Annotated in this window: 45 protein-coding genes, 1 tRNA gene and 1 pseudogene; 11 read left to right on the top strand and 36 right to left on the bottom strand. The window is 45.3% G+C overall.

The features are described 5' to 3' along the window. Positions 1-261: 261 nt before the first annotated feature. From GKG43_RS17285 to GKG43_RS17270, 4 genes and pseudogenes are all read left to right on the top strand, one after another. The gene (locus GKG43_RS17285; protein WP_055152790.1) at positions 262-852 is read left to right on the top strand and encodes a TlpA disulfide reductase family protein; all 591 of its coding nucleotides are present in this window, start codon (positions 262-264) and stop codon (positions 850-852) included. A 225-nt stretch (positions 853-1077) separates the two neighbouring features. Further along, positions 1078-8637, top strand: coding sequence for an SdrD B-like domain-containing protein (locus tag GKG43_RS17280; RefSeq protein ID WP_129880032.1), 7560 nt, complete (start codon positions 1078-1080; stop codon positions 8635-8637). Positions 8638-8799: 162 nt separating this feature from the next. Then, complete coding sequence (locus GKG43_RS17275) at positions 8800-9039, top strand: helix-turn-helix transcriptional regulator (RefSeq protein WP_050638712.1); 240 nt, start codon at positions 8800-8802, stop codon at positions 9037-9039. Between the two features lie 41 nt (positions 9040-9080). Further along, positions 9081-9257: pseudogene (locus GKG43_RS17270) on the top strand (AIM24 family protein); the annotation flags it as partial. Between the two features lie 88 nt (positions 9258-9345). Here GKG43_RS17270 and GKG43_RS17265 read toward each other — a convergent pair. From GKG43_RS17265 to GKG43_RS17230, 7 genes are all read right to left on the bottom strand, one after another. Next, on the bottom strand, positions 9346-10251 hold the full coding sequence (locus tag GKG43_RS17265) for a metallophosphoesterase (protein ID WP_157355622.1): 906 nt from the start codon (positions 10249-10251) through the stop codon (positions 9346-9348). Between the two features lie 169 nt (positions 10252-10420). Then, on the bottom strand, positions 10421-11848 hold the full coding sequence (gene glnA, locus GKG43_RS17260) for a type I glutamate--ammonia ligase (RefSeq protein WP_050638714.1): 1428 nt from the start codon (positions 11846-11848) through the stop codon (positions 10421-10423). Positions 11849-12092: 244 nt separating this feature from the next. Then, complete coding sequence (locus GKG43_RS17255) at positions 12093-13496, bottom strand: glutamate decarboxylase (protein WP_129880030.1); 1404 nt, start codon at positions 13494-13496, stop codon at positions 12093-12095. Positions 13497-13992: 496 nt separating this feature from the next. Next, on the bottom strand, positions 13993-15231 hold the full coding sequence (locus GKG43_RS17245) for a site-specific integrase (protein ID WP_005330087.1): 1239 nt from the start codon (positions 15229-15231) through the stop codon (positions 13993-13995). A 105-nt stretch (positions 15232-15336) separates the two neighbouring features. After that, positions 15337-15516 carry a helix-turn-helix domain-containing protein gene (locus tag GKG43_RS23740; protein ID WP_080543107.1) on the bottom strand — a complete coding sequence of 60 codons (180 nt, stop codon included), beginning with the start codon at positions 15514-15516 and terminating at the stop codon, positions 15337-15339. Between the two features lie 4 nt (positions 15517-15520). After that, the gene (locus tag GKG43_RS17235; RefSeq protein ID WP_330411847.1) at positions 15521-16594 is read right to left on the bottom strand and encodes a replication initiation factor domain-containing protein; all 1074 of its coding nucleotides are present in this window, start codon (positions 16592-16594) and stop codon (positions 15521-15523) included. A gap of 94 nt (positions 16595-16688) precedes the next feature. Continuing rightward, positions 16689-17018, bottom strand: coding sequence for a hypothetical protein (locus GKG43_RS17230; protein ID WP_005335695.1), 330 nt, complete (start codon positions 17016-17018; stop codon positions 16689-16691). A 249-nt stretch (positions 17019-17267) separates the two neighbouring features. On the opposite strand from GKG43_RS17230, the gene GKG43_RS17225 reads away from it, so the two are divergent. Continuing rightward, the gene (locus GKG43_RS17225) at positions 17268-17951 is read left to right on the top strand and encodes a helix-turn-helix domain-containing protein (protein ID WP_129880100.1); all 684 of its coding nucleotides are present in this window, start codon (positions 17268-17270) and stop codon (positions 17949-17951) included. 192 nt (positions 17952-18143) lie between these two features. Here GKG43_RS17225 and GKG43_RS17220 read toward each other — a convergent pair whose 3' ends face one another. Beyond that, positions 18144-18359, bottom strand: coding sequence for a helix-turn-helix transcriptional regulator (locus GKG43_RS17220; protein WP_005335690.1), 216 nt, complete (start codon positions 18357-18359; stop codon positions 18144-18146). 113 nt (positions 18360-18472) lie between these two features. Here GKG43_RS17220 and GKG43_RS17215 point away from each other — a divergent pair, with 113 nt between their 5' ends. Then, positions 18473-18781, top strand: coding sequence for a hypothetical protein (locus tag GKG43_RS17215; RefSeq protein WP_006426016.1), 309 nt, complete (start codon positions 18473-18475; stop codon positions 18779-18781). A gap of 50 nt (positions 18782-18831) precedes the next feature. On the opposite strand, the gene GKG43_RS17210 is transcribed toward GKG43_RS17215, so the two are convergent. From GKG43_RS17210 to rpsB, 4 genes are all read right to left on the bottom strand, one after another. Beyond that, a complete protein-coding gene (locus GKG43_RS17210) occupies positions 18832-19083 on the bottom strand; it encodes a hypothetical protein (RefSeq protein ID WP_005335687.1) in 252 nt (83 codons plus the stop codon). Positions 19084-19132: 49 nt separating this feature from the next. Beyond that, entirely contained in the window at positions 19133-19603 is a 471-nt protein-coding gene (locus tag GKG43_RS17205) for a GNAT family N-acetyltransferase (RefSeq protein WP_015554185.1), read from the bottom strand. Positions 19604-19934: 331 nt separating this feature from the next. Continuing rightward, a complete protein-coding gene (gene tsf / locus GKG43_RS17195; protein WP_129879457.1) occupies positions 19935-20855 on the bottom strand; it encodes a translation elongation factor Ts in 921 nt (306 codons plus the stop codon). An 88-nt stretch (positions 20856-20943) separates the two neighbouring features. Continuing rightward, on the bottom strand, positions 20944-21702 hold the full coding sequence (gene rpsB / locus GKG43_RS17190; protein ID WP_050638717.1) for a 30S ribosomal protein S2: 759 nt from the start codon (positions 21700-21702) through the stop codon (positions 20944-20946). A gap of 415 nt (positions 21703-22117) precedes the next feature. Here rpsB and GKG43_RS17185 point away from each other — a divergent pair, with 415 nt between their 5' ends. Beyond that, positions 22118-22486 carry a VOC family protein gene (locus GKG43_RS17185; protein WP_050638718.1) on the top strand — a complete coding sequence of 123 codons (369 nt, stop codon included), beginning with the start codon at positions 22118-22120 and terminating at the stop codon, positions 22484-22486. A 53-nt stretch (positions 22487-22539) separates the two neighbouring features. Here the strand turns inward: GKG43_RS17185 and GKG43_RS17180 are convergent, their stop codons facing one another. The 15 genes from GKG43_RS17180 to argS all read right to left on the bottom strand — a co-directional run bounded on the left by GKG43_RS17180 (position 22540) and on the right by argS (position 46595). After that, positions 22540-23688 carry a C40 family peptidase gene (locus GKG43_RS17180; protein ID WP_055152780.1) on the bottom strand — a complete coding sequence of 383 codons (1149 nt, stop codon included), beginning with the start codon at positions 23686-23688 and terminating at the stop codon, positions 22540-22542. 226 nt (positions 23689-23914) lie between these two features. Continuing rightward, positions 23915-25102 carry an NlpC/P60 family protein gene (locus tag GKG43_RS17175; protein ID WP_174518404.1) on the bottom strand — a complete coding sequence of 396 codons (1188 nt, stop codon included), beginning with the start codon at positions 25100-25102 and terminating at the stop codon, positions 23915-23917. Positions 25103-25464: 362 nt separating this feature from the next. Then, positions 25465-30267 carry an InlB B-repeat-containing protein gene (locus GKG43_RS17170; RefSeq protein ID WP_055152778.1) on the bottom strand — a complete coding sequence of 1601 codons (4803 nt, stop codon included), beginning with the start codon at positions 30265-30267 and terminating at the stop codon, positions 25465-25467. After that, complete coding sequence (locus GKG43_RS17165) at positions 30268-30945, bottom strand: hypothetical protein (protein WP_070102388.1); 678 nt, start codon at positions 30943-30945, stop codon at positions 30268-30270. An 87-nt stretch (positions 30946-31032) separates the two neighbouring features. After that, positions 31033-31365, bottom strand: coding sequence for a hypothetical protein (locus GKG43_RS17160; protein ID WP_050638722.1), 333 nt, complete (start codon positions 31363-31365; stop codon positions 31033-31035). A gap of 75 nt (positions 31366-31440) precedes the next feature. After that, positions 31441-31914, bottom strand: a complete 474-nt coding sequence (locus tag GKG43_RS17155) for a hypothetical protein (protein ID WP_055152776.1) — start codon at positions 31912-31914, stop codon at positions 31441-31443. Positions 31915-31939: 25 nt separating this feature from the next. Beyond that, complete coding sequence (locus GKG43_RS22970) at positions 31940-32095, bottom strand: hypothetical protein (RefSeq protein ID WP_167702492.1); 156 nt, start codon at positions 32093-32095, stop codon at positions 31940-31942. 172 nt (positions 32096-32267) lie between these two features. Next, a complete protein-coding gene (locus GKG43_RS17150) occupies positions 32268-33770 on the bottom strand; it encodes a hypothetical protein (RefSeq protein WP_173020121.1) in 1503 nt (500 codons plus the stop codon). Then, positions 33767-34840: an ATPase, T2SS/T4P/T4SS family gene (locus tag GKG43_RS17145; RefSeq protein WP_055152773.1), complete on the bottom strand. Its 1074-nt coding sequence runs from the start codon at positions 34838-34840 to the stop codon at positions 33767-33769. Before GKG43_RS17145 ends, GKG43_RS17150 begins: the two co-directional genes overlap by 4 nt. Before the next feature lie 22 nt (positions 34841-34862). After that, positions 34863-35030, bottom strand: coding sequence for a hypothetical protein (locus GKG43_RS22965; RefSeq protein ID WP_167702491.1), 168 nt, complete (start codon positions 35028-35030; stop codon positions 34863-34865). A gap of 1324 nt (positions 35031-36354) precedes the next feature. Beyond that, entirely contained in the window at positions 36355-37854 is a 1500-nt protein-coding gene (locus GKG43_RS17140) for a glutamate synthase subunit beta (RefSeq protein ID WP_055152771.1), read from the bottom strand. 12 nt (positions 37855-37866) lie between these two features. After that, entirely contained in the window at positions 37867-42402 is a 4536-nt protein-coding gene (gene gltB, locus GKG43_RS17135; protein ID WP_055152769.1) for a glutamate synthase large subunit, read from the bottom strand. 318 nt (positions 42403-42720) lie between these two features. Continuing rightward, complete coding sequence (locus tag GKG43_RS17130) at positions 42721-43653, bottom strand: CPBP family intramembrane glutamic endopeptidase (protein WP_050638728.1); 933 nt, start codon at positions 43651-43653, stop codon at positions 42721-42723. Continuing rightward, positions 43650-44819, bottom strand: coding sequence for a serine-tRNA(Ala) deacylase AlaX (locus tag GKG43_RS17125; protein WP_050638729.1), 1170 nt, complete (start codon positions 44817-44819; stop codon positions 43650-43652). Before GKG43_RS17125 ends, GKG43_RS17130 begins: the two co-directional genes overlap by 4 nt. A gap of 9 nt (positions 44820-44828) precedes the next feature. Then, the gene (gene argS / locus GKG43_RS17120) at positions 44829-46595 is read right to left on the bottom strand and encodes an arginine--tRNA ligase (RefSeq protein WP_050638960.1); all 1767 of its coding nucleotides are present in this window, start codon (positions 46593-46595) and stop codon (positions 44829-44831) included. Between the two features lie 164 nt (positions 46596-46759). On the opposite strand from argS, the gene GKG43_RS17115 reads away from it, so the two are divergent. The 4 genes from GKG43_RS17115 (at position 46760) to GKG43_RS17100 (ending at position 49675) form a co-directional block, all read left to right on the top strand. Continuing rightward, entirely contained in the window at positions 46760-47674 is a 915-nt protein-coding gene (locus GKG43_RS17115) for a deoxyribonuclease IV (RefSeq protein ID WP_055152767.1), read from the top strand. 139 nt (positions 47675-47813) lie between these two features. Next, positions 47814-48182, top strand: a complete 369-nt coding sequence (locus GKG43_RS17110; RefSeq protein ID WP_025656778.1) for a GntR family transcriptional regulator — start codon at positions 47814-47816, stop codon at positions 48180-48182. Beyond that, complete coding sequence (locus GKG43_RS17105; RefSeq protein WP_050638731.1) at positions 48183-48881, top strand: ABC transporter ATP-binding protein; 699 nt, start codon at positions 48183-48185, stop codon at positions 48879-48881. Then, positions 48875-49675, top strand: coding sequence for a hypothetical protein (locus tag GKG43_RS17100; RefSeq protein WP_050638732.1), 801 nt, complete (start codon positions 48875-48877; stop codon positions 49673-49675). The genes GKG43_RS17105 and GKG43_RS17100 overlap by 7 nt, the downstream gene beginning before the upstream one ends. Positions 49676-49852: 177 nt before the next feature. Here GKG43_RS17100 and GKG43_RS17095 read toward each other — a convergent pair whose 3' ends face one another. The 9 genes from GKG43_RS17095 to guaB all read right to left on the bottom strand — a co-directional run bounded on the left by GKG43_RS17095 (position 49853) and on the right by guaB (position 57339). Further along, entirely contained in the window at positions 49853-50185 is a 333-nt protein-coding gene (locus tag GKG43_RS17095) for a branched-chain amino acid transporter permease (RefSeq protein ID WP_055152765.1), read from the bottom strand. Further along, on the bottom strand, positions 50176-50880 hold the full coding sequence (locus GKG43_RS17090) for an AzlC family ABC transporter permease (protein WP_050638734.1): 705 nt from the start codon (positions 50878-50880) through the stop codon (positions 50176-50178). Before GKG43_RS17090 ends, GKG43_RS17095 begins: the two co-directional genes overlap by 10 nt. A 178-nt stretch (positions 50881-51058) precedes the next feature. Continuing rightward, positions 51059-51130, bottom strand: a tRNA-Arg gene (locus GKG43_RS17085). Between the two features lie 281 nt (positions 51131-51411). After that, a complete protein-coding gene (locus tag GKG43_RS17080) occupies positions 51412-52356 on the bottom strand; it encodes a DUF5688 family protein (protein WP_055152763.1) in 945 nt (314 codons plus the stop codon). A 463-nt stretch (positions 52357-52819) separates the two neighbouring features. Then, the gene (gene efp / locus GKG43_RS17075; protein ID WP_025656772.1) at positions 52820-53377 is read right to left on the bottom strand and encodes an elongation factor P; all 558 of its coding nucleotides are present in this window, start codon (positions 53375-53377) and stop codon (positions 52820-52822) included. Positions 53378-53468: 91 nt separating this feature from the next. Then, entirely contained in the window at positions 53469-53981 is a 513-nt protein-coding gene (locus GKG43_RS17070; protein WP_055152761.1) for a YqeG family HAD IIIA-type phosphatase, read from the bottom strand. Next, entirely contained in the window at positions 53981-54766 is a 786-nt protein-coding gene (locus tag GKG43_RS17065; protein WP_055152759.1) for a shikimate kinase, read from the bottom strand. Before GKG43_RS17065 ends, GKG43_RS17070 begins: the two co-directional genes overlap by 1 nt. A gap of 147 nt (positions 54767-54913) precedes the next feature. Further along, positions 54914-55606: a peptidoglycan recognition family protein gene (locus GKG43_RS17060; protein ID WP_050638739.1), complete on the bottom strand. Its 693-nt coding sequence runs from the start codon at positions 55604-55606 to the stop codon at positions 54914-54916. Positions 55607-55884: 278 nt separating this feature from the next. Continuing rightward, a complete protein-coding gene (guaB, locus tag GKG43_RS17055) occupies positions 55885-57339 on the bottom strand; it encodes an IMP dehydrogenase (RefSeq protein WP_050638740.1) in 1455 nt (484 codons plus the stop codon). Between the last annotated feature and the right edge of the window lie 332 nt (positions 57340-57671).

Below are 57671 nucleotides of genomic sequence, written 5' to 3'. Positions count from 1 at the left end.
TGTTCTAGAATCACTTAGCAGCATGGGTGCATATCGCAACGGCATATACAGCCCCGGCACCTCCCCGGCCTCCCTGTCATGAAGCGTCCCCGTCCGTCGACAAGTCTAAAGCTTGCCGACTAAATCCCGATTTAGATGTTGGCTGGAACGTGAAAAGTAAGATCTGAACAGTAACTCAAAAGCTTGACAGTTTATACTGTAATTGTTATGATTACAGTATAAACTGTATTTCTTTTCATTACAGAATGAGGTGAAATAGCCATGAAAAAAAGAAACACGGTCTTAGCCGTTCTGTTAAGCGCATCCTTTCTGCTGACAGCGTGCCAGAATACCACAGAACCGGCTGCCGAAAACACCGCGGCAAATACCAACTCAGATACTTCCGGCTTTGAGAATATGAAAGTCCGGAAACTGGACGGAACAGAAACAGATATGAACAGTATCCTTAGCAACGCAGAGCTTACAGTCTTTAATATCTGGGAACCCTCCTGCGGCTCCTGTCAAAGCGAAATGGAGGCTCTCGCAGCGCTTGGAGATCAATATTCCGGCAGGGGTGTCCAGATCATAGGGATCATAAAGGGAGTTACCCAAAAAAGGGATGAAGAGGCTCTTGCGGTCATTTCCGAGACCGGTGCACATTATATCCAGCTGCTGGATTCCGAAGAACTTGAAAAAATGATGCCCGGCCTTTATGAAGAGACTCCGTCAACCGTTCTTTACAGCAGGGACAAAGAGCAGCTGGGGACTGTATATGCAGGTGCCCGGGATGAAGATTACTGGGGAAAGGAAATCGAAAAATATCACAGCAAAGTCTGTGAAAATGATCATCCTGCAGATTGTGCTGTCGGGTGAACGCCCTGGTAGCAGCAGGCTGCTGCTTTCCGCAAACCTCCGGACCACTGCCGGCTTCACCGGCTTTTGTCCGGAGGTTTTTTATACTGCATTCAGCCTTATTTCCCCACCCAAACGGCATGCACCTTATTTTTCTACTGTGAATACAATAAAACCAGGCAAACTGCGCCGGTACACAAACTATGTAATCAACCAGAAGCTTAACTGATCAAGGAGGAATAGATCATGCCCGCTACCCTTAATGGAACCGTATTTCGCGACCTGAATCATGAAGGTCAGTACGTCCCCGGCTCACCAGGTATCTCCCAGGTGGTCCTCGTACTTTTTTCAGATTCTGCCTCTGGCCCCTTCTGTGCATCAACAGTCACATATTCAGACGGCCGATACTCTTTTACAGTCACAGACCCGGGAACTTATACTGTCTATGAAACTGGAGTACAGTCCGGAAACTGCCCGCCCTCTAACGCAGGACAGCCCGCCGGTTACACATTTTCCAACACCCCCAGAAAGCAGACCGTCATGGTCAGTGCCGGTCAGATTAACAATCACGAAAATATTGACAATTTGAACTTCAGCCATGACTCGCAGAGTGCTCCTTATCCCTGCGGCAGAGAAATGATCCTTTTTGAGGGCAGGCCCACCATGCGTCACACCGTCGATCTGATCACCGGTGCATCCCTCCTGCAAGGCCCTCTGTCTAATAATGGGTCCGTCAATGCGATAGGTTTCAGCACAATTGATTATCATGTCTACGGATATGACCAGTCAAACAACACCATTGTCCGGGTGGATAATAATGGCGAAGTGGTTCTGCTCAATCCCCGCCCCGCCGGCATGCCTGCTGCCCCTTATTCCGCCGGCACAATGGATATGGCGGGTTTCTATTATCTCTACGTTCCTGGAACCAGCCGTTTCTATACGGTCGACCTGCGCACAGATTCTCTTACATTCTTAAAGCTTGTAGATCCAGCTAACGGCTTTACGGAACAGACCTCCAATTACGGCACACCCTTATCCGCCCCTCTTACCATCGGTGACTGGGCATTCAGCCCTGCAGACCAGCGGTTGTATGGTGTGGAGAGAGACGGCGCCGTATACCGGATTGATGAGTACACCGGAACCGTAACGCCTCTGGAAACAACCGGCCCTAATCCCGGTGATACCTTTGGCTCTGTAGTAATTGACGGCAGCGGGAACCTCTATGCGGTCAGCAATGGGGACGGCACCATTTACCGTTACCGGATCAGCGGAGATACCGCAGCGGGCGCACGTTTTTCAATGACACCGGTGGATGCATTCAATGACGGCGCCCTCTGTCCCTATGCAGTCATTGAGCTGGATTATGGTGACGCACCGGACGCAGGCGGAGGAGGAACAGGAAGCTATAATACCCTGCTTACAAGCAACGGCCCGCGCCACGGCACCGGAAGCCCCCTGTATTTAGGAACACAGGTGACATCCGAAGAAGACGCTTATCAGAATGCCACCGCTACCGGCGATGATCTGTATCATGGGATTCAGGATGACGGCCTGTCTATCCCTCTGCCCATGCTGGCAGTGGCGGCCCTGAATTACTCTCTATCTGTCACTGCTACAAATTATACTAGCGAAACGGCTTATCTGTATGGATGGATTGATTTTAACAAAAACGGGTTGTTTGAAGCCTCCGAGGCGGCGCCCGTGCTTATTGTTCCGGCCTATTCAGGAACCGGCCAATATACCCTGGATTTTGCAATTCCCGCCGGTACTGTTATAAGGCCCGACCATACCTTTGTCAGACTGCGTCTTACCACAGAGCTTCTGACAGATACGGGGCTGGAAACGCAGGATACCCGAAGCGTAGGCCCTGCCGCTGACGGCGAAGTGGAGGATTATATTCTCAAAATCGGCACCACTACGGATGTGGCGCTCACAAAAACTGCCGACAGAGACGTACTGGTTACAGGAGATCTCATTCATTACACAATCACCATCACAAATCACGGCCCGGAAACGGCACTGGATGTCATACTGGAAGATTTGATTCCGCCGGAGATCACCAATCCCATGTACAGTCTGGATCAGGGTCCACTGGATTACTGGCCGGGAACCCTTGCGCTCGGCGATATGCCGCCCGGCCAGGTCATCACAGTTGTGATCCAGGGTGTCTTCGATGGCTCCACAATAGGACCGGTCGTAAACACGGCATCCGTCACCTCTCATTCCGAAGACTCTGATCCGGTCAACAACTCGGATACTGTGATTACTCCAGTCAACCGGGCCGCCAGCCTTGTCATTGAAAAAACGCCTGACAAAGATCCTGCTGTGATAGGAGAAAGCCTCACATTTAACATCTCAGTAACTAACAATGGCCCCGATGCCGCCGAAAATGTCATCATGTATGACATTGTTGAAACAGATTTTGAAAATCCTGAGTATTCCCTGGACAACGGCGCCACCTGGTATCCATGGCATGGCCAGCTTTTCGCAGGAACACTGGATGCCGGATTTGTTTACACATTTCTGCTTCGAGGAACCGTTCTTTCCGGAATCTCTGATGCACTCACTAACACGGCCTCTGTCACCAGCGATACCGATGACCCGGATCCGGATGACAATACCGTTACCGTTATCGTCCCCAAGTCTTCGTCCGCGGACCTGTCCGTGGTGAAAACCGGTGTCTCAAACCCAGTGGCTGCGGGGCAGACATTAACCTATATTATAACTGTAACAAACAGCGGCCCTTCCCCGGCACAGGATGTTGAGATAACCGATGTGCTTTCTGCCGATCTATTGAATGCGGAATATTCTACGGATCAGATCAGCTGGCTTGCGTGGAACGGAGGCCATATGGTGGGAATTCTGGAAGCAGGTGCCGTTTATACGCTGTATCTGCGTGCATCCGTCAGTCCTGATGCAGTGCCGGGAACGCTTTCCAATACTGTGAATGTCGCCTCGCAGACGCCGGACCCGGATCCGGGCAATAACGAATATACGGAAGTAATAACGCTGGAAGGCACTGCAGATCTCAGCGTTACGAAAACAGCGTACCCTGATACCGCAATATCAGGTGAAAAACTGGCCTATACCATTCTTGTTACGAATAAAGGTCCCTCGGATGCAGTCAATATCGTAATATCAGATATGCTCCCTCCTGGCCTGGAAAATGCGCAGTACTCCGTAGACGGAATCAATTTTCTGCCTTGGAACGGACAGTACAATCAGATATCTCTGTCCGCTGACGGCACTATTACCCTGACGATCCTCGCGGATGTTTCCCTTTCCCAGACAGAAGACCTGTTCAACATGGCCTCAGCCTTCAGCGATACCTTTGACCCGAATACGGATAATAACACAGATACTATCATAACGCCTGCTGACGCCTTCGCAGACCTGCAGATTGTAAAAACAGGTCCTGACTCAGCGGCTGCCGGTGAGGCTGTCATATATACACTCACCATTACAAACAATGGCCCCAGCAGAGCAGTGAATATTAATATAACAGATCTCCTTCCGGCAGCAGTCATGGACCCGGATTTCACCTTAAATGGTATCTATACAGGCGTATGGAATGGCAGTTATTTCCTGGCATCCCTGGATCCGTCTGAATCAGCGGAGTTGGTTATCACAGGAACACTTAGCCCTTTTGCATCAGGAACTCTGGTAAATGGTGCCTCCGTATCTGCCTCCACACCGGATCCGGATCTCACAAATAACACCTCTGAAACGACGGCAGCGATCACAGCCTTCGCAGATATTTCGGTTATAAAAGCGGCCTCTCCTTCCCCGGCCATAGCCGGAGAATACCTGATTTATACCATTGTGGCGAGCAATGCAGGCCCATCTGCCGCTGAGAGCGTGGTCTTGGAAGATACGATTCCTTCCGGACTCTCCGGGCTGGAATACTCCACAGATGAACAGAACTGGAGGCCCTGGGTCTCTTCCCTTACAATCGGTACAATTGATCCCGGAGTGCCAGTCATTATTTATATCCGGGGAACAGTAGCTGCATCCGCCTCAGGGCTGGTTACCAATACCGTGGCCATATCATCCCAGACGCCGGATCCGAATCCGGATAACAATACGTCTGCCGCTACAACACCTGTCGAGACCTCCGCAGATCTTTCCATTGTAAAGACTGCAGCCCCGAGTCCCGCAGTACCGGGCAGCCTTCTTTCCTATACCGTGTCTGTCTCTAATGCCGGTCCCTCCGATGCCCGGAATGTACAATTGATAGATCCCATATCTTCGCTGTTATCTTCCGTTGAATACTCGGTTGACAACGGGGAAAACTGGGCCCCATGGCAGGGAACGTTCAATCTGGGAACACTCGAAGCCGGAACCGGCGCTATCATATTAATACGAGGGAATCTGAGCAGCGCAGCAACGGGCACCATAGAAAATATAGCCATCATCAGCTCTACAACTCCGGATCCCGATCCGGATAATAACTCTTCCACCCTATTTACGCCGATACAGAGTTCTGCCGATCTATCTGTTGTAAAATCTGCAGATCCGGTTCCTGCAGTACCGGGACAGTACCTGACCTACACGGTTACCGTCCGCAATGCCGGGCCGGAGACGGCACAGGATGTCTCGCTGTTTGACACACTGCCGGCAGAGCTGTCTCAGCCGTTATTTTCAACAGACGGAGGCACTGCCTGGAATCCATGGTCCAGCCCATATATCATAGGGACATTGGACAGCAATGCCGATGCTGTCATTCTGCTGCGCGGCATACTGGGCGCATCCACTGTCAAACTTCTAACAAATGAGGCATTTGTTTCCTCTTCCACTCCGGATCCTGATCCGGATAATAATACGTACAGTCTTCTGACACCGGTCGGGGCTTCGGCTGATATCTCAGTCACGAAAGCTGCATCACCGGTTCCTGCAGTCCCGGGCTCGCTGATTACCTACACCATACAGGTTGCCAACGCAGGACCGGATACCGCCGATCAGATTGTCCTGACGGACCTTCTGTCTGCAGAGATTCAAAATCCGGAGGCCTCTCTAAACGGAGACTCCTACTCCACATGGGACGGTTCGCTGAATATCGGCAGCCTGGAAGCTGCCCAAAGCGCCCTCGTTACGATTCGGGGAACGATTGCTGTTGATGCTGTCACACCGATATATAACAAAGCTTCTGTGTCCTCCGATACGCCGGATCCTGTTCCGGATAATAACACGGCTGAGCTGGAGACGCCGCTTGCTCCTTCAGCGAATCTATCCGTCACTAAAAGCGGAAGTCCCAATCCGGCCGTTCCAGGAGAACCTGTAACCTACACGCTGGCCATACGCAATGCAGGTCCCTCCCAGGCCAGCGGCATCATTGTGATTGATGCGGTTTCCAGTCTTCTGGGGCAGGCAGAATACCGCACAGATGATGCCTCCGGCTGGGAACCGTGGACCGGAACCTGGCAGCTCTCTTCCCTGGAGCCGGGCAGTTCTGCCGTACTGACGATCCGCGGCACATTAAGTGCATCCGCCACAGGAGTGCTTACAAACACCGCTGTCATTACCTCCTCCACCTCAGACCCCGACCCGTCAGATAACCGGGATACGGAGGAACTGCAGATCACACCGTCTGCTGATCTTTCCGTCACAAAATCCGCCAGCCCTGTGCCGGCAGTGCCCGGCGGCCTGGTAGTCTACACACTGACCGCATCCAACGCCGGACCTTCCGATGCCGCAAACGTTACTCTGAAGGATACACTTTCTGCGCAGCTGACCGGCCAGGAATACTCTGCCGACAATGGCCGTACCTGGAATGAATGGAACGGCTCCTTTACGCTCGATCAGCTAAGCGTCGGAATGACCTACACGCTGCTCCTTCGTGGCCTGCTCACAATCCAGAATCCGGGTGTACGGGAACTCTTAAATACAGTTTTCATAGACAGCGATACCCCAGACCCTGATCCAGATAATAACTCCGTTATCATCATAACACCTGTCAGAGCAACGGCTGACCTTGCGATTCGTAAAACAGCTTCACCTTCTCCTGTATCGCCGGGGGAACCCCTCACTTATGATATCTCTGTTAACAACCTGGGCCCGGATGCGGCCGAGAACGTGCTTATCACAGATGCTGCCATATTAAATGAACTGGAGAATCCTCTGTATTCCACGGATGGCGGACTAACTTGGAGCAAATGGAGCGGTTCTTTCTCCGTCGGTACTCTGCAGCCAGGGAGTGATTTTTCCGCCCTGCAGATAAGAGGCGCCGTCCCCGAAGGAAGAACGGCTGTCCTGAACACCGCAGCGGTCAGCAGCACGACTTCAGATCCGGATTCAGGCAATAATACGGTTTCTATCACAATACCTGTGATTCCATCGGCGGACCTTTCAATCACTAAAGAAGCCGCACCGTCACCTGCCATTCCCGGGGAAACACTGACTTATACCATAACGCTGGAAAACCACGGACCCGGGAACGCCCGGAATATCACACTGATTGATACCGTTCCTGCACAGCTTATGAATGCTGTGTTCTCGGTCAACCAGGGGCAGACCTGGCAGACCTGGCAATCACCTTACCAGGCTGAGAACCTGGCAGCCGGAGACAGTATTGTGGTCCTCATTCGGGGAACACTAAATAAAACTGTATCCGGCGCCATCATAAATACGGCGGCAGTCGCCTCATCTACACCTGACCCTGATCCAACAAACAACACTGCAACTGAGAAGACATCCGTTGAGGACACGGCGGATCTGTCAATCACCAAACTGGCCCATCCCAATCCTGCCGTTCCCGGCCAATACCTGACGTATTCCATCCTTGTTTCAAACGCCGGTCCTGCAGATGCGCTGAATGTATTATTAACTGATCCCGCAGTAAACGCTGAATATTCCCTTGATTCCGGCATACACTGGCTGCCCTGGACCGGTTCGTACACCCTGGGAACCGTTTATACAGGCACCGTAATCAGGCTTTTGCTGCGCACGCTTCCTGATGCGGATAACACCGGTGTACTCAGCAACACTGCCGGTGTGACATCATCCACACCAGATCCCGATCCCGATAACAATACGGTTACCGTAGACACACCCATCGCGGAAACAGCCGATCTGAAACTGGAGAAAACCTCCGATATCACTTACGCAGTTTTGGGCGACACGGTCACTTATCAGATCCATGTCTCAAACCTGGGGAATATAGATGCAGAAAATGTAATGCTCCGGGATGATCCTCCGGAAGGACTGGAGAACCTGGAGTATTCCACCGACAATGGAGATACCTGGAACCGCTGGAGCAGTCCTTACGCCATCGGAACCATACCAAATCATGAATCACGGATGATTCTACTGAAGGGGACCGTGACGGCAGCAACCGGAAGCATTGTAAATATGGCTTATGTAACCAGTGATACTCCCGATCCGGACCACAGCAACAACAGCGGCTATTCCAGTATCGATGTAGGCAATGTACCGTCCGCTGACCTGGCAGTTACCAAAAAGGCGCACTGCCGGACCGTGTGCCCCGGAAGATTTATAGAATACTGTATCACTGTGACCAATCTGGGCCCGGATATGGCAAAAGATGTTATTATTACCGATCTGCTTCCGACCGCCATTTTTGAACCGCGCTATTCTTTGAATAACGGCCATACCTGGCAGCCCTGGACAGGGCAGCTTATGATAGGAAGCCTGGCTGACAAAGACACCGTAACACTGTTTCTAACCGGCAAGATAGATTGCTGCGCCCACGGTACTATCACAAATACCGTTACCGTATCCGGCTCCGTACAGGATCCAAATCCGGAAAACAACAGAGCAGACGCTGCTGTAACCGTATGTAGTAATTAAACATTTCAGTTCACAGTTTCGTAACAATTTATTTATTAAAAACTTACGCAAAATAAATGATTTGTTACCATTATGTAACAATAAGGCACTTTTTATTTTACACTTCAATGCAAAATGTTATTATTATCCTACTTTAAGATTACAAAAGATGAGGAATAAGAGATGATGACCAATAAAATAGGCAGTAACATCAGGGCGCTGAGGAAAAAGAATTACCTAACCCAGGAGCAATTGGCAGAAACGCTGAATATGACACGCCAAACGCTCTCCAACTACGAACTAGGAAAACGGATTCCTGATATTTATGAATTGATACGAATTGCAGATTTATTTCATGTCTCTTTAGACGAAATGGTCGGAAGGAATCCAAATAATTACAAAAACAAGGACTGCGGTTTATAATCGTAGTCTTTGTTTTATTTATACCATAAATGACTGATCAAAATATCCTAAAGTTTGACGGCAATATGGCAATTGCCTGGAGCGGAAGCCTTGACTTTACCGTGGAACGTTCCGGTAAAACACTGCTTGGTTCTGCTGCTTCCGGGGAGGGACTGGTAAATGTGTATAAGGGAACAGGAAAAGTACTGCTTGCCCCTGTAGACAGGCCGGTCGTCTAAACAAAAGAATTGCACAGCCATCACAGAAAGCACATCAGAAATGGTGTGCTTTCTATTCTATCTGCTAAAATTCAGAAATGCGGCTACATCATGAGCAAAGCCTTTCCAAAATAAGATCCAGTACACCTGAGGCGGCCCTTCTCCCTTCCAGGCCGCCGCTTGCCCAGCGTGCTTCCTTTACCAGCCATTTGTACGATGTCAGCCGGCCTTTCTTTGCCGATATATCAACCTCTCCTATTGAAAATGTAACCGCAGTATCCCGCTCTGCCTTTCCGCTTCCACACTGAAAAGACGGGATTCCCCTTCCCCCGCTTGAATTAAAATTATAGGCCCCCTTGTGCATGTGCCCGCATAAATAAAAATCAATATTATAGTCGTTAAAATTCTTCCAAATAAACTGCTGGTCATTCTCTGTAAACCAATTGACCGGGTGATGGCCTGCAGCAATATTAATACACTTTTCCTGATCTTTTAACTTTCTGATTTCCTGATAAAAAGATCCTTTTTCAAGGATAAGCTTACCTTCGTCCTCATCAGTTCCGGACGTAAAGGCCGTATTTATTAAAAATACATTAAACTTATCTTTTGTAATTGTTTTATATATATATTGAGCCTCCTCATTTTTTATTTTTCTATAAAATATATTATATTTGCTGAAATCCTTCTGTAATTGCCTAATATTGTCCTTTCCAAACTCAAATCCGCTTTTTCTTGTTTCCGCTACCGCAAGATCCCTGGAGTGAGACCTGGCCAGGTCATGATTCCCCGGTATGATAAATAACTCATCCGGAGTGAGTTTTAAGAGATAAATTAATGCTTCAATAAATTTCTTCAGATTATAATCATAATATCCTCCCTGGTAAGTCAGATCACCGGTGATAAATACCGCATCAAATTCATGTTCTTGGGACATCTCCCATAATTTTTCTAAAAGACTGTCCCTCATTCGTTTCATTTCATTGTTCTCATCAGCAGAAAAATGTATATCTGACAAATGCACCCACCTTATAGTATCCATTTTACCTCCAGAGCTTAAAACTGGCACCCCAGTATTCATGACATCATTTTAGCATATTCTTATAGAGTTGTCCCTTATCATTACAAAATAAAAAGGAAGGCGGCTCAAGTTTGAGCGCCTTCCTTTTTATAAGTGTAAAAGCTGATTACAAATCATAATATTTTTCAAATTCCGCGGGGTGCGGTATCTGTGATATCTCCAGGCTTTCTTTCCGTCTGCGTTTCAGCCAGATCTCAATCAGCCTCTCCGGAAACACCCCTCCCGCCGTCAGATATTCATGGTCGCATTCCAGTGCATCCAGTGCTTCATCCAGCGTCTTTGGAAGTGACTGGATCTTTGCCTTTTCCTCCTCCGGCAGATCGTAAAGATTGCAGTCATAGGGACCCCAGCCATGTTCAGTAGGATCGATCTGGTTCTTGATACCGTCCAGTCCGGCCATCAAAATCGCTGCGTAAGCATAATATGGATTGGCAGTAGCATCCGGATTCCTCAGCTCAAAACGCTTTGCCTTCGGTGACTTCGCATAGGCCGGGATACGGATCACAGCACTGCGGTTAGAGGTTGCGTACCCAATCGTAACAGGCGCCTCATATCCCGGAACAAGCCGTTTGAAAGAGTTTGTAGAGGGATTGGTAAATGCGCAGAGAGAACCAATGTGCTTCAAAAGCCCGCCGATAAAGTAATGCGCGGTTTTGCTTAAACCGGAATAGCCTTTCTCATCATAGAAAATCGGCTCTCCGTCTTTCATAAGGAGCATATGCACATGCATTCCGTTTCCGGCTTCTTTATGGATTGGTTTGGGCATAAATGTAGCGGTCTTGCCTTCCTGTACGGCAGCATTTTTAATGATATATTTGATAATCATTGTCTTATCCGCCATGTCCACCATATCACCCAGTTCTACTTCAATCTCCATCTGTCCTGAGCCGCCTACCTCATGGTGGTGGTATTTCACGTCGATTCCCCAGTCTTCCATATACATACACATCTTGCTTCTTAAGCTGTAAGCGATGTCATGCGGCGCTGCAATATGATATCCGCCGCCTTTGGGCACCTGGTATCCTGCATTGTCAGGCCCTTCTTTTCCGCTGTTCCAGGATGCCTGCCTGGTGTCTACCGTAAAAGAGGTCTTATAGGGCTCTGCCATATAGCTTACATTGTCAAATAAATGAAATTCAAATTCCGGCCCGATCAGCATCTCGTCTGCAATTCCCTCTGACTTCATATATTCCATTGCACGCAGGCTGACGTTCCTTGGGTATTGATCGAAAGGGGTATTCTCCTTCCCAATCACGCATACATTCCCGCACATGGTCATGGTAGGAATCTCCGTAAATGGGTCGACAACCGCGGTTGCCGGATCGGGGATGAATACCATATCGCTCTTCTCCACCGGTGCATATCCGTAGTTGGAACCGTCAAACCCAATGCCATAGACGAAAATGTCGTCGTCGAACCTTTCTACAGGGATTGTGATATGACGCCACCTTCCGTCCAGGTCCGTCATCTTGAAATCAATCATTCTGATTCCCTTCTCATTGCATACCTTCCTGATATCAGTGCTGTTTAACATGATATACCTCCAATTAGTAAATTTGTTTTTCCTGAACTTTGTCCCAGTATTTGTTCAGGCCACATGTCTTGTCTCATGATATTATTACTATTTTAGCATATCCTGGCAGCAAAAGGGAATGTTAAGTTCATCATTTAATTATAAAAAAGGATGCTGTTGGTAACACTCTGAGGGTGCACACAATAACGTTATCCGGACATAGGCACAGCAACCTGTGACCTTTGGTTTCTAAAGCTTGAGCATCTTAATGTGTAAACCCGTATACCTTTGGTTTTTTATCTTTCGCATGGGGGAGTATGACCGCTTCGTCTAATTCACGGATTCCCTCTTCTATGTCACGCATGAGCAGTTCTGCCATATCATAATTCAAGTCGGCACGGCAGACGATTCTCTGAATAACAGTATCTTCCAGATTCACAGGCAGCGGATAAGTAGGAATCTGCCATCCCCTCATAAGCAGGCGGTCAGAGAGATCATAAAGAGTCCACTCCTGCCCCGTTTTTTCTTTTATTGTATAGCATACAACCGGCAAGTCGCTTCCGTCATGGTATATGAAAAATCTTCCTGTTTTCTCAATTTCCTTTGCCAGATAGTGAGCCACGTCCTGTGTTTTTTGCTGAATGCGGCGGTATCCCTCCCTGCCAAGCCGGATGAAATTGTAATACTGGCCGATAATCTGGCTGGCCGATCTGGAAAAATTGATTGCAATTGTCGGCATCTTACCTCCGAGATAATCTACCTCAAATATTAGTTCCTCTGGAAGATATTCTTTGTCTTTCCACAAAATCCATCCGATACCCGGATAGACAAGACCATATTTATGACCGGAACAGTTGATTGACACTACATTTTTTAAACGGAAATCCCAGCAAAGCTCCGGATTGACAAATGGAACGAACAAACCTCCGGAAGCGGCGTCAACATGGATATAAACTTTGTGCTCTGTTGAAGCATTGTATTCTTCAAGTATCTGGTCAATCGCCTTCAAATCATCAAATTTCCCTGTATATGTAATGCCGAGGATACCGACTACACCAATCGTATACTCATCTACATAGTTTAATACTGCATCTGGACGCATACTCATACATTCTGTATCCATCGGCACCTGACGAAGTTCTACATCCCAGTAAACACAGAATTTCTCCCAGCAGACCTGATAACCTGATGAAATGACCAGATTTGGCTTTTTGTTTACATCAAGCCCTAAAACAGAGGCCCGCTTACGCCACCGGAATTTCATTGCCATCCCTGCCAGCATGCACGCTTCCGAGGAACCTACTGTGGATGTGCCGATTGCAGCGTCTGTTTCCGCGGCATTCCATAGATCCGATATAATCCGTATGCAGCGCTGTTCTATCTCGGCTGTCTGCGGGTATTCCGTCTTGTCAATGGCATTTTTTTCAAGTGTCTCTGACATCAGTCTGATCGCCTCATCTTCCATGTAGGTCTGACAGAAAGTAGCCAGATTTAACCTTGCATTCCCCTCGTTCATCAGTTCATCCATTATGAGCCGGTATGCAAGGGCTGGTTCTAAGGGCTGTTCCCCTATCTTGTTTTTCGTAATCGGGGAGTCCGCCGCTAACGTCCCGAATAAAGGCGTATCATAAGAATCCTTTAGTTTTCGTTTTTCCTTATCACACAGCATAATCATTTCCTCCTGATCTTCATTTGATATAGACTGACGCAGTATCCGTATTCTTTGATGCTAATACTACTTTATCACAAAAGGCGTAATAAAGGAAAATATATGAGCAACTTCTTCTATTGATTTCAATTCCCTAGAGCATAATCCCATTATTTATCTACACTAAACATCATAAAATCAGCACCTTTTGATTTATAGATTTGTATTACGTTTTTCTGGCTTTATCCATCGAAACTTATTACAAAATAAGCCCTTACAAACAGCGTAAAACCGCTATTTATAAGGGCTTGTTTCTAAAATATTAACGCAAACCTAATATTACTGTCCCATCTGTTTTGCCAACTTTTATTTACTGTTTTCTCAAATGCCCATTTTATAAGGCTTTCTACGCTTTCCTCAATTCTGCTCTTCCATTTTACCCAATTTCCCTTTGGGTAGAAACTTTTCATTCCCGTTGAAAGCAAATTTCTCTTATTTTGCTATGTTGGGTACTCTTTTATGCACACTGGGTAGAGTTTTTATTTTTCTGAACTTTCTGTTTTTCACTCACGCTACCAAACTTTGCTATTTCTTCTTCAAATTTTGTTTCTGTCACATGAGTATATATGTCAATCGTTGTACTGTAATGCTGATGTCCCATTAGCATTTGCACTACTTTAGCGTCCATTCCTTTTTCAAAGCACCTGCTACAAAATGTATGTCGGATTGCATGAGGATAAAGGTCTTTAAATTCTATCGGCTCTCTGTTTTCCTTTACCGCTTCTATTGCTTCTTGAAAATTGATTGCTTTTACTACTTTCTTAATTTCTTTTTCTGCTACATTCCGAATAACTGGACTTCCTAAAGAAGTGGTAAACACCAAGTTATCAAATTCTCCACTTGAACGCCAACGATTTCCATAGGCTTTTTTCTGCCTGTTCTGTTTTTCTTTTTGAGATAACAGAATTTCTTCTGTTTCTGCCATAAACGGAATACTTCTGTATGAATTATGTGTTTTAGGCTTTGTTAGTCGCATAGTCTTTACTCCATTTTCATATTGACAGGATAAAGACCTTTGAATGTTAATACATTTCTTATTCCAGTCTATATCTTCCCATTTCAGACCACCGACTTCCCCAATTCGCATACCCGTCAGAAACATAATGTAAAACATCTCTTTATACCAGTTATGCTCTACTTCCTGCAAAAACCTTGTTTGCTCTGCCATTGATAAGAAACGTCTTTCTGCTGTTTTATTTTCCCAAGGTACATTGATTTCAAAACATGGATTGATGTCTATAATACGATTATTCTTTGCAGACTCCAAACACTCCCGAACTCTGCCTAAAGCATCTCGCATACTGGAAGACGCTCTCCCCTGCTTATTCATATCGTTAATGACACGTTGAATATCCAAGTTCCGTATATCTGTCACTTTCATATTCCCTATTGCTTTTCCAAATGTATTATAATATTTGCTACGCATAGGAAACACGCTTGTTTCCTTGATATTAGGAATTTTATAATTTGCAAACCATTCCTCAAACCATTCATTCAGCGTTATTTTCTGACGTTTCATATCAATATTATTTCTTGCTTCTTCTTTTGCCTTTTCAAACAATATTTTTAATTTCTTCAAATCAACATCATACAAGTTAATGTCTATTCCGTTTATCTTTGCTCTTGCTTCGTATCTACCGTCCTTTCTTTGACGTAAACCTGTTCCTAATTCTTTTCCTTTTAAATCTTTACCCATAATCTCTACCCTTTCTATCAATCAAATATTTTGATAAATAAAAAGGGAACTTCTGTGATTTTAACCATATACTACTATAAGTTCGCCTCCTTTTCAATCAGAACTTCAATAACTTTTTGCTTGTTGCTCTAGCCATGTGTCTAATAATCTTCTGTTCGCATACCACCGATACCCAATCTTCATGGAAAACGGACAGTTTCTACTTTTCAAGAGTTCTCTTGTCTTTGTTTCTCCAAGTCCAAGATACTCACTTACTTCCTTTAAATTTAATAATGCTTTTTCTATACGATTATCCCCTTTCCTCTAATCTTCTTGCTTTTATGTAATCATCATACAACTGTTTCTGTGTGATATTCATTTCTCCATTTGCTACAAGATTACCGATATAATCCCTTTTCTCTATCTTTCCAACCTCTGCAAACAGTTTCAAAGACGGAGCAACATACTTTTCTAACCATTCCCACACCTTTTGTAAACTTTTCTTCTGTGGTTGCATGGTAAGTTTAACCTTACCTATATCTTTCATCAGTTCCGCCCACGCTTGATAGGTTGGGTAAAGCCTTTTTCGTGTTGTCATGCTGTCTGTCGGCTTTTCTAAAAATCGTATTTTGCTGTTCAATACTTCCATTGCCAGTCCTGCCACATCTCTATATCTCAATAATTCCTGTACTACGCTAACTGCCATTTCCTGCCGAAATCTCAACTCATATCTATTCCAATTTTCGTCTAATTCTGTTCCATATTTTTTATTCTGTTCATATCCTTTTTCATAAAATACCAATCTCAAATTGCTGGCTGAACTGCCGAGATAAAGACTACCACCTTTACTCTGAAACACTTCTTCTTTCAGTTCTCCCGAGTCGTGAAAATCTATCTCCCTTAGTTTTGTGGAAAGCAATCCCTCTTTTGTCCGTACAATCAAATCGGGAATACTCAAATAAGGTTTTCTATCATCTATCGCCAAATCAATCCGAGGAACATTGATATGATACTGGCAAACTCTGTTCAAGAAATCAAACCATGTTTCCTCATTGAGTTGTAAAAAATTCTCATAGTTGCGACAGCCTTTCCCACTCATTAAAATCTGAAAGCCTTGATACTGTGCATTTCCTGTCGGCTTTAGCACCTTGATATTATCGAAGATTGCCACAACCTCATGTCCTGCAATCCCCTTTTCATAACCCGTTACGGTCATAAGTTCCAAAGGTATTCTCAGTACATCTTCTATAACTGCTTCTAACGGAACTTCCTTAATCGTTATCTGACACCAGTCTATCAAGGCACTTAATGCTTCTTTCTGTCGTATTACTCCCCTGTTAGTGTAGGGGAGTTCTGGAAGAAAACTTCCGCTTCTTTCTTCCAAATTTACCATACCTCCTATCTGCAATGGCGTTGCCATTGCCCTGCCCTCAACCTGCCGTTTGGTACGTCAGAACGAGGACAGGAACTTTGACCGCCTACATATTTTTGTTTGCAACAGGGCGGATACCCTTACAGGTAATCTTCTCCACTAATACAGGAAAGTTTCCTCTCTGCACATAAGGGGCATATACTGGTTCTTCCAGTTCCACCACCGCATAAGGCTCAATCTTCGGAAGTTCCGTTGCTTCCAAGCGAATATCCACGCTGTTCCCAAGCTTCATGCTTCCAAGATGAAGTTTTAAGGCTTCCACTTCCTCTGTTTTCTTCTTACTGTCTTTATCATAGCGGTAACAGTTATCCGCACCCATGAAACGAAGTTCTCCAAATGCTTCTTTTACCTGTTCTTTTGTCAATGTAATCTGCATACACGTTCCTTTCTCCCCGTTGAACCGATAGGTCAGTTTCTCATATTTTCAATTTCTTATTACGACGTCGTTTGTGGTTCAGTTATTTCTGAACTTAATTGTATATTAGCACAGACATATTTGTTTTGCAATAGGAAGTTTAGTTTTTTATAAACTTTTTATTTTCTTTTTTCTGAACTTGTGGTATAGTGTCCTTAGACGATAAGATATGAAAAGTTATAACGAGATATGGAAAGAGAGGGTTTTCAGATGAATACAATCGCAGAACGGATTAAATTTGCCATGAAAGCAAAAAATAAAAAACAAGTAGATATAGTCAAAGATACAGGTATCAGCAAAGGGGCGTTTAGTTCCTATCTTTCGGGACAATACAACCCCAAAGCCGATAAAATGGAACTGATCGCCGACTCCTTAGATGTAGATTTGCGTTGGCTTTACGGACAAAATGTGCCTATGGAACATACAAGTCAAAACGATAACGCCCTGCAATATGTCTTTTATAACAACTCCTGCTCTGAGTATCTTCTTGATGATTTAGATGATATATATATCGCCATGATGACACAATATGCCGCCCTCATTCCACGCTTTTATGTCCTTGTCAATCGTGCTGGAAATGCAATGCACATACTGCCACTATTTTTGAAAGAGGATAGTTCCCAATTCTATAAATGCCCGTCTGATTTCTTTTATTCCGACAGGCATACAATTTTTACAAGAGATTTTGAAAGCATTCACATGGTATTAACAACCGCCACGATTTACTATTATGGAATTGATACAGCAACCTATGAACCGAAAGTTACCATGCTCTCCTACTCACAGACTGACGACTGCTTTCATATCGACAACGGAATACAAGACGGTCACATAAAAGCATTTGAAAAGGAACTGGAGAAAGAAGCACTTTACTTAAAGCATAACGCCCAGTAACAGACAAGAGGACTTGCAAGGTTTCCGACCTTTCAAGTCCTCTGCTGTATCATGGTGCTGTTGGCTGTGTCCGTTCCGTCAAGGACTGCCCTACGGCGTATCGGCTACGCCTTGTTCCTTGACCTCACTACATTTTCTCTTTTTCTTGACACAACAAAAGCCTGCACGAATTTTCTTCAATCCGACAGGCTCTCATTCTTTCACATACTCTATCAGTTCTTCTATTCCACACTCCAAGTAACTGCACAGTTTACAGATTAGTTGTGCGTCTAATCTCTGAAATTCATTTCTGCAATAACGATTAAAATTAGACCTCGGTATATCCAATTCCTTACAAATGGTATTCTTACTAATTCCTTTTTCTTTCAGCAGTTCCTCTATGTGAAGTTCCAAATGTCCATACTTCATTGCCTCACCTCTACATAAAAGTATATTCAATAAATCTTTATGTAGTAATTCACTATATAGTGAGGTACTATATACTTATCCCTATAACTATACAGAAACAGAGGTATATCAAAATGAAAAAGAAATTGTTATTTGCCACTATTATTCTAGTCTTGCTTGCAGGCATTCTCTATTACATTAGCTTGCCCGATTATCTTGTATTTAACAGTATGTCATTCAGCAATGGGGCTAATCGTGATACCGAACTACAAGTTATTGTATATCAATACTGGAATACAGATGAAGTAATAGCGGAAATCGAAGCAGAACATAATCAAATCAACGGAACTCCTACTATTCTTACAATCAATCTGTATCACTCTAAATGGTCTTTTCGCAATGGATATGAACCATTTTATAGTACCACTATCAATTATAATTAAAAAGAAAAAGCAGACAGTCAATAAAAAAACTGTCTGCAATAATATGGAATTTACCCCTTTAACCCTCTCGCCTGTCTATCCATATCTTCAATAACAATATCATAGATTTCTCCGATTTGAGAACAATATTCTAACACTTTCCATGGCTCATTTGTATGAAAATGAATTTTAATCAATTCTTCATCTCCAACCGCCAATAAGCAATCTCCTTTAAAATTATTTGTGAAATATTCATTTATTTTATCTTCATCAAGATTTTCGCCTTCAATCAAAAGTTGAGTATCATATCTAAATTCTAACATCCTATTATCCTCCAAATTCACATTTTTCAATTTTACAAACTGAAGTTTATCAGATTGTGTACTTCATAGGGGTAAACCTAATCCCGTCTATTTCTTGCTCGTCTGATTGTGGCTTAAATCCGATATGAAGATAAAATGGCTTACCGTATGGTGACGAATTTAAAGTAATCTCGTGCAACTTTGGAGCATCTTTCAAAATATCTGCTAAAAGATACTGAAAAATTGAAGTAGCTACACCTTGACGATGATATTCTTTCTTTGTGAATGCTAAGTTGATATGCTTCCTGTTTGAATACATACCGATAATTCCAATCATTTTACCCTTGTCAAACGCCGCATATATAGGGCAGATACCTTGTTGACATTTTGAAATAAATTCATCATTTTCAACTATATCTCGCTTGAATGTTTCAATTCCCTCCGGTTTATAGTCCGGTGCTTCAAATTGTAAAAACACTTCTAATGCTAAAGCAAGGGCTTCCATTACTTCATTGCTATGTATTTTTCGTATTTCATACATATCTCCACCTCAAATTCTAATTTGTTTATTTCTCTTATTCTAGCATATTCCCCAATCTTTAACATTATTTTTTTAAAAAATTTGAGGGCATATTGCAAAATGCAATACACCCTCAACACTCACAGCGTTCCCTTTCTATTTTTAAACAACAAGTAAATTCCTCGTTAAGAGGTTGGGTAAATTTCTTTACCCAATACCCTACCCAATCTGTACCCAAAATAGCACGATATTTTGTGAGATTTTACAGTAGTTCATAACACTTGTCAAAATAGGCAGAAACCGCTTAAATACGCTATTTAATTTGCTTTTTACCAGTCTTGCGATTGATAAATTAGTTTCCCATCTGGGCAGCTACTTCCGCTGCAAAGTCTTCATTTTTCTTTTCCAGGCCTTCACCAGTCTCAAAACGTACAAATCTCTTAACTGATACATTCGCATTGTTCTCTTTTGCTACTTTTTCTACATATTTAGCAACTGTCAGATCACTGTCCTGTACATACGCCTGGTCTAACAGACATACTTCTTTTAATTCTTTGTTCAGACGGCCAATGATCATTTTCTCAATGATATTGTCCGGCTTTTCTGGATTTTCCTTCTTAGCCTGTGCTAACAGGATCTCTTTCTCATGATCCATGTATTCCTGGGAAACTTCTGCGCGGGATACATACTTCGGATACATAGCCGCTATCTGCATTGCCACATTCTTCAGGCATGTTCTGATTTCGTCATTTACTACATCTGCCTCAGCCTCTACAAGAACACCGATACGGCCGCCGCCATGGATATAGGATACAACACATCCGTCTGTCACTATTTTTTCAAATCTTCTGATATTCAGATTCTCACCGATTACTGCAACTTTCTCTACAAGCGCGTCTTTCACAGTCTTTGTTGTGTCTTCAGCCCATGCCTCAGCCATGAATGCATCCATATCTGCTGCATCTGTATCTGCTGCCTGATTAACAACTGCCTCTACGAATGCCTGGAAATCTGCATTCTTTGCAACGAAGTCTGTCTCAGAATTTACTTCTACAATTGCTGCAACTTTATCATCTTTAACAACGGTTTTTACGATACCTTCTGCTGCAATTCTTCCGGCTTTTTTCTCTGCCTTAGCCTGTCCGTTCTTTCTCAGGTATTCAACTGCTGCGTCCATATCTCCATTTGTCTCACTCAGAGCCTTCTTGCAGTCCATCATGCCTGCGCCCGTCATTTCTCTTAATTCTTTTACCATTCCTGCTGTAACTGCCATGATTCATTCCTCCATTATTCATTCTTGATTGCATATTTTAAAAATGCTTCAACCTGTATCCACAGGCTGAAGCATCCCAAGTCTATAATTACTCTGCTTCTACAGTCTCTTCAGCTACTGCTTCTTCTGCAGCTTCTTCATAATATTCTTCTTCAGCACCTGTTGCGCCCTGATTAGCCTCAATTACTGCATCGGCCATCTTGGAAACAATTAATTTAACAGCTCTGATCGCATCATCATTACCCGGAATTACGAAATCAAGTTCTTCTGGATCGCAGTTTGTATCACAGATACCGATCAACGGAATTCCCAGTGTATGCGCTTCCTGAACACAAATTCTTTCTTTTTTCGGGTCTACGATGAAGATTGCATCAGGGATTCTCTTCATTTCTTTGATACCGCCCAGGTTCTTCTCTAACTTAGCCCATTCTTTTTTCAGTTCAATTACTTCCTTCTTTGGAAGTACATCGAATGTTCCGTCTTCGGACATTCTCTCAATATCTTTTAAACGCTGAACTCTGCTCTGGATTGTCTTGAAGTTTGTCAGCATACCGCCGAGCCATCTTTCATTAACATAGAACATTCCGCAGCGCTCTGCTTCTGTCTTAATGGCATCCTGTGCCTGTTTCTTTGTTCCTACAAACAGAATTGTACCACCCTCAGCTGCAATATCAGCAACAGCCTGGTATGCATCATCAACCATGCCTACAGATTTCTGTAAGTCGATAATATAGATACCATTTCTCTCTGTGTAGATGTAAGGAGCCATCTTAGGGTTCCATCTTCTTGTCTGATGTCCAAAGTGAACACCTGCTTCTAAAAGTTGTTTCATTGAAATAACGCTCATGTTTCTTCCTCCATTTGGTTTTTAACTTCCGCATGTTTTTGCTCTCCTTTGAGACCGGTCTGCACTGTGCAGGCTTAGGCACCGTCAAAGATATCCGCATGCGTGTTTTTTTGCAACGGTTGTAGTATAACATAGAAAATACTGGAATGCAAGGCTTTTCTGTGGTATCTTGTCTGTCTGTCTTGTCTGTCTTGTCTGTCTTTATTCTCAAACTATCTTGTTATATTGTGTGATGTATTCTGCTTTATTCATCTTATTTGCCTTATTTGATTTTTCTGTACTCACTTCTTATAACTTGTCTCTGTACCATCTCTGTGTTATGCTAAATAAGGTGTACTGTTCATATCTTCTGTTTTAGGAACGGTATATTATAGCACATTTTTGTAAAACTTACATATATAGGGAGGAAAAAGCTATGAAGTTTACATTTGCACATAACAATTTAAATGTTTATGATTTACAGAGATCACTTGCTTTTTATGAGGAGGCGCTTGGACTCAAACCTGTCAGCACAAAAGATGCCAAAGACGGAAGTTTTACACTGGTATACCTGGGCGATGCCACCACTCCGCATCTTTTAGAACTTACCTGGCTGCGCGACATGAACAGGCCCTATGAACTGGGCGACAATGAAATCCACCTTGCGTTTAGAGTAGATGATTTTGACGCAGCCTTCGCAAAACATAAAAAGATGGGCTGTGTATGCCACGAAAATTCGGAACTGGGGATATACTTTATAGAGGATCCGGATGGATACTGGCTGGAAATTGTACCCTCGAAATAGAAGAACATGAAAAAAGGAATCCGTTATCCGGACTCCTTTTTTTATATTCTGAATTACCAATATCTTACGTATACGGAAACACGAACCGGGCTTACACATATCGTTGTACCTGGCTGCTGTGCTTCGATCATCTGACCGTTACCTATGTATATTGCCACATGTCCGGGAGTCCATGCGATGTCCCCTGGCTGCGGATCGCTGACTCTTTGACCGCCGTAGAGCTGGTCTGTATCCACACGGCCGATTGAGATACCTGCCTGTGCGTGGCACCACTGTGTGAGTCCTGAACAGTCCAGGCCTACATATGGTGTTGTACCGCCCCATACATACGGAACACCAATCTGTGTCCATGCAGCATTTACAATTGCCTGTGCCGCGGAAGTGTTTCCTGAACCGCCGCCTCCGTTATTGCCCGGATCAGATGGCGTCTGTGGTGTACTCGGGGTATCTGGTGTGCCAGGAGTCTCTGGTGTACCAGGCGTTTCCGGAACGTTTGGTGTAATTCCGCCACCATTGTTTGTTCCGCCGCCATTATTTGCACTCTCATTCCTTGCCGCTTCCTCTGCCAAACGCTGTCTCTCGCGTTCTTCTTCAGCGGCTCTTCTCGCTGCTTCCTGGATCTGTGCGTCAAGATTTTCCACTTCGGCACTCTTGCTTTCAATCGTATTGCTCAGCTCAGTCTGCTGCGCCTCATACTCTGTCTGCATATCTTCCAGCTTATTCATATCTTCTTCCAGCGTAGTTTTCAGTTCTTCTACTTCATTCACCGTTTCCACATACTCATCCAGCATGTTACGGTCATAGGTATGTATCTTCTGAACATATTCTGCCTGGCTTAACATCTCTGCAATGCTTCCGGAACTTAAGATCCGTTCCACTGCCGAGCCATCGCCTTCTTCATACATATACTTAATACGAAGCTTCATATCCTCGTACTGCTGCTTTTCCTTTGCTTGTGCTTCTTCCAGCTGCTTCTCTGCTTTTGTGATCTCCTCACCTTTCGTAATCAACTGATTCTGAAGATCTGTCATCTTAGACATCAATGTTGATAACTGTGACTGAAGACTGTTCACCTCATTCTCCGCAGCTTTTTTCTGTTCTTCCAGACCTGATGTGTTTGGCGCTGCAAACACAGGTACGGCAATCATAGAACATGTCAGTGCCGTTGCAACAAACATATTGCGTACTCTTTTCATTTTCATAAAATAACACCTATCCTTATTTTTTTATCTATGTCCCCACATATATTTTTTACTATACAATATTCATCAGCATTTTTCAACAGGATATTCCGAAAAAAAACGATAATATTGCTGGAAAATAATTGAAAAGGATCCTCAATGCCGTTTACACTGGGGATCCTTTAGTTTTTTTTAATATTGCATTCTGTCTTTTATGAAGTATCATTTCTATTATGTAATATCAATTTTAATAGCGTACGTAAATCATACCACCCTGCACTGGCCCGCTGATCACTCCTATGCCGTAATCAGCTGCATGAATCATCTGGCCGCCGCCTATATAAATACCGCAATGACTGGCATTCACACACACGTCACCCGGCTGCGGATCGCTTACCTGAGGCCATGTAAGGAAATCAAAGGTTGTACCCAGGCGGATATAACTTCCGGTCAGACAGTAGCTGACAAAGCCTGAACAGTCAAAAGATCCCGGTGCACAGGCTCCCCATGCATATTCCGCATTATTAACCCAGCTATATGCCCGGTCTACAATTGCATTGCCTGTAGAAGGATTGTAGTTCGGTTCCGGGGTACCAATATTGCCGTTATCCGGTGTATTATTCTCTTCTGGTACATTCTGCTCCGGTACATTCTGCGGCGGCTGCTCGTTATTATTTTCTCCGCCTGTACCAGGATCTGTAGTTCCGCCTGTACCAGGATCATTGCTTTGGCCTCCGTTTGTACCTGGCTGTGCAGTATTTTCATTCTTCTTATCAGCAGTTTCTTTCTCTTTCGCAGCTGCCTCCTGCTGTTTCTTCTGTTCTTCCAATGCAGCTCTTGCTGCTTCCTGAATCATGGAATCCAGATTACTAACCTCTGCCTGCTTACTGTTGAGCATGGTTGACAGTTCGGTTGATTGTGATTTATATTGTTTTTCCAGATCCTGAAGGTTTGTCATGTCGTTTTCAAGCGTTGTCTCCAGAGTCTTGATCTCTTCTACTGTATCCGCGTATTCCTGCAGCATATTGCGGTCATAAGTATGAACCTTTTCTATGTACTCTGCTTCACTGAGAAGATCGGCGATACTTCCTGAACTCAATATCCTCTCAAGCGCTGAACCGTCGCCCTCTTCATACATATACTTAATACGAAGTTTCATATCTTCGTACTGCTGCGTTTCCTTTTCCTGCGCCGCTTTAAGATCTTCTTCGGCCTTCGAAATCTCCTGGCCTTTTGCTACTAACTGCCCTTCCAGTTCATTCATCGTTGACATTAATGAATTTAATTGGGACTGCAGGGAACTAACTTCGTTCTGCGCTGCATTTTTCTGATCCTGAAGGCTTGATGTATTCGGTGCCGCTAATACAGGCACAGTTATCATAGAACATGTCAAAGCGGTTGCTGCAAACACGTTGCGTACTCTTTTAAAATTCACAATCAATTCACCCATCCTTATTTTATTTATGATCTATCATGTCCCCGCAAATATGTACTGCAGTATCATTTCCGCCGGCTGCTGCCAAATCGCCCGCAGCCTGTATGTTGCAGAAATCCCTATTGATATGCAGTCCCCGGCCCTTTTCATCAGAACACAGAAACTATATTATATGCAGAGGACTCGTCAAAATTCGTCTTATGCTTACATAGACTAAATTATAAAGGATAACTGAATAAAATGCAATATAATTTTAACATATTTGTAATATTTTAGAAATTCGTCATTATTGTTCGCGCCCTTGGGGTGTGGGTAGTAACAATTCGCCGTTACCATCTGGTCTGCAGCCAGTAAAGAAGCGCTTACAAGACTCTCAAATGGCTGAATTCTTCATGGAACCTCAGAAGCGATGTCCGCTCCTGGCTGTTTCCTATCCCATGCTCTTCCACATAACTCTTTATATTTTTTACATCTGTATTTTTAAAAGTCCATACCTCTCTTGCTGGTTTTTCTTCATCCCATGCACCAGACAGCAATGCTCTGAATTCCGGAATCCTATACCACTTGGAATTTAAGTAAAGGCCGCCGTTTTGCAGTTCTCCTGAAGCGGTTTCTGACTCCGGTTTCCCTGTTTCTTTTCCTGTATTTTCATTCTGTGCATTCAGATTCTTTTCGTAATATTCTCTGTTGATAAACCGCACGTATTTTAAAGGCTCCGGCGACGTTATTTCCCCGTCTTTTACAATATGTACCGTACATTGCCTGAAAGTCTCTTTGCCTTCCCCGCCCGGTCCCATACTGTCTTTGGCCGAAAAAGTAATTACGATATAACCCGAATCTTCAAATCTTGTAAATTCTTCCGGATGAAAATCTTCCAGTTTTACTGCCTGTTCCATTCTGCCGGGATATCGCTCATCCTCTTCCTTATCCTTCACCGTTAGGGCCCCAGATTCTATAGCGCCTCGCAGCAACACTTCTTCGGTTATTCTGCCTTCCTTTGCCTCTTCCAGTGTAAAATACCTATCCTCGGCCTCTATCACAGGAAATTCATTATACTTTACCTTAACCGGCCATTCTCTTACTGTCTCATTGCCAGCACTGTCTTTCACACTGTAAATAATCTGGTGTTCCACAGGTGAATCTTTGTCATCCAGCTCTAAAAACCAAGTATCCAGCTTTTTATCCTCTGGCATGCCGTCCTTCCACCGTACTTCATACGCCTCCTGTTTCTGTCCATCCCGAAGCCTTCCTTTTTGATATTTGATTCCGAGTATGCGGATGTCTTTTGTTATGTCTCCATCCTCTTGATCCTGTGCCTTTATGTTTGCCAGGAGCATGTCCCTGGTAACCTCGGTGCCTTCGAAGAATTCCTGTATTCCTTCTGCAGTGATTTCGGGAAATTTATCCCAGAGTGCATATAAGCGCACCTGCTGAAGAGTCTTTTCTCCTGACAAAGGAGTCTTCGCCTGCGCCTCAGCAATATCCATCAGTTCTTCAAATTTTACCCTGTTCTCTTTTTGGTCAGGATATTTTACTGCCTGAACGGGAGCCCCCGCAGAAACATCCCAGCCTGCAAATTTGTATCCCTTTCTGATATAATCCGTATATCCTTTATTTTTATGTATAAGGTAGCCGCCATTCTTCATGCACTCCTGCAGGGTTATTTCTTCTGACTTTTCCTTTTGGACATCGCTTCCGTTTCCATCATAGCTCACCTGGATTTTGGTTCCCCAGACAGCATACAGTGTGATATTTCGATTAATAGATGCGCTTAAGACATCTCCTGGCTTATAGGCAGGTTTTTCCGCTGCAGCATTCTCGGACCAGCCCAGAAATTTTATTCTCCCTTCAGATGGAACCTCTCCTGCTATTCCTGCATTTTCATACCAGTATTTCGGAGTGCTTTTCGGGACATTCGCCACCTCTCCATCATAATTTTTATGATATTGAATCGTATACTTCGTGCTCAGCACAATATCTGCCGCCTCCGTGTTTGCACCGGATGCCTGCATGTCTCCCGGACGAAGACAGTATCCGCCTTTTGGGGTTAATGAGTACCTGGCATACTGCAAACTGCCCTTTTTAGTGCCATATGCAACTTCCGCCGCCTTTCTGCCATTGCTATAGCCTGACGGTGTCAGAACCGCAGCAGGCGAAGATTTTAGGGCTGATGTTACTGTAATATACTTATTTGTCTGTAGATATACATCATTCCCCGCATCTACTGCACCGTTTCCGCCCATTTGGAAGACAGCGCCGTTATGGTATATACCATTTCCGTTTTTCGCCTTGTTCTTTGCAATGGTACCCCCGGTCAGCCTGAGCGTCCCCCCAGACAGACAAATCCCGCCTCCACTTCCGGAAACCGAATTGCCCGTGATGCTGCCTCCTGTCAATGCCAGCGTACCGCTGTTTGCTATTCCGCCCCCGTTTACGGCCGAGTTATCGTGAACATTCCCCCCGCTGATGCTTAAGGTTCCGCTGTTGGCTATTCCGCCTCCACTGCCTGCATTCGAATTTGAAAAGATTTCACCTCCGCTTAACTTCATGCTGCCCTTATTTGCAATTCCCGCGTTTTGGTTTTCATATATTTTTCCATTTTGAACCGCTGCTTCCCCTCCATGGACTGCCACCCCGATGCCTTTATTGTTTCGGATAACGGCTGCGCCTGATATACTCAAAGATTTTCCTTTGGCAGAAATCCCATGGCGGGTATTACTGTAGATGCTGCCTCCCTTGATATTAATAGTTCCATTGCCGTCTATATTACCCACGCCATCTACATTGTCATGGATCGTTCCTCCGGTCAACGTAAAGATACACGCGCCGTCTCCCACATGCACGCCGCACTCACCATTATTGTACAGATTACCGCCGGACATATTGATCACCTTCTGTGAACGGATACCATCATAAGAATTGCCGTAAATGCTGCCGCCATATAGATTGACCGTGTTGCAGGTTGCAATTCCATGCGCTTTATTATTATAAATGTAAACTCCGTCATAAACGTTTGTAATTCCCATGTCGTTCCATACACCATTGCCTGCAGAGTTCGTAAATCTGGAGCCGTTCTTCAGGTTGATCGTTGCACCGTATGCTGCTATTACACCCGATGAGCCTTTTCCATTCGCATCAAATGTTATTGTATACCCGCCATTGCCGCTGAAATTCCAGGTAGGACTTCCCCTCCAGCCCTCTTCTGTAGAGATTATGCCGGCAGGTATCAGCGTACTTTCATTGAACGTTACTTTAACGTTTCTTTCCTCCGGGAATATCGAAAAGGATTTTCTGGTCGTTATATGTGTTGCCGAACAGTTTTTTATTACGTACATAGATCCTCCGTCCGGCATGGCATCAAATGCCTCATTAAATGTTTTGTAGTAATTGCTGCCGACCCTTGCAGCAGCATCTGTCTTCAATGGAGTAGCAGTTGTTCCGGGTACGGCCCCGCCTTTTGCTGTAATTCTCACCTGAAAGGCTTCCATGCGTTTTCCAAGATTCACTGTACCGGCTGCCTGCCCATTCTTTGCCCAGTCCAGCCATCCATATGATTCGCAGTATGTACGGTAATAAATATCATAGGAGCCTGCGCTGGCCCCGGTCAGCAAAACCCTGACTGCTTCCACTCTCAGCGACTGTCCTGTAGTGCCTGCTGTACCGCTGCCGTTTACCCAGCTCATCCATCCGTTGTTTTGTACATGAACCTGATATTTGACACCAAGATTCGTGTCACCGGACATTTTTATCTGCAAAGCCTCCAGCCGCTTATTTTCTCCGATCGTGCCTGCAGTGGCGCTGCCTGCACTCCAGCTTTTCCATCCATCGTTCTGGCAGTACGCCCTATAACTGACGCTCGCTGCGGCACGGGCTGCCATGACATTTGCAGTCTCTTTTGGCTTTATAATGACCCTGGCATAGGGCAGGGCCTGGAGCCCGTCTTCCTCCCCCTTAAGCAGTTCTTCACTCCATTCATACCCTTCCTGGGGAACCGCCGTATATGTATACTGTTCATATTCCGTATGTTCAATATCTTCTGCGCATTCCCATGTAACATTGACTGTCTTTTCCGACGGCTCTGTTTCCTTCGGATCTTTATCCTCGGACGCGGCATCCTTAAGAATCTCTTCCTGACCAGTATCTTTCTTGTCCTTTTCTATCTTATCAGTATCTTTCTTATCAGTATCTTCCTGATCAGTTTCTTTCTCATTTATGTCCGATTCCTCTTCCAGCAAAACTTCCAAATTTTGGGGCAGCAATTTTATGACATCAGCACGCTCCTGATCCGATATCGTAACGGTCAGATACGGCTCCTTTTTCTTTACATCATAATCCTGGATACCGCAGATTATCTGTACCTTTGGAGCTATTTCCGGCTTCGTACTGTAAATCTCATCCAGCCGGTTAAGTGCGGCCTCATATGCTTCCGTTGCTTCCGGCTCATTTTCTGACTGCATCTTTTCCAACACATCAGCAAATCCGATGATATCTACATGAGTCTGTGTCTGGAGATACTCAGTGTATTCTTGAAAGTCATGATATTCTGCAGATTCTTCCCCGTTGGCAGCAGCCTTTTCTTCCATGCCTTCACGAAATATACGGAAAGCCTCTTGTTCTATCTCCTCCCTCCACTGAATATCCTCTATATCCTCCTGTCCCGGATCTGTATCTTTATTTTTCATCAACAGCTCCCGCAGAAAGTGAATATGCCCTGTCTTCCCGGATGCTGCTTCCGTCATTTCATCCGATGACTGCATACTCTCGGAAAAAGATGTATCCTCCGCAATGGCCGTGAGCAGCAGATATTTATATACGATAGTGAATTCTAAATGCTCCCTGACAGTTATTCTGTTTAAAAATAATTCCCGCTCCTTTTCGTCTGCTTTTTCCAGTACTTTTAAAGGTTCTTCCATAAGGAGCAGCCCTTGTAATGTTTCCTCAAACCATGAAGCAGTATCCTGCAGCGGCTGCTGTTCATTTGATTCATCAGATTCTTCTGGTACAGTTTGACTTTCTTCGCCGGCCCCCACGATTTTATCTGGTATTTCCGTCTCCTCTGTGCCCATTCTTACCGGCTCTTCCTGTGCACGCAGGGATATGGGGGCACAGAGAGACAAAATTACTGCCGCAGTAACCAGTATTGTTATGCGTCTCTTCTTTTTCATCTACAAAACTTCCTCCTGCTCATAAACAGCCTGAAATTCCATATCATCTCCTACACATAATGTGTTTATATTTTCATTGCCGTACAGGATCCCGATCCCGTTTACCGGTTTTGTCATTTTCCATCCGCGGAAAATATATCCTTTCTTCTCCAATCCGCTTTCCGGCAGCATTGCCGCACTAAGCCTGTCACCAAAGTGTACGCTGATCTTCTTCAAAACATAGCTGCTTTCCGTATCCTTCTCCTTGGCAGGCTTCTCTGCGAAGAATGAAATATAACAGGGTGTTTCTTTCTCTTCTTCGAGCTCTTCCAATATCACTGTCTTGCGGCAGGATACCTCACCATATCCGATTATCTGCCTGAATCTGGCCTTGGCTCTGACATCCAGCAGGCCTTTTTCGACATCCACATTTAATATCTCTACCGTAAACTCAGAATTACTCGTTGTTTTCATAAGAAAACCCTGAATAAAATCTGCAGTAAATTCGTCCGAACCGGACTCCTTCTCAATATGATATACAGGATTTACTGTCAGTATCTTCATTGATTGTTCCATGGCTTCGCTAAGACTGCTGTCCAGTTCATTTTTTCTGGTAGTTCTGTTCTCTGCAGTCTGAATGGCTGCTAAAGAAATTACCAGTATTACAATCATAAAAAAGCCTATTACGGCATTCTTCATACCTTCCCCTTTCTTTTTTATTAACCCCCAGCCGGCAGACATTACGGGGTGCTTTTTCACAAAGCATCCGCTGGCTTTTCCCCTCTTTCATCTTGCATATCCTACTATTTGATGCTCTAAAAACAAGTTCAGCACAGGAAGAGTATAGTCATAAGTCAGCGTCACTTTTGCAAATTTCCCGCTGTCTACGCTTGTCATCGGTTCGACTAATAAATCCGTATATCCGTTTTCCAGTGCTTTTTGCCTGCAGCTCCGTATTACAGGGTCTGTAAAGTCCCCTGCTTCGACCTCTGCCACTACCGCAGAATGGTAATTCTGCGCACTCTGGGTGTTCAGGGATGCCATGATATAGGCTGCGCTAAGCACGGCCATGAATGCGATCATAATCATCCCCATCATTGTCTCCACCGCACCTTTCATCCTCTGTCCTCTTTTCTTTTGGGACTTCTTTTCCGTCCCTTTTATTTCTGTCCATATACCTTACACAAGATCTCTTTAGTCAACCAGGACAGAATATTTCTTTTCTTTTGCCCTGATACTTCCCTGAAAGGATTCTTCTGCACGATATGTGATCTGATATTCCCCGCTTATAGAAGGGACAAACCTGCGGGGATCTGTCTCCCCTGTAATATCCTGCTGCCCGGGAGCTGTCAATTTGACAATCGTAACAGGCACCTCCTCCCCTTCCGGATTAACCGCCCTGATCTCAAACAGGCCGCTGTCCAGCAGATTATATTCCCTGCCTTTTTGCAGCTTTCTTACCGAGACAGAGAGCTCCGGGGCTTTGCGCGAAAATACAGTCTGTGCCATGGCAAATGAGTTCTCGTTTCCCACAGCTGCCTCCGGCCTTGCCTTAGAAATCATTCCAAGAAAGCCATGATTCCCCCTTCCGAACAGGAACAGAACCAGCATTCCCAAAACAACCGCCAGAATAATCACTTTTCCATATTCTCCGATCACAGCTTTCACCCGCAGACACCTCCTTCAAATACTCTTACCCCCGCATCGGCCCAAGTCCTTCCAGAAATCCGGCAAACAGATATGAAATCTGTCCATCCGCTCCGAGCAGATCTGCCATTGTTCCCAGTAGTATCAGGCTCAAAATACAAGCGGTAATAATACCTCCATACTCTTCCAGAAATTCTTTCATATTTCATCACTCCCATATCCATAAGGAATACCGCATGGCTTCTATCCCCCAGTCTCACAGATCATTCTCAAAATATCCCACAATCCGGACATCACTGCGTAACCCATAACTGAGATTGCAATGATGCCTCCATACTCTTCCAGAAATTCTTTCATAACTCAATCCCCTCCTCTCAGCCGGCATGATTCACCGCTGATAAAATGTAAACTACAACCAGCGCAAGATCGGCCAGCATTTTTAATACACCTGTTATCATTGGCAGCAGGATCAGAAAACTGATTCCTGCAATATAATCCTCTGTCCTGAGCCGCTCCGCTTTATCTGTCATTACGGCTCCTCTTTCAGCCAGAGGGCCTATCTGACCGCCGATATCTGAGGCGCCGAATTCTGCCATCGAATACAAAACCTTCATTGCTGAAGTCACATCGGGAAGCGGCACCTGCTTCATAAACGAAAGATAAGGGCGTACTGAATCCGGCTTTTCTTCAATCCCCGCGAGAAGAGTATTCAGTTCTTCTCTTAGTATTGCCGGTGCATGAGGAATCGATTTTGATAAGGAAACATGTACATTATCGGTCTGCAGATGGAGTGACATACTCATCAGCCATTCTGGAAATGACTTCTCCACCTCTCTTGACACATGTTTCAATGAAACTCTGTATCTGCGGTCCGGCTGGCCTGCCAAAAGCGCTGCCAGAATCACAGACAGCACTGCAGCCGGCAGACCAACGTACAATGCCATAAGAACACTCACCGGAATCAGCAGGATGGCAATACACCATGCCTTGCGCCTTTCCTTTTTCCTGTTGCTGTGCATTACATACTCATATTGCCGTTTTACCGTTTCTTCTCCCTGGCCCTCTTCTCCACGGATCAGGCTTTTTGACAGCTTCATCTGCGCAAGATACCAGATCAGCATATTCAGCAGCACCGTCACCGTTGTCACGGTCTGGGAGACGACATTATCTGTAATGCCAAACTCCTTGGGAAGCATCAGTACGGTCATGCCGCAGATCAGAAAGGATAGTCCTATGCCAATGGTGATTTTAACCTTCACATTTTTCTTTTCCCTCTGCAGTTCATACACTCTGTCCATCCAGAGTTTCCTGTCATTCAGCAGGATATCTGCAGCGGCAGTAAAATCCCCGCCCACAGCCTCCGCCTCAATCAGAAAATCATGAACTTTATACAACCTTCTGCATCCGTATTCTTTTTCAATCATTGCAAATGCTTCCCGGTAAAGATTTTCTCCCGCGCTTTCATTTTGTATATAGCGTATAGCGCTATGTACTGCATCATACATACGGCTCTCCCCCTCCTCAAACAAAACGAGTGTATCCTCAAGCGCCGTCAGTATCTTGGACCTTCTTTTAAAGGAATACAGCATCTGTTCAATATAGGAGGTAACATCCTCAAAAAGCCGGGCTTCATATAAGTTGCGGTATGTCATGGCAAATATCCCCGGCACAAAACAGGCAGATGCCGCGGCAATGATTATAAAACTGGGCAGTTTCAGCCTGAAAGCAAACGCTAATACCGCCACACATCCATACAGCCCTAAAAAGTACCCCACATATCTGCGGGCCGAAAACTGATACCCGAATCTGCGCACCGTTCTCTTTAAATACCCGGGATTCAGGTAACAGATTCCCTCTCCTCTCTCTTTCTTCTTCATCCTCTCCTCCGCATATTAACCGGCATACTTCCCATATCAGAAAATGGAGCCGTAATATCTTCCAGCTTAAACTTTTTCATTACGTTTTCCGGTATTTCTCTGGATATAAACTTCCCGTCCTCCGCAATCAGGCATTTTACATTCTGCTCACCTATACGGTCAAAAAGACATATCTGGTCGATAAACCTGACAACTTTCTGTCTTTCTGTCACTTTTTTTCTAAGAAGCACACCTACATTCAGAAAACTGTAGATGTCGTTCTCCAACCTTGTTGCAGCATAGGCATCCTGCATCATATTCTGGATTCTGTCCGGGATCTTTCTCGTGTCGTCCGTATGCAGAGTCGTCAGTCCATGAAGTCCTGTAGAAAAACACTCCAGCAGATATTTCACCTCCACCGAACGTGCCTCTGAAAGCAGAACCCACTGGGGATTCTGCCTCAGGGCAGTCTTGATTGCTTTCGTGTACGGGAAAAATTCCTCATCCACCTTTAGTTCCACGCAATTAGAACCCGGATTAATCTCCTTGTAATGTATCTCCAGGTTGTCCTCTATGGTCATCACCTTTTCTTCTTTTGGAATATATTGCGTCAGAAACTTTAAAAGCTCCGTTTTACCTGCCCCCGGACGTCCGCAGAATACCATGTTCATGCGGGCCCGGATGCAGTTAATAAGAAAGATCAAAAGCTCTCCCGAACAGTACTGCTCCTTTAACATATTCTCGACAGACATCCGCATCACCGCAGGCGTCTTTCTGATAGATATTGCATAGCCTGTGTTCGTAGCACTGGAGTGAATAATCGAAATGCGAAGGATATCTGTCTCCGCTTCAAGAACATTATTATACTTATTAATCTGGCTGCTAACCACATTAGACACTCTGATGCTGAACTGGCTCACAAATTCCGCCGGCAGCTGTACCGGAACTTTATAAATCCCCCGCTTTAAATGCTCCACCCACACATCCGTCCCATTAAAATTAATGTCCGTGATATCCGGATCTATTACATAGGGAAGCAGCGGCCCAAAACTTTCTGCTTTTAAATTCCAAGCCTCCCTGGAAACCTTCACAGGCAGCTCTCCTTTCCCTCAATCACCCTACGACAGATGCCGTAGTGCCAAGTGCAGTCGTCAGCTTTTCCACTGCAGCGGTAATTCCCAGCTTAATACTGTTGCCAAGGGGCGTCGCAGCCACAACAATAATCATAATCACAATTGCCGCCACGACAATCACACCATATTCTTCCATAAATGTTTTCATTCAAAATCCTCCATTTCTATCCGCGCAAGGTAATTATACAGAGTACGACTACATCTTAGATTGATGCGCAGATTGACCTCATGTCAGTGGGGATACCGATTTCTCACCGCCCGCCACTGCCGCTCATCTTGTTTTAAGTGATTCCTCTCTCCACCTTCCAAGGCGGGAGACTTCTCACTCATTTAGTTAAACATGTTACTGCAGACTATTCATGCAAATTCAGACAATCAAAAAACATCACCACACTTTCATTTAAATTCCGCAGTCTCTGCACTAAAATCCACACAAAAACCACAGTACTATGCTCAAAACCGTCCCTGACGGCCCAAAGCCACTATCAGCCTAAAAAGGAATAAAGTCGGGAGAATTCCCGAAAAAAATACTGCGACAGAACAAAAAATGCCCTGAAAGAATAAACATAACAAACAAAATTCAACTACACCCTGGGATAAAATCACGAAAAAGAACTTATCCGAATCAGTGCCCAACACACCGAAAAGAAAATAACCGATTAAATCAATAATTTATAGAACTAAATTATATGATGTATAATATCATGTTCCATATATTATGTCAATACTAAATCCAGTAAAATTAAAAAATAATATACTAAAATGATCCGTCTCTCAAGCGCCCAAATCTCCCCGCTAAATAAAGATAAACATGCGAATAATACATAGCATACTATTTAATCTCGCTAAAAAATATCAGACCCTTTGTACAGCCCCAAACCCTAAATTCAAAAAAAGGAAAAACAAAAGATTCTCAGATTCCCTGACCAAAAAGAAAAACTCCAGATACCTACCAAGATATGATCTACATTTAGATTACTCTCCTCCCCCACAAATGTCAAGACCAAATCCCCTCAAAATCAAAATCTAAAAGTCTAAAAACTAAACAAAAAGAAAAAGATGCAACATAATCTCCACACAACTCACCCATTCCCTCAATACGACATCCCATCCGCTGCCGCCAATATGAATCCCCGCAGGGGATGTTCCTCTCATTCCCGCCCGGAAGCGCTTAGCGAAGTCCGAGGGGAAGCTTGCTTCAGCCGGGGCTGTGCATACTGGTTCTCTATCCTGTCCGTTCGCGAAGAAGCTGTAGACGAAAAAACAGGGAAAATGGAGGGTGCTTGCCGCAGTTGGCGGGAATGCTAATGCATTCCCGCCGCCGGCGGCAACAGAATTTGCTTCGGAAGCAAATTCTGCCCTCCATTTTCCCTGTTTTTTCGTTGACAGCTTCTAATGCTTACTCTATGGATAGAGAACCAGTATGCACAGCCCCGGCTGAAGCAAGCTTCCCCTCGGACTTCGCGTCCCTCCTACTGCACCGACAAATTCGTATACCCCATCAAACTCAAATCCACCTCCTGTGCCACTTCGCGTCCCTCACGGATAGCCCATACAACCAGCGACTGCCCTCTGTGCATATCTCCCGTTGCAAATACATTTTTTGCCGCCGTCTCATACCCGTCTGGAGCTGTTTTCACATTGTGCCTTTCATCCACTTCAACGCCAAAAGCTTTTGTCACATAGCTTTCACTTCCGATAAATCCCGCCGCGATCAGCACCAGATCCACATCCACGCTGTATTCGCTCCCGGGTATTTCCGCCATCATCATTCTGCCGGTTTTTTCATCCATCTTGGCCTGCAGCTTCACAAGCGAAGCCTTGCACACCGCCCCCTTTTTATCCTTAATGAACTCTTTCACCGTAGTTGTATACACCCTGGGATCTGCTCCGAACACGGCGGCGGCTTCCTCCTGGCCATAATCCGTCTTGCAGACTTTCGGCCATTCCGGCCATGGGTTGTTATCCGCTCTTTGATCCGGCGCCTTTGGCATCATTTCCAGCTGAAGTACGGACGTTGCCCCGTGCCTGACAGCAGTTCCAACGCAGTCATTTCCCGTATCTCCGCCTCCGATTACCAGAACCTTTTTCCCTTTTGCCGAGATATACGCGCCATCCTTCAGTGTCATCTGATTTGCCCAGAGGGCCTTTGTTGTAGATTTCAAAAAGTCTACCGCAAAGTATATTCCCTCCGCATCACGCCCCGGCACCTTGATATTCCTCGGTTCCGAAGCCCCGCAGGCCAGGATCACTCTATCGTACTCTTTTAAAATGTCTGCTGCTTTCACTGTTTTTCCCACATTGCAGCCTGTTTTAAACTGAATGCCCTCTTCTTCCATGATTGCAAGCTTCCGGTCAATAATCTGCTTTTCCAGCTTCATATTGGGAATTCCATAACGAAGCAGGCCTCCGATCCGGTCCTCCCGCTCAAATACGGTCACCAAATGCCCACGTCGGTTCAGCTGGTCGGCAGCAGCCAGGCCCGCGGGCCCTGAACCAATGACTGCTACCTTCTTTCCCGTTCTTACCTTAGGGGGGCAGGCACGGGCATATCCCTGTTCATAAGCATTTTCAATGATACTGTATTCATTTGCTTTCGTTGCAACAGGCTTTTCATGGAGCCCGCATGTGCAGGCTTCCTCACACAGTGCCGGGCAGACACGAGCTGTAAATTCCGGAAAATTATTTGTTTTAATAAGACGCGCGTAGGCCTCCTCCCAATTTCCGTTATAAATCAAGTCATTCCACTCCGGCACCAGATTATGCAGAGGACACCCGCTCGCCATCCCGTTCAACATTTGCCCCGACTGGCAGAAGGGCACCCCGCAGGCCATACACCTGGCCCCCTGCAGCTCCTGTTCTTCTTTAGATAGAGGCGCATGGAACTCACGGAAATGCCTGATTCTTTCCTTCGGCGTCTCTGCCGTCTTGTCCTGTCTTTCATAATCCATAAATCCTGTTGGTTTCCCCACTGTTAACGCCTCCTATCTTCCCTTTTTGATTTTGTTAAATGCTTCCATCTTTGCCTGTTCACTGCTTAAGCCCTTTTCTTCCATCTGCAGAATTGCCGACATCATGCGCTCATAATCTTCCGGTATGATCTTTTTGAATTTGGGCAGATATTCTTTAAAATGATCCAGTATCTCTTTACCGATCACGGAGTTTGTGTATGCAACGTGCTCCTGAATCATATTTTTCAGTTCCTGGACATCGTACTTATCCGTCAGCCTCTCAATATTTACCATATCTTTATTTACTTTACGGTATAGATCGTTTTTCATATCCAGTACATAGGCTATACCACCGCTCATTCCGGCTGCGAAATTTTTCCCTGTCTGTCCCAGAATCACAACACGGCCACCGGTCATATACTCGCATCCGTGATCTCCTACCCCTTCAACTACCGCGCGTACTCCAGAATTGCGCACGCAGAATCTTTCACCCGCCACGCCGTTAATATAAGCGTTTCCGCTCGTTGCTCCATAAAGTGCTACATTGCCGATAATAATATTCTCACTGGCTTTGAACCTGGTTCCTTTAGGCGGGCACACAACCAGCTTTCCTCCCGACAGCCCTTTTCCAAAATAGTCGTTGCTGTCCCCTGTCAGTTCCAGAGTCAGTCCCTTTGGAATAAACGCACCGAAACTCTGCCCGCCGGCGCCTTTGCATTTTACGACAAAACTGTCCTCTGGCAGGCCTTCGGGGTAACGCTTTGTAATCTCAGAACCAAACATGGTGCCAAATGTACGGTCCGTGTTAGAGACATCTACCTCTATGCTTCTCTTCTGCCCTTTTTCCAGAGCCGGAAGCAGTTGTTTCAAAAGAATTTTCTCATCCAGCGTTTTTTTCAGCCCAAAATCATATACTTTCTTTGGATTGAAAATTCTCCCCTTCCGCTCTCCTGAATAGGGATTGTAAAGTATGCTGTCCAGGTTCAGAACGGATGCCCGTTCTGACGCCGGAATTTCCTTCCTCTTCAAGAGATCCGTCCGGCCCACAAGCTCATCGACAGTGCGTACTCCCAGCTTCGCCATATATTCCCGCAGTTCTTCTGCGATAAATCTCATAAAATTCACCACATATTCCGGTTTACCCAAAAACCGTTTTCTGAGCTCCGGATTCTGCGTTGCCACCCCCACCGGACAGGTATCCAGATTGCACACCCGCATCATGACACATCCCATGGTCACCAGAGGCGCGGTTGCAAATCCGTACTCTTCCGCACCCAGAAGCGCCGCAATTGCCACATCCCTGCCGCTCATCAATTTCCCGTCGGTCTCAATCCGCACCCGGTCCCGCAGCCCGTTTTGGATCAGTGTCTGGTGTGTCTCCGCCAGGCCCAGTTCCCAGGGCAGGCCTGCGTTCTGAATAGAACTTCTGGGGGCAGCTCCCGTACCGCCGTCATAACCGGAGATCAGGATCACTTCCGCCCCTGCTTTTGCAACGCCTGCAGCTACGGTTCCAACCCCTGCCTCAGACACCAGCTTGACGGATATCCGTGCTTCTTTGTTTGCATTTTTACAGTCGTAGATCAGCTGCGCCAGATCCTCAATGGAATAAATATCATGGTGCGGAGGCGGTGAGATCAGGCTGACTCCTGGTGTGGAATGACGCGTCTTTGCAATCCAGGGATATACCTTTTCTCCGGGAAGATGCCCTCCTTCCCCTGGCTTGGCGCCCTGCGCCATCTTGATCTGGATCTCCCGGGCGCTGACCAGGTAACGCGATGTCACGCCGAATCTTCCGGAAGCCACCTGTTTGATAGCAGAACAGCGGTCCGTGTCCAGACGTTCAATATCTTCGCCGCCTTCCCCGCTGTTTGACTTACCCTGCAGCTGATTCATAGCTGCGGCAAGAGTCTCGTGCGCCTCTTTGGAAATGGATCCGTAGGACATGGCGCCAGTCTTGAACCTCGTCACAATAGACTCTACGCTTTCCACCTGATCCAGGGGAATGCCTTTCGCGGGATAGTTGAAATCAAGCTGGCCTCTCAGGTTGATCTTTTCTCCTTCCTCGTCCACCAACTTCGTGTACTGTTTAAACAAACCGTAATCACCGCTCCTCGATGACTGCTGCAGCATATGGATGGTCCGCGGATTATAGAGATGCTCTTCTCCCCCGCTTTTGGATTTATGTTTTCCAATACTGTTCAGCGTCATATCTACATCCAGTCCGAGCGGATCAAATGCCTCAGAATGAAATGCCGTATAATCCCCTGCTATCTCTTCGATACCGATCCCGCCGATCCGGCTGACCGTATCTGTAAAATACCGGCTGATAAACGTTTCCTTCAGACCTAACGCCTCAAATATTTTTGCCCCCTGATAAGATTGGATCGTAGATATCCCCATCTTGGAAGCGATCTTGATTATGCCATGAATCACCGCATCGTTATAATCATCCACAGCGGCATAGTAATCCTTGTGAAGCATGTTCGTATCAATCAGCTGGCGAATGGACTCGTGAGCCAGATATGGATTGATCGCACAGGCGCCGTAACCCAGCAGTGTTGCAAAATGATGTACCTCCCTCGGCTCCCCAGATTCCAGTATCATTGCCACAGATGTCCTCTTCTTTGTGCGCACCAGATGCTGCTGCAGGCCCGATACGGCCAGAAGCGACGGGATGGCCACATGGTATTCATCCACGCCCCGGTCCGACAGGATCAGAATGTTTGCCCCCTCCCTGATTGCCCGGTCAACTTCAATAAAAAGATAATCCATGGCTTTTTCCAGGCTTGTATTCTTATAATATATAATGGGTATTTCAGCCACACAGAAGCCATCCACCTTCATATTTTTGATTTTCAGGATATCCGTGTTTGTCAGGATCGGATTATTTACCTGGAGCATTTTGCAGTTTTCCTCCCGCTTCTCCAGAAGATTCCCGTCTTTCCCGATGTATATGGTCGTAGAAGTAACTACCTCCTCCCGGATCGCATCGATTGGAGGATTGGTTACCTGGGCAAACAGTTGTTTAAAGTAACCGAACAATGGCTGGTTTTTATGGGACAGGACAGACAACGGAGTATCAATCCCCATTGCCGCAATCCCTTCGGCTCCTGTCCGGGCCATATTCAATATAGACGTTTTTACATCTTCGTAGGCATAGCCGAATGCTTTCTGCAGCTTTGTACATTCTTCCCTTGTATACTTTGGCACATTCTGATTCGGAATCTTCAGATCTTTCAGCTGAATCAGATTGCTGTCCAGCCATTCTCCATATGGGTACTCATTTGCATATTTTTCCTTCAGGGCCTCATCGTCAATCACTTCTCCCTTTATGGTGTCAACAAGCAGCATTTTCCCCGGATGCAGGCGCTCCTTTAAGATAATCTTCGCAGGATCAATCTCCAATACTCCCACTTCGGATGAAAGAATCAGGTTATCATCCTCTGTGATATAGTATCTGGAAGGGCGCAGGCCATTGCGGTCCAGAACCGCTCCCATACAGTCTCCGTCCGAGAACAGAATGGAGGCCGGCCCGTCCCAGGGCTCCATCATGGTTGAATAGTACTGGTAAAAATCCTTTTTATTCTGGGACATGCTGCGGTTATTTGCCCATGGCTCCGGTATGGCAATCATAACTGCCAGCGGAAGCTCCATGCCGCTCATCACCATAAACTCCAGCGCGTTGTCCAGCATCGCGGAATCGGAACCGGAAGTATTGATTGCAGGCAGTACCTTGTGCAGTTCACCTTTCAGATAACCGGATTCCATTGTCTCCTCTCTGGCCCCCATTTTATCCGCGTTGCCGCGTATTGTGTTAATTTCGCCGTTGTGCACCATAAAGCGGTTCGGATGCGCCCGCTCCCAGCTCGGATTCGTATTCGTGCTGAATCGGGAATGCACCATTGCGATTGCGGATTCATAATCCTCATCCTGCAGATCTTCAAAAAACATCCTGAGCTGCCCGACCAGAAACATCCCTTTGTAGACAATTGTTCTGCTGGAAAGTGAAGCCACATATGTATCGTCGCTGCTCTGTTCAAAGATCCGGCGCACCACATAGAGCCGTCTGTCAAAGGGAAGTCCCTGTTCTATTTTCTTCGGCCTGCCGATAAATGCCTGCATAATACACGGCATACAGTCGACCGCCTTTTTACCCAGAATGTCAGGTTTTACAGGCACTTCTCTCCACCCCAGAAACTGCAGTCCCTCCTTCGCAGTGATTACCTCAAATATCTTCTTCGCCTGATTTCTTTTGAGTTCGTCCTGGGGAAGAAAGAACATCCCCACCCCATAATCCCTATTTTGGGGCAAAGAAAAACCGAGGGGTTTACAAACCTTAGAGAAAAATCTGTGTGAAATCTGAAGTAAGATTCCTACACCATCTCCTGTTTGACCCTCGGCGTCCTTGCCTGCTCTATGTTCAAGATTTTCTACAATTTTCAAGGCATTCACCACTGTCTCATGGCTTTTAATGCCCTTAATATTCACAACCGCCCCGATCCCGCAGTTGTCATGTTCAAAACCGGATCGGTACAGTCCGGCCTGCCGGCCCGTATTTAGTTCACCCATAATCCCTTTCCTTTCTCCATAATAGTAATGTTGACTTTTTATTTTTTCCTACTATACTACAGTTTTTTTTATTTGTAAATAAAAACTTTATTTTGAATTGTCTATTAATTTGTCAATATAAATTATTCTACCTATTTTTCCAGATATTTCTTCCTATTTTCATATTTATACCTCAACTTCTCACAATTTTAAGGCATTTTCCTCCTCTGTGCCAATTGAAAAGCCGGGTACATACACCTCTTCAGTGTCCTGTAACCGGCTTATGTTCAAATTGGTTACTATTCACGGCCCCGTGAATAGTAACTCAATTTGTTCTATTTACCGAAACATATCCGGTGTAATCTTATTTTCCGCAGGAGGCGGAGTCACATCCGGTTTTTCATCGATTTTCTGAATAAGTACGAACATAATGGAACCTGCAAAAGCGCAGACTACTGCCGCGATTCCCATTCTGGAAACTTTTGCGGCAAGCCAGTCGAATCCCCCGATCTCGGTGACAATCAATGAGGTAATATTCGCCACCACATGCAGCACAGCAGGAGCCTTGAAAGAACCGTATTTCTCATAAACGTAAGAAAGCAGCAGTCCCAAAATAAAGCTGTACAAAAACTGCACTATATTCCCATGGATCAGCCCGAATAAAAGAGAGGAACAAACCGCGGCCTTCATAAAGCTGCCGCGCTCCCTGTATCTTTTAAACAGAACTCCCCGAAACATGAGTTCCTCGGTCAGTGGTATTACGAGCCCGAGGCAGAAGATCTGAACCGGCACGCTGGCCGAATAGAACACTTCCGAAGTCTCCTGATACTGTTGGCTTGTCATTGCCAGGCTGCTCATGATTGTCAGACAGTTCGCCCCGATACATACTGCCACGCCAAGCCCGATGATTTCGCCGTATTTCCAGATATTTGCCTTCTTATTCTGCGGAATATTCAGCAGCTTCTCCCTTTTTCTGTCCATTAAAAACAGCGACAGTGTCAGCGGAATCGTAAAAAGGGCCGCGAACCCAAGGATCTCAACCTGATACTTCTGCACGATCTCCATGACCTTGCCTGCATTCTGCCACGCCAGATTCATAATCTCATCCTGCGTCATATTATCGGAAAATGCACTGTAATCTATAATTTCTCCGAGATGTGGAATGATTGCGAACATTTCCACTATAAATCTTGCAACGAACTGGATGACCCAATACAAAAGAAGTGGACCAAACAGCCGCCAGAACTGCTTTGATTCCGGATTCTTATTCATTCTTTTGTTATCCTCGCTTTCTCCTCTATCCACACCCTCACTTCTTCTTCTTTCCCTTTTAGAGATCCCTGTACCATCTCCGGCTTACCGCCTCCGCGTCCGCCGAACGCTTCGTTCAGCCCTTTTGCAAGGGGACGGATATCCGTATTTGTACTGCCGATCACATAGCGGTATGCCCCGTCTTCCGTCTTCAGAAATACTGCGCAGCACTCTGCTCCGCGCGCCAGAACCAGATTCATCAGGATTCTGGGGCCGTCCCCTTCCAGCCCTTCTTCAAACAGGCATACGAAGGCTTCCTCCCCGGATATCCCGCCGGCCCTGTACTCCAGCAACTTTTTCTGTTCTTCCAAAAGCCTTGCCTTCAGACGGCCGCACTCTTCCTTCAGATGCTCCGCCGCCTGGCTGATTTTATCCTCTTTTGCAGACAAGAGAGCAGAAATATTCTTCACGTGCTGTTCCTTAGCGTCATAGTCAGCCAGGGCACGGAACCCGCACAGCATCGTGACCCGCACGCCGCCTTTATACCGCTGGACATTTGTCAGCTTAATCAGGCCGATCTCGCCTGTTCTTTTTACATGCGGAGCACAGCAGGCACAGACATCATAACCAGGGATCGTCACAATCCTGACCGCCCCCTCTATCTCGATCTTACTTCGGTACTCCAACGAAGCCAGTTCCTCCTTGGATGGCCAGGACACCTGCACCTCCAGGTTTTTCACGGCTGCTTCATTGGCCTGCCACTCAATCTCCCGCAGCTGCTCTTTTGTGATCTCCCCGTCAAAATCCATGGTGCAGTCTTCACTGCCCAGGTGGAATCCCACATTATTGTATCCGAATCCGGCATGCACAAGTCCCGATACAATATGCTCTCCGGTATGCTGCTGCATCTTCAAAAAGCGCATATCCCAGTCTATTTTCCCCGTCACCTTGAGACCTTCCTCTAAAGGCGCCTCCATGACATGGTAGATAATGCCGTCTCTTTCCCGTACATCCGTCACCCTGATATCTTCAAGCCAGCCCGTATCCGCATACTGTCCGCCGCCCTCTGGAAAAAAGGCAGTCCTGTCAAGGACCACCTCGTAATATTCCCCTTTTGGCCGGCACATTTCTACATTTGCGGTAAACACCTTTTTATGACTGTCTTCATAAAATAACTTTTCTGTCATATTCTGTATTTACATCCTTTCCGGCGCTTCAAAGCCGAGCAAATCAATACAAGTCTCCAAAATCTCTTTCACCAGCTTTAGAAGAGCAATATATCCTGCTTTGCGTTCCTCATCCTCTTCTGTGAGAATCTTCGTCTCATGGTAGAATTTATTAAATGCGTTGGCCAGGTCGTAAATGTATGCACAGATCTTGTGCGGTGCACTCTCCTCGAAGGCCGCGTCAATCACGTCATTGAACTTGACCGCCTCCAGCATCAGCGCCTTCTCAAACTCGCTCTGTGCGTCCCTTACCGCCAGGCCCTCCCGGGCTCCCTTTCCTTCCTGATACTTATTCAAAATGGACTTAATCCGTACAATCGTGTACAGGATATAAGGCCCCGTATTCCCTTCAAAGGAGGTAAATCTGTCTACATCAAAAACATAATCCTTGGATGCCTGATTGGACAGATCACCGTACTTGATTGCCGCAAGTCCCACAATCTTCGCTGTATTCTGCGCTTCCTCCTCACTCACGGTACGATTGTCCATAATTTTGCCATACATCGTTTCATTGATCTCACGGATCAGATTCTCCAGGCGCATGACTCCGCCTTCTCTTGTCTTAAACGGCTTGCCGTCCTTCCCATTCATCGTACCGAATCCCAGGAATTTCATTTCCACTTCCGGGCGCACAATTCCCGTTTTCTTTGCACAGCGGAATACCTGTACAAAATGCAGTTCCTGACGCTTGTCCACCACATAAATTAATTTGTCCGGCTGGTAAAGTGCTTCCCGTTCCACCAGCGTTGCCAGGTCTGTCGTATCATATAAGGCCGCGCCGTCTGACTTCAGGATCATACACGGAGGCACTTCTTTTTTATCCGCTTCCTCCTGCACATCGACTACAAGCGCGCCCTGGTCGTAATGGGCATAACCTTCGTCTTTCAGCCGCTGCACCATGTCGGGAATATACTTCTGCGCATCCGCCTCGCCCTTCCAAAGGTCGAACTCCACATTCAGACTCTCATAATTCTTCTTAAGATCCGCCACGGATACATTCATGATATGGTTCCAGATGGCCCGATAGCCACGGTGCCCATTCTGCAGAAGAAATGTAGCCTGCAGCGCCTTGTCACGGTATTCCTCATGTTCTTTGGCATATGCGCTGGCAGTTGGATAAATCTCCTCCAGCTCGCTGATCGTAAAAGGAGCTTCTTTTGGAAATTCTCCCTCATACGCTTCGTCAAAATATGCCAGATCAGGCTTTCTCTTCTCCAGCTCTGTAATAATCAGCCCCATCTGATATCCCCAGTCTCCCAGATGAATATCTCCGATTACCTTGTGTCCTTTAAACCTCGCAGTTCGCTTAACGCTCTCGCCGATAATTGCAGATCTGAGGTGGCCTACATGAAGCGGCTTTGCCACATTGGGGCCGCCGTAATCTACCATAATCATCTTCGGCTGTGCGGCTTTCTCCACGCCAAGGCCCTCCGCAGCCGCCATCTTATTCAGATAGGCTGCCACGTACGCAGGACTCATCTTCAGATTAATAAACCCTGGCCTGACCGCTTCTGCCGTCTCAAAGCAGGAACACTCTCCGAGCTTCCCCAGAACATCCTCCGCAATGACAAATGGCGCCTTTTTATAGGTCTTTGCAGCCGCCATCGCACCGTTGCACTGGTATTCGCATAAATCCGGCCTGTTGGACAAAGTCACTTTCGCAAAAGCCTCATCGTATCCCGCTTCCCGAAAGGCTTTCTGCATCTCTATGGTAATCAGTTCCAATAATGTCTTCAATTTTATTCCACACTCCGTTCTAATTTTCTTCCATTTTGCTATTTTATCACGTATAATCAGGGAGGGCAAGTGTTATGAGGGAACTCTCCCCGTATTTTGGGGCATTTAAGTATGTTTCCCAAACCCCAAACCCGAAATACTGTTTTGAAAGGCAGGAATAAAGTATGATTATAGGATCACACGTAGGAATGAGCGGAAAGGAAATGCTTCTTGGCTCCGCCAGGGAAGCTGTTTCATACGGAGCAGACACGTTTATGTTTTACACCGGGGCTCCGCAGAACACACGCCGCAAAGATATCAGCGAGCTGAATATCGAACCCGCATGGGAATATATGAAGGAACACGGAATCGACGAGATTATTGTACACGCCCCTTACATCATCAACCTGGGGAATGCAGTAAAGCCGGAAACTTTTGAGCTGGCAGTGGAATTTCTGGATAAAGAACTGCAGCGTACGATTGCCTGCAGAAGCCATCTGCTGATTCTCCATCCGGGCGCACATGTCGGCGCCGGCGTCGAGACCGGTACCCAGCAGATTATCCATGGACTGAACGAGGTTCTGACAAAGGATACGGACTGCTGCATCGCACTGGAAACAATGGCTGGAAAAGGCTCAGAAATTGGCCGGACTTTTGACGAACTGGCCCGTATATACGACGGCGTTAAGTATAACGATAAATTGCGGGTATGCTTTGACACCTGTCATACCAGCGACAGCGGATATGATATAATCGGCCATTTTGATGACGTGATCGATAAGTTTGATCAAATCCTTGGAAAAGACCAGATTGCAGTATTCCACGTTAATGACAGCAAAAACATACCCGGAGCTGCCAAGGACAGGCACGCAAATATCGGTTTCGGAGAGATCGGCTTTGATGCTCTGAACTATATTGTCCACCACAAGGATTTTGAAAATGTACCGAAAATTCTGGAGACACCTTATGTCCCCTCCCCAACATACGAGAAAAAATCCTATGCACCATATAAATATGAAATCGAAATGCTCAGGAACGGGAAATTTGCCCCTGCTCTCATGGATAGAATTATCAGGGAGAATGAAAAGACCGGGGACTAGTACATCTCAGCATAACAGCAAGTTAATTGTTATTCGATGTACTAGTACTTGACATCTAAGGCGCCTCATTGTATGATTGTACTATACAGATAATACAGTATTCCAAAAACTTAATCATACAGAAAAAGAGGTGACTTAGATGCCATGGGATTTAGATAATGACCGCCCTATCTATCTGCAGCTCATGGAGCGCATCCAGCAGGACATCATTGCCGGCATATATAATCCCGGAGATAAGCTCCCATCCGTACGTGACCTGGCTCTCGATGCTTCCGTGAACCCCAATACCATGCAGAAAGCGCTCTCCGAACTCGAAAGAAGCGGCCTGGTATATTCGCAGAGAACCAGCGGCAGATTTATCACGGAGGATGATGCAATGCTGAAAAAGATGAAAAAAGATTTAGCATCCGAACATATTCATCAATTTTTTGAAAAGATGAAGCTGCTCGGTTTTGGGGATGAAGAGATTCTGGAATTAATCCAGGAGACAATCAAGGAGGAAAAGTAAATGAAACCAATTCTGGAATGTCAGGGACTGACTAAGAAATATAACAACTTCTATGCGCTCTCCAACCTGAACCTGACTCTGGACAGAGGGCAGATTGTAGGGCTTCTTGGCCCCAACGGCAGCGGAAAGACGACTTTGATCAAGCTGATTAACGGTCTTCTAACCCCTACTGACGGACGAGTCATGATCAACAGCCTGGCTCCCGGAGCAGAGACAAAAAAGCTGGTCTCCTATCTGCCGGAAAGAAGCTATCTGAATGACCACATGCGGGTGGACGATATATTATCCTACTTTTTAGATTTTTATGATAATTTTGATCTGGACCGCGCCAGGAAAATGCTGCACGATCTGGAGATCGATACGCACTCACGGCTGCGTACCCTCTCTAAAGGCACGAAGGAAAAAGTCCAGCTTGTGCTGGTCATGAGCCGGGATGCCGAACTTTATATCCTGGACGAGCCGATCGGCGGTGTGGATCCTGCTGCGAGGGACTATATCCTGCACACGATTCTGACCAATTATAACGAGAATGCGACCATTCTTCTGTCCACACACCTCATCACCGATATTGAGAATGTACTCGACAGAGTACTTTTTATCCAGAACGGACAGCTTTCCCTGAATGCTTCTGTAGACGAGATCCGCACAAAGGAAGGGAAATCCGTAGACGCTTTATTCAGGGAGGTATTCAAATGTTAGGCAGACTCATTAAATACGACTTAAAATATGGAGCCAAGTTATTTATCATACTCCACGCACTGCTGCTGTTGGCCAGTATACTCGGACGGTTTTTCTTTCTTGAGAAACTCGACTTCAGCGCAGAAGCGAATGTCCTGATCACCTCTCTTGGCTTATTTATATCCATTTTTCTGCTTCTGTTTACGGCAGTATCCTTTGGAGTGATGTTGTTGCTTGGTATCCGTTTTTATAAAAATCTGTTTACAGATGAAGGATATCTGACATGGACCCTGCCTGCAACCCCTGCACAGCAGCTCTGGGCCAAGATTATATCCGGTACAATCTGGTATGTCATTGATATTTTGCTCTACAGCTTGAGTCTTTACATTTTGGTCAGCGGTAAAAATGTTACAACAGCCTACGCAGGAATCGCCTCCGAGGTAACAGAGTCACTTGGGATGCCGCTCGGCCGTTACAGTCTGTACATGCTGTTATTTATACTGGCCAGCAGTATAGGGAGCGTCATCATGATCTATTCCTGTGTGGCAATTGGGCAGTTGTTTCCGGGCCACAGAGTGCTGTGCTCCGTTATTGCCTACATAATAATATCTACAATCATTCAAATATTTACCTTTATAATCCTTGCTGCCCTTGGCATATTTCCAAACGGCAGCAACTACCCGCCTGGTGCAGGCAATGTAGGGCATTACTTATTTAAATTGTTTCGATTAAGCGGAATCCTGATATTTGTTACAACAGTATTGGAATACGCCGCAACACATTATATTATGAACAAAAAGGTGAATCTCATCTAAAGAAATTCACCCAGCGTCTGAAAAAAGCGTTCCGAATCAACCGGCTTTGGGAAATATCTATTCCTCCCGCTCTGCGTTGCTTTATCTATATTCCTCTGATAGGCATTTGCAGAAAGTCCGATGACCGGAACGCTTTTTTGCTTCTCTATTATTCAGCGGGCCCAATTTGCCGGCCGCTTAAAATACGGCTTGTACCAGAAACATATAGAATACAGTACCTGCTCCAATACTCAAAAGGTTGTTGCGCTTCCAGACATGCAGCACGATCACGGCCAGCACGGCTAATGCTTCCGGAAGACCATGGGGGACCGTCGTTATGGGGGTGTCCTTCAAACAGTATACGACCAGCATCCCGATAACAGCCGGAGTCAGGACTTTCCCAAGATACTCAATTGTCTTGGGGATCGTCTTCCCCTTGGGAAATATTAAAAATGGCACTGCTCTTGTGGCAAATGTAGTGACAGCCACGGCCAAAATAATGCATAATGAAGTTCCTACATTTACGGGCATGTCTCCACCTCCCCTTCCAGGCGTTTTCTTGCAGCAAAGAGGATCAAAATACTCAGAATCATTGTCGGGAACACAAAGCTTCCGCTTCCGAAAATCTGAAGGCATAAAACGGCTGAAACAACACCGATCATTGCAGGTATCCTATTTTTTGCTTCCATCCATTGCTCTACAAATATCACAACAAACAGGGCGGTCATGGCAAATTCTATTCCCTCGGCGTTGATGGGCAGTACGCTCTTTAAAATTCCTCCGATGGCTGAGCCGATGACCCAGTAGCTCTGATCCAGAAGCGCAATAGCAAACAGAAACTTATCTTCCTCAACATCTTCCGGAATTTTGGTTGTACACAAAAGAGAGTACGTCTCATCCGTCAGTCCAAAGATCATATACCAGCGCTTGCCGCCCATTTTGTTAAACTTATCCAACAGGGACAGGCCATAGAATACATGTCGGATGTTCACCATCAAAGTCATAAATATGACCTGCAGAAAAGAAATACCCGGCACAAAAAAATTCACAGCCAGATACTGCCCCGACCCCGCATAAACAAGCAAGCTCATTAAAACCGCCCACCAGGCAGAATATCCTTTTTCCGCATACATAACACCAAAAGCAATCCCTATGAACAGATATCCCGTCAGTACCGGGATCGTATAAGGAAAAGCCCTCCTAAACGCCGTCTTATACCCTGACATGATCTAACCCTCTCCTCTGATTCTCTTTTGTTTAATCCACGCTCAGTAATTTCACTGAGTACGCTGCGTCTTATCTATATAAAATAAAATGCCTGGAAATGTATTACCAGCCTTCTGATAAAGCCCGGTACTAAAACACTTATTTTAATACGAAACTTTTTCCAGGGCATAAAAAATACACGTCTGGGCGGAGTCGAACCGCCGCACATGCCTCCGGAGGGCATTGCTCTATCCACTGAGCTACAGACGCATAATTACTGTGCAATTCTGCTGTAATGGAATGAACCCTTAACAGAATGCTTTATTATCCTAGCACAAAATTTATGAAATGTAAAGAGGAAAACAAGATTTCGTGAAGAGCTTTCACCCCGGTGCGGATCGGGAAACGTTCCATGGAGGAGCAGCCCAAATCCTCCCGGAGGAACCTGTCCGACAGACAGGTTCCTCCGGGGGCTTTCGTCTCCCCCTATATGGAGCTGGCGCACCCGACAGACAGGGAATGACTCGTTTCCAGGGTGTCCCGTGTACGATCTATCCCCTCTCTTTGCACCACGCATCCCCCTTTTTCCTGGACATTAACTTCTTCTCCTCTCTTTGGTAAAAATATGCATGATCGCTCAGTACTTCCTCCGGTTCTACCTGGGTTTCATTAATTTCAACAACCATTTCGCTCATTTCATCCGCGTCGAGCGCCTTGGATTCCGGAACAATAATCAGTTCGTGTATGCTGCTGGGCAGAATATAATAGTCTTCCTTTAACATCTCCCCCACCATCTCCAGTACATGAGGGTAAAGCAGGCATGCAGCTCCATAATTGCGGAGTGAATTCGTCAAAACGTACATAACATCTTTCTTTTCATCGTTCTGAATTTCCAGCAGATTCTCCTCCTCATCCGAGTCCACCTCCAACATCTCCTCTATGGCATGGCGCATAGTATAAAACTCTGCCGGCAGAAGGTTTGTTACATTTCTGACCGCAGCCCGGTACAACTCTTCTTTCTGTACGCCCCACATCCTCAGATGTTCATGATTGATCTGAATACTGGCCGTCCCATTCCTGTCCTGTTCTAAAAGTACATAGAACACAATCGATAAATCCAGTACTTCCATAAAAGGAATACACTCCAAAAGCTTTTTGTTTTTTTCCGTATGGATCAGACGGAATACCACACGATCCCTGATATTTTCATACTTTTGAAACTGGCTGCAGTCCCACACTTTACTGCAGTCCACCTCTTCATAAAAGTCCAGAATCTCCTGGACAACCCTGTCCATCCGTTCTCCCTTCAGAACCCGCTCAAATAGTTCTTCCAGATAAATAGCCGGCGCCGCATTCACACCATCTGCCTTAATCATAATTCCCTGCTTCTCACTGCCATTATTCTTTCGGGCAGTATAGACGCTCGCCTGAATCCCCTCCTTTAATTTTTTATTTAAATCCTGTTCAACAGCACACAAAAATTCCTGATAATTCATAATTCTCCTTTCAAATTTTCTGTGCTCATCAAAACAAAATAGGAAAAGTGACACGACCTATGTCCATGATAAAATAATGATTTGAAACATATTAGGTGAGTAAATTATATATGATTTTCATCAAAAACACAATCCCAAATGAGGCAAAATATTGTTGCCCTTCATCTAACCGATGCATTCCCAGTGCTATACTGGTATATAACGTTGTAAAACACCGTTGTGTGCTTACTGCATCTAAAAAAGGATGCCGGATATGCGGGGAAAACTTGATTCTAAAATCAAATTTTCTGGAAACCCGGTTCAGGAAATCATCAGATTCCCACACGGAGTTCCCATAGCCCTCATATCCGGCATCGGTTTTTCTTAGATACAGCTAGCGGCACAGGCGCCAAATACAGGCCCATGCCCTTCCTGGCAGCCCAGTCATAAAGCGCCCCCTGCTCTGCTCTGTTTCTTTTCCAAATTAAACACGTGACAAATATTCCCCTGTACGTGTATCAATCTTTAAGACATCTCCCTGCTCTACAAACAGAGGTACCATTACAACTGCCCCGGTCTCTACGGTCGCAGGCTTTGTTGCTCCCTGTGCAGTATCACCCTTAAATCCCGGCTCTGTCTCTGTGATTGCAAGCTCTACAAACAATGGCGGCTCAACAGAGAATACATTTCCATTATGAGAACAGATTTTTACGACTTCATTTTCTTTTACAAATTTTAAAGCGTCACCCACCACTTCAGCATTCAGTGCGATCTGATCATATGTCTCAACATCCATAAAGTTGAATAAATCTCCGTCCTGATACAGATACTGCATGTCCTTACGGTCAATACGTGCCTGTTCAAACTTTTCATTGGGTCTGAAAGTCTTTTCAACAGCACCGCCGTTAATTATATTTTTTAACTTTGTTCTTACAAACGCTGCACCTTTACCTGGTTTTACATGTTGGAATTCCAAAATCTGATAGATGTTCCCCTCAATCTCAACGGTTAATCCATTCTTAAAATCTCCTGCTGATATCATTGTAATCCTCCTTCAATTGCGCTGCCAATGCGCCTACCTTTTTACACTGTTTATAATTTTATAATAGTTTCATTCATTTTTCAACCTTTTTTTACCCGGAGATCCGCTTCTTTTGCTTCTTTTTATAGAAATGCAGTACAATCTTCTCCAGGTACCGTTTCAATACGATCTGAATCTCCTCCTTCGGATGAATCGGCTTAACCAGTATATTGCGGATGCCGCTTCTCTTAGCCCCCCACACATCAGTAAACAACTGGTCTCCTACAAAAAGAGTATTGGAATCGTCCGTCCCCATAATCTCCATCGCTTTTTTATAATTCTTTGTGGATGGCTTATGGGCATTATAAATATAGTTCGTCTGAATCTCTTCATTGAACATCTTGACCCGCGCTTCCTGATTGTTTGAAATCAGGCATGAAGAAAAACCGATTTCCTTCAGCCTGGCAAACAGTTTTTTAGCACGGTCATCTGCAGGGGCGCCATGAGGTACAAGTGTATTATCTATGTCAAATATAACGCCTCTGAATCCTTCTTCATATAATTTTTCAAATGGGATGACATATGTAGACATCTTATAGTCATCCGGAAAAAATCTGTCAAACATTATTCCACATCCATCTCCATTAACTTTGTAATCAGTTCCTCACAAACCTGCAGCACCGTCTTGTTATCAGTCTGTATCACGATATCGGCAGCCGCCTCGTACTTCTCACGGCGGTTTTCCATCAGATCTGCAATAAACTCTACATTATTATTCTCTTTGAGCACCGGTCTGTCATCACTGTCTTTCACCCGTTCATAAACGGTCTCCGGACTCGCAGTCAAAAGAACTACACGGCCGTTTTTCTTCATCTCGGCAACATTCTCCGCCCGGAGGGCTGCTCCGCCTCCGCAGGATATAATAGTATTCTTTTTATCCTGCAGTTCGATCAGCAGTTTTGTTTCCTGCTCCCTAAAATATTCTTCACCATATGTGGCAAAAATATCCGGAATACTCATTTCTTCACGTTCCGCAATTACCTGATCCATCTCCACAATACGCATCGCAAACATTGTGCTGAGATAATCAGACACTGTAGACTTGCCTGCGCCCATAAATCCGATCAGTACTATATTGTAAGAAAACAGCTTCCTTGCCTGAATCCTCTTGCTGTTACGTACAATTCTTCTGAACACGTCGTAAATCTCGTCCTGGTACTTACAGCCTTCCATCTTATCCTTCAGTCTCCGTTCCTGCTTGGCTTCCTGTGCCGGCTGCAAAATCGGCATGCCGTATTCCTCTTTATATGCCATGATCTTTTCTACAATTGCATTGCGCTCAACCAGCGCATCTATAATCTTATCATCACACAAAGCAAGCTGTTCGCGGTACATCTCTAAATCATTCATCTTCCAACGTCCACCTTTAATCTCTTATTCCAAAACAATACACCATATTATAGCAACTTTCCCAGATGATAGCAAGCAGAAACTAACCGCCTGTGTTCGTATTTTCTGCTTTTCCGGTCCTTTTTTCATGAATATGAAGTTTTACTCCTATTCCTTAACGGATTTCTCCAGAGCGGCTTTCACATCGCCTTTAAACAGTTCCCATGCATCTTCATGATCCACAAAATATTTGGGACAGATTTTACCCGTAACGTCATAGTGGCGGATCACATTCTGCTCCGTCAGGCCGAACTTTTTACACAGCCATGCTGTCAGCTGAACCACAGACTTATAAGTCGCGTCATTAAACTCTCCCGACTCATCCGGGTGGCAGCATTCGATTGAAACCGTATCATGATTTCTACTGTTAGAAGCGTAAGCAATCTCCCATGTCGGCACGCACTGGATAATTTCTCCGTCCAGGCCGACCACAAAATGGCTGCTCACCGACGTCTCATGGCTGTCCTTCAACCCTTGAAAATAGTCCCTGTTGTTTTGTGCTGTGCTGCCCGGATTCGCCGTATAATGAATGACGATGCCGGTAATCGGATCAGATTCAGTCCCCGGCCTCGAATACTCATTCACATCCAGCAGCTGTACATCAATCTTCGGCTCTGAGGCATCCACAGACAGGCCCGTATTAGCACGATTCCTTCTCCCATCAGCAACGCAGGAATAGATTCCCAGGACAATTGTCAGGATTACCAGAAACACGATTCCTCCATATATATAGAGAGACTTCTTGTCGATTCTTATATTCTTCAGGTTTATTTTTCTTTTTGTATATCTTCGTCTTTTCATCCCTGTTCCCCAATCCAAAAACTGTTTATATCTTATCATATTTTGTCGAAACAAAAATGAATATTTTATTAAAATTGTCTTAGCAAGAGTACCCTGTAACAGAGAGCTCCTGCAGGCGTAGTGAGCTTTTACCCCATGAACCGGCTATAGTAAATAAAAAACCGGACAGCTCCGGGATCCCTGCTTCATTGCTGAATATTTCGGGTATCTCCGGAATTGTCCGGTTCTATATGATTCAAGGGGCAACCGTCCTTCGGCTGCTCCTGTATAACTGTATTTTATTCGTCCACGCTGTAGTTCGGCGCCTCTTTTGTAATATGAATATCGTGCGGATGACTCTCTTTCAGAGATGCCGCGGAAATTTTCACAAATTGCCCGTTCTGCTTCAACTCATCAATTGTAGGAGTTCCGCAATAACCCATACCGGAGCGCAGACCGCCCATCAGCTGGAATACGGTGTCTTCCACGGTTCCCTTGTATGCAACCCGTCCTTCAACGCCTTCCGGAACAAGTTTCTTAGCATCCGCCTGGAAGTATCTGTCCTTGCTTCCGTTCTCCATAGCGGCAATCGAGCCCATACCGCGGTATACCTTATATTTTCTTCCCTGGAATAACTCGAATGTTCCCGGGCTTTCATCACATCCGGCAAATATGCTGCCCATCATACAAACATTTGCACCGGCAGCGATTGCCTTAGTCATATCTCCGGAATACTTAATACCGCCATCCGCAATAATCGGTATATCATATTCTTTTGCCACTGCATAACAATCCATAACTGCAGTAATCTGCGGAACACCGATTCCTGCAACGACACGCGTTGTACAGATAGAACCAGGCCCGATTCCAACTTTGACGGCATCGACTCCTGCCTCAATCAGAGCCCTTGTTGCATCCCCTGTTGCAACATTCCCTGCAATAATCTGAAGTTCCGGATACTTTTCTTTTACCATGCGTACCGTGCGCAGAACATTCGCAGAATGACCGTGTGCAGAGTCCATAACCACCACATCTACTTTAGACTTCACCAGTGCATCCACACGCTCCAGAAAGTTTGCTGTAATACCGATCGCCGCACCACAGAGCAGCCGTCCCTGACCGTCCTTTGCAGACAAAGGATACTTAATCTGTTTTTCAATATCCTTAATTGTAATCAAACCTTTCAGGTTTCCTTCATCATCTACGATCGGCAGCTTTTCCTTCCTTGCCTTCGCAAGAATCTTCTTCGCTTCGTCCAATGTGATACCTTCCTTCGCTGTAATCAGCCCTTCGGAAGTCATGGACTCCTTAATCTTCTTAGAGAAATCTTCTTCAAATTTTAAATCACGGTTTGTAATAATTCCGACGAGTTTTTTTCCTTCCGTAATAGGAACTCCTGAGATGCGGTACTTTGCCATCAGATTATTGGCATCTTCCAGTGTATGTTCAGGTGATAAATAAAAAGGATCCGTAATTACCCCATTCTCAGACCTCTTAACCTTATCAACCTCATCCGCCTGCTGTTCAATAGACATGTTTTTATGAATAATACCAATTCCGCCCTGACGAGCCATCGCAATAGCCATACGGTGTTCAGTAACCGTATCCATTCCTGCGCTCATCATCGGAATATTCAGTCGAATCTTCTTCGTCAAGTTCGTTGATAAATCAACCTGGTTCGGAATTACTTCGGAAAATGCCGGAACTAAGAGCACATCATCAAATGTAATACCTTCTCCAATAATTTTACCCATGATTTTATTTCCTCTCTTTCTCTAATATGTAAGCTGATGTTTTAACTGATATAGTACAAAAATTAAACAAACTTGTCAAGGGATTCCCAGGTTTCCGCCGGAAAAACACATAATAAATACTAACCCCCATTAAAAACCACCACTTATAAGTTGGAATATTTGGGGGGACTTTTTTGGCTGAAGGGGCCGCAGGGGAGGAGGCGGACAGGGGAAGCGGGCGATGCAGGCGGAGGGCGGGTAAGCGGCTAAATAAATTGACCAGTCAGGAGATAGGTAAGTCTTTTGTTTCAGGAGATAGGTAAGTCGATTCAACAGGTGGTAAGTCGAATTGT

This window comes from Eubacterium sp. BIOML-A2, from assembly GCF_009680135.1.
Taxonomy (GTDB): domain Bacteria; phylum Bacillota; class Clostridia; order Lachnospirales; family Lachnospiraceae; genus Faecalicatena; species Faecalicatena contortus_B.
This window is presented reverse-complemented; position numbering and strand designations above follow the sequence as displayed.

Excerpts from the sequence above, each read along its gene's own strand:
- GKG43_RS22965 (WP_167702491.1), bottom strand. The coding sequence starts at position 35,030 with ATGAAAACATTTATGGAAGAATATGGTGTGATTGTCGTGGCGGCAATT.
- GKG43_RS17065 (WP_055152759.1), bottom strand. The coding sequence starts at position 54,766 with ATGAATGATTTAGAGATGTACCGCGAACAGCTTGCTTTGTGTGATGAT.
- GKG43_RS17255 (WP_129880030.1), bottom strand. The coding sequence starts at position 13,496 with ATGCTGTGTGATAAGGAAAAACGAAAACTAAAGGATTCTTATGATACG.
- GKG43_RS17095 (WP_055152765.1), bottom strand. The coding sequence starts at position 50,185 with ATGCCCGTAAATGTAGGAACTTCATTATGCATTATTTTGGCCGTGGCT.
- GKG43_RS17070 (WP_055152761.1), bottom strand. The coding sequence starts at position 53,981 with ATGTTTGACAGATTTTTTCCGGATGACTATAAGATGTCTACATATGTC.
- GKG43_RS17245 (WP_005330087.1), bottom strand. The coding sequence starts at position 15,231 with ATGGGTAAAGATTTAAAAGGAAAAGAATTAGGAACAGGTTTACGTCAA.
- efp (WP_025656772.1), bottom strand. The coding sequence starts at position 53,377 with ATGATATCAGCAGGAGATTTTAAGAATGGATTAACCGTTGAGATTGAG.
- GKG43_RS17130 (WP_050638728.1), bottom strand. The coding sequence starts at position 43,653 with ATGAATAAGAATCCGGAATCAAAGCAGTTCTGGCGGCTGTTTGGTCCA.
- GKG43_RS17180 (WP_055152780.1), bottom strand. The coding sequence starts at position 23,688 with ATGAAAATGAAAAGAGTACGCAATATGTTTGTTGCAACGGCACTGACA.
- glnA (WP_050638714.1), bottom strand. The coding sequence starts at position 11,848 with ATGTTAAACAGCACTGATATCAGGAAGGTATGCAATGAGAAGGGAATC.
- GKG43_RS17160 (WP_050638722.1), bottom strand. The coding sequence starts at position 31,365 with ATGAAAGGTGCGGTGGAGACAATGATGGGGATGATTATGATCGCATTC.
- GKG43_RS17205 (WP_015554185.1), bottom strand. The coding sequence starts at position 19,603 with ATGTATGAAATACGAAAAATACATAGCAATGAAGTAATGGAAGCCCTT.
- gltB (WP_055152769.1), bottom strand. The coding sequence starts at position 42,402 with ATGGGTGAACTAAATACGGGCCGGCAGGCCGGACTGTACCGATCCGGT.
- GKG43_RS17185 (WP_050638718.1), top strand. The coding sequence starts at position 22,118 with ATGAAGTTTACATTTGCACATAACAATTTAAATGTTTATGATTTACAG.
- GKG43_RS17225 (WP_129880100.1), top strand. The coding sequence starts at position 17,268 with ATGAATACAATCGCAGAACGGATTAAATTTGCCATGAAAGCAAAAAAT.
- GKG43_RS17165 (WP_070102388.1), bottom strand. The coding sequence starts at position 30,945 with ATGAAGAATGCCGTAATAGGCTTTTTTATGATTGTAATACTGGTAATT.
- GKG43_RS17285 (WP_055152790.1), top strand. The coding sequence starts at position 262 with ATGAAAAAAAGAAACACGGTCTTAGCCGTTCTGTTAAGCGCATCCTTT.
- GKG43_RS17210 (WP_005335687.1), bottom strand. The coding sequence starts at position 19,083 with ATGTTAGAATTTAGATATGATACTCAACTTTTGATTGAAGGCGAAAAT.
- guaB (WP_050638740.1), bottom strand. The coding sequence starts at position 57,339 with ATGGGTAAAATTATTGGAGAAGGTATTACATTTGATGATGTGCTCTTA.
- GKG43_RS17150 (WP_173020121.1), bottom strand. The coding sequence starts at position 33,770 with ATGAAGAAGAAAGAGAGAGGAGAGGGAATCTGTTACCTGAATCCCGGG.
- GKG43_RS17110 (WP_025656778.1), top strand. The coding sequence starts at position 47,814 with ATGCCATGGGATTTAGATAATGACCGCCCTATCTATCTGCAGCTCATG.
- GKG43_RS17080 (WP_055152763.1), bottom strand. The coding sequence starts at position 52,356 with ATGAATTATCAGGAATTTTTGTGTGCTGTTGAACAGGATTTAAATAAA.
- GKG43_RS17060 (WP_050638739.1), bottom strand. The coding sequence starts at position 55,606 with ATGAAAAGACGAAGATATACAAAAAGAAAAATAAACCTGAAGAATATA.
- GKG43_RS17100 (WP_050638732.1), top strand. The coding sequence starts at position 48,875 with ATGTTAGGCAGACTCATTAAATACGACTTAAAATATGGAGCCAAGTTA.
- GKG43_RS17220 (WP_005335690.1), bottom strand. The coding sequence starts at position 18,359 with ATGAAGTATGGACATTTGGAACTTCACATAGAGGAACTGCTGAAAGAA.
- tsf (WP_129879457.1), bottom strand. The coding sequence starts at position 20,855 with ATGGCAGTTACAGCAGGAATGGTAAAAGAATTAAGAGAAATGACGGGC.
- GKG43_RS17115 (WP_055152767.1), top strand. The coding sequence starts at position 46,760 with ATGATTATAGGATCACACGTAGGAATGAGCGGAAAGGAAATGCTTCTT.
- GKG43_RS17170 (WP_055152778.1), bottom strand. The coding sequence starts at position 30,267 with ATGAAAAAGAAGAGACGCATAACAATACTGGTTACTGCGGCAGTAATT.
- GKG43_RS17280 (WP_129880032.1), top strand. The coding sequence starts at position 1,078 with ATGCCCGCTACCCTTAATGGAACCGTATTTCGCGACCTGAATCATGAA.
- GKG43_RS17215 (WP_006426016.1), top strand. The coding sequence starts at position 18,473 with ATGAAAAAGAAATTGTTATTTGCCACTATTATTCTAGTCTTGCTTGCA.
- GKG43_RS17090 (WP_050638734.1), bottom strand. The coding sequence starts at position 50,880 with ATGTCAGGGTATAAGACGGCGTTTAGGAGGGCTTTTCCTTATACGATC.
- GKG43_RS17125 (WP_050638729.1), bottom strand. The coding sequence starts at position 44,819 with ATGACAGAAAAGTTATTTTATGAAGACAGTCATAAAAAGGTGTTTACC.
- GKG43_RS17105 (WP_050638731.1), top strand. The coding sequence starts at position 48,183 with ATGAAACCAATTCTGGAATGTCAGGGACTGACTAAGAAATATAACAAC.
- GKG43_RS22970 (WP_167702492.1), bottom strand. The coding sequence starts at position 32,095 with ATGAAAGAATTTCTGGAAGAGTATGGAGGTATTATTACCGCTTGTATT.
- rpsB (WP_050638717.1), bottom strand. The coding sequence starts at position 21,702 with ATGAGCGTTATTTCAATGAAACAACTTTTAGAAGCAGGTGTTCACTTT.
- GKG43_RS17230 (WP_005335695.1), bottom strand. The coding sequence starts at position 17,018 with ATGCAGATTACATTGACAAAAGAACAGGTAAAAGAAGCATTTGGAGAA.
- GKG43_RS17275 (WP_050638712.1), top strand. The coding sequence starts at position 8,800 with ATGATGACCAATAAAATAGGCAGTAACATCAGGGCGCTGAGGAAAAAG.